This window comes from Microbispora catharanthi, from assembly GCF_006334915.2.
GTDB classification, from domain to species: domain Bacteria; phylum Actinomycetota; class Actinomycetes; order Streptosporangiales; family Streptosporangiaceae; genus Microbispora; species Microbispora catharanthi.
Genome location: NZ_VDMA02000033.1, coordinates 1 through 57,671, shown reverse-complemented (window position 1 = coordinate 57,671; position 57,671 = coordinate 1). Strand labels below are relative to the sequence as shown.

Here is a 57,671-nt window from a genome sequence, read left to right as displayed (position 1 = left end):
TTGCCCACGATCGCCACCCGAGGGCCGTCCGGCAGCGGCTGGAAGGCCAGCAGCCGGGCGGTGTCGAGCAGGTCCTGGACGCTGTCCTCCCTGATCACGCCGCACGCGCGTAACAGGGCGTCGACGGCGACATCGGGGGTCGCCGCGGCGGCGGTGCGCGAGCGGACGGCCCGGCTGCCCGAGGCGCTGCGTCCGCTCTTCACCACGATGATCGGTTTACGGGCGCTGATCCTGCGGGCTATCCGGGCGAATCTGCGCGGATTGCCGAACGATTCGAGATAGAGGGCGATGACGCCGGTGGCGGGATCGTCTTCCCAGTATTCGAGCAGGTCGTTGCCGCTGACATCCGCCTTGTTCCCGACGGAGGCGAAGGAGGAGACGCCGAGGCCCAGTTGCCCGGTCCGCTCGATGACGGCAGCGGCCACCGCGTCCGACTGCGACATCAGCCCCAGTGGTCCCGCGGGTGGACGTCCGGGCAGGAAGGCGGCGTGTAGACGGGCCGCCGTGTTCACGACGCCGAGGCAGTCGGGTCCGATCAACCGCATGCCCGCCTCACGGCAGACGCGCAGCAGTTCCTGTTCCGCCTCGCGGCCCCCGGCTCCGGTGAAGCCGCCGGTCAGGACGACCAGGGCGCGCACCTGGTGACGGGCACACTCACGAGCGACGCCGAGCACGGCGGAGGCCGGGACGGCGAGCACGGCCAGCTCAGCCTGCCCGGGCAGGGAGGCGAGGTCGGGATGGGCGGCCAGGCCGCACACCTCGGCGGCTCGGGGGTTGACGGGGTAGACCGGCCCGGGGAAGCCTCCGTCGACCAGGTTGCGCAGCACTCGATGCCCCACGCGGGCCGGATCGCGGCTGGCCCCGATCACGGCCACCGAGCGTGGGGTGAACACGTGTGCGAGGGAGCTGCGCTCCGCTTCGTGCGCCCGGGCCTCGATCTCGGCCACCAGGCTCTCGGTGGGTCGCGTGGCGATGCGGACCTCGACCTGCCCCTGCTCATACCGCTTGTCCACGGGTAGGCCGAGATCGTTCAGGACGCGCAGCATCGCCCGGTTCTCGGGCAGGACGGTGGCGACCAGGTGCTCGATACCCGCGTCCGCCGCGTCCAGCGCGATGTGCTCGAGCAGGAGCGTGCCGAGCCCGTGGCCGTGCACCACGTCATCCAGCAGGATTCCCACCTCGGCCGCCGGCCCGTCGGGGATGTATTCCGCCACCCCGACCATGAGGCCGCCGACCAGAGCGACCAGGGCGTGCCCGCCGTAGCCGGGGCCGGTGATCCGGTCCATGTACGCGTGGGCCGAGGCGGTGCCGCCGGTGAAGAACCGCAGGTACGCCGAGTGCGGTGAGGATCTGATGATCAGCGCGTGCAGGGCTTCGCGGTCGGATGACCGCAACGGGCGGATGTGCGCCACCCCGCCGTCACGCAGGAGGACGTCACATGCCTCGGCGACGGTTCGAACCATGCTCCCAGCGTCGACCGGCACCGGACCCACCCCCAGAGGCCTCCTCCCCTCTCGGCAGGGACCCTGGTCCCGAGGTTCTCGGACGGGTGCGATCCCCGGTGGCCGGCTGTGAGGCGGGCAGCCAGCGTGACGGCGTGGGTGCGTTGCGAGTCGAGCGTGTTCAGCGGGTCGCAGGCGTGATCGTCGATGGTCTTCTCGCCACGCCTCTCCGCCGGGCCGAAGGTCCCCTGGGCCGGTGGCTTTCGCCCGGAGCCGCCTGCGAGGTCCGGGTGATCTGCTGAGGGCATGGAACCCGCTGTGCGCACTCTGACCGGGCTGCCCGAGGAAGAGGCCGCATGGTCTTCGCCCGCCTGACCCTTGCAGAGCCGGACGGGAGCGGAGACGGGCAGCGCGAACCAGGTCGATTCCGAGGGTGGTCGCCGATGACGGAAACCGAAGGCCGGCCGTCGGATCCGCGGGAACCCGTCGTCCGGCTGTTCCGCGATCTGCGGACGCGCCCTACTGGGCTGTCCTCCAGGGAAGCTGCACGCCGCCTTGTCGTGTACGGGCCGAACCAGTTGGTCAGGAAGGCCCGGGGGAACCGGGCGAAAGAGCTCGGCCGCCAGTTCACCCATCCGCTGGCGTTGCTGTTGTGGGCGGCGGCAGGTCTGGCGACGGTGGCGCACACGGCTCCGCTCGCCATCGCGATCGTCGGTGTGATCGTCCTGAACGCGCTCCTGGCCTTCGCGCAGGAACAGCAGGCCGAGCACGCGGTCGAGACCTTGGCCCGCTACCTGCCGGCCAAGGCCAAGGTCGTCAGGGACGGCAGGCTCCAGGTCATCGACGCCGGCGGGCTCGTGCCGGGCGACGTGCTGGTCGTCGAGGAGGGCGACCGGGTGTCGGCCGACGCCCGGATGCTCGACGGCGCGGCGGAGATCGACCTGTCGACGTTGACCGGCGAGTCGCTGACCGCGTACCGATCCGCCGCCTTCGACGACCGCGCAGGTCCGCTGCTCCAGGCGCGAGACCTGCTGTTCAGCGGCACGACCTGTACGGGTGGGCAGGCCCGGGCGCTGGTGTTCGCCACCGGGATGCACACGGAGCTGGGCAGGATAGCCGCGCTTTCCCAGCGCGTCGGCAGAGCCGAGTCGCCGCTGGAACAGCAGGTCAAACGGGTGGCCTGGTTGATCGCGATCGTCGCGGTCGCGGCGGGCGCCGCCGTCCTGCCCGTCGCCGCCCTGGTGGCGCGTCTTCCGCTGGCCGACGCGTTCAAATTCGCCGTCGGCCTGCTGGTCGCGAACGTCCCCGAAGGACTGCTGCCCACCATCACCCTCGCGCTGGCCGTCGGGGTCCGGGCACTGGCCCGCGACGGCGCGGTCGTCAAGCGGCTGAGCGCCGTGGAGACTCTCGGCTCCACCACCGTGATCTGTACGGACAAGACCGGCACCCTCACGCTCAACCGGATGCGCGTGACCGACATCTGGACCAGCGCCGGCCCGATCCAGAACGCCGGCGGAAAGTGGGCCGGCCCTTCGTCGTCACCGCCGCTGAAGGCGGTGGCGGGGGCGGCTGCCCGTTGCAACAACGCCGCTCTCGGACCTGCGGAGACGGGGGACCCGACCGAGATCGCCCTGCTCCGGATGAGCGTCTCACTCGGGCAGAGCGGCCACGACGGCGAGCGGCGGCGGCAGTTCCACTTCGATCCCTCTCTGCGGATGATGTCCACGGTCGACGCCGTCGACGGAACGCTGTGGGTGCATGCCAAGGGAGCTCCTGAGGAGGTCCTCAGGCGCACCACGATGATGATGACCGCCGACGGCGCCTCGCGACCGATCGAGGAGCGGGACCGCGCGGAGATCACCAAGGTGGTCGACGGCTACGCGTCCCAAGGGCTGCGCCTGCTCGCGGTGGCCCGGCGCCCTCTCGACGCGGAGGTGCCGTTGCCTGCCCGGCGTGAGCATGCCGAGGCCGAGCTGACCTTCCTCGGCGTCGTGGCCATGCTCGACCCGCCCCGCCCCGAGGTGCCCGGCGCCGTCGCTCGCTGCCATACGGCGGGAATCCGGCTCATCGTGGTCACGGGCGACCATGGGCTCACGGCGGCGATGATCGCCAAACGGGTCGGCATCGCCCGCGACCGTACGCAGGTGGTGACGGGCTCCGAGCTGGACGCGATGACCGACGACGAGCTGGACGCTCTGCTCCGCAAGGGCAACGAACTGATCTTCTCGCGCAGTTCGCCCGAGGCCAAGCTGCGCATCGCCGACGCGCTGCGGGCCGAGGGCCATGTGGTGGCGATGACGGGTGATGGCGTCAACGACGCCCCCGCCTTGAGAAGTGCCGACATCGGCGTCGCGATGGGGGTCTCGGGGACCGACGTCGCCCGCGAAGCGGCCACCATGGTGCTGACCGACGACAACTTCGCCACGATCGTCGACGCCGTGCAGGCGGGCCGGCGCGTCTACGACAACGTACGCAAGTTCATCTGCTACATCTTCGCCCACGCCACACCCGAGGTGATCCCGTTCCTCGTGTTCGCGTTGTCCGGGGGCAGGGTCCCGCTCCCGCTCACGGTGCTCCAGCTCCTCGCGATCGATCTGGGCACCGAAACGCTGCCCGCGCTCGCTTTGGGCCGCGAGCCCGCGGAACCCGGCCTGATGAACCGCCCACCCCGTCGCCGATCGGAGGGGGTGATCCAGGGCGCCATGCTGGCCCGTGCCTGGGGGCTGCTCGGCGGAGTGTCGGCGGTTCTGGTGCTGGGAGCCTTCTTCGGCACGCTTCTGCTGGGAGGCTGGCATCCGGGCGCGGCCACGGGACCCGGCTCGGCGCTGCACCACACCTGGCAGCAGGCCACCACCATGACCTTCCTGGGCATCGTGGTCTGCCAGATCGGCACCGCCTTCGCCGCACGCACCCAGGCGGCGTCCCTGCGGGCCATCGGCGTGACCAGCAACCGGCTGCTGCTGTGGGGGATCGCGTTCGAGATCGCCTTCGCCGCCGTGGTCGTCCTCGTGCCACCGTTCCGCGCGGTTTTCGGCACGGCGCCGCCCGAGCCGGCTCAGTTCGTGCTCCTCCTTCCCTTCCCGTTTGTGGTGTGGGGCGCCGACGAGGTGTGGCGATGGACACGCCGCCGCTCAAGCACGCGGTCCTGCGGCTGATCGCCGTCGGCGGCCCTCGGTACGGAGGTCCCTCGGTTACAGGACCTCCTGCCCTAAGCAGCAGGAGCGACCCCAACCAGGCTGAATAGCGGCAATGGGCCTGGCACACCGCTGGGCGCCGATCACGACCGAGGTCGCGACCCCGGTCGGCAGCGGAATTAGGGAGAGATGGGGCAGCCATGAAAGCGGCAGTCGGCGACCGATTGATCATCGAGAGCCGCCACCTCGACGGGCCTCGCCGCACCGGCATCATCACGGGCCTTCATCACAGCGACGGGTCCCCGCCGTATGTGGTGAGGTGGTTGGACGAGAAGCATGAGACTCTCATCTTCCCGGGGCCGGGTGCCCACGTGGTGCACGGTCGCGAATACGGAGAGCGCGGTAGGTGACAACGCCTCCAGGTGTTTCACCGTGGAAACGCCGGATGCAGGGCCTGCCGCCCCCGCTGTGTGAGTGCCAGGGGGAGAGGCATGCCGACGCCGCCCTCGCGCGGCCTCTGTGGCCGGTGAGACGCGGCAGATCCGACTTTCCCGGGTTCGCGTCACGGGGAGGCAGGATGACAACCAAGCGCTGGAACATCGGCATCGACATCACCGAGCAGGACGATGAGACCTACGCCTGCGCCAGGCTGACCACGGCCGACGGAGTCGACGTCACGGGCGCCGGTCACGCTCACCGCAGCCCGGACGACCAGTCGATCCCCGAGATAGGCGACGAAATCGCCACAGCCAGAGCCCTGGCCAGGCTCAGCCACTGTCTCAACCAGATCGCGGTCAGGAAGATAGCCCCCCAGCAGCACGCGCTCCAGGAAGTGGTCGAGCCCAACCTGCCGTGGGAGCCGCCTGGATGAGACCTCTCGATCAGGATCGACCACCAACGCTCGCGACGGGAGAACACGCCATGGGCAAACTCATCGTGGTCGGCGTGGACGGATCGGCACAGGCCCTGTGCGCCGTGGACTGGGCCGCCGCTGAAGCCGGGCGCAGGCGTCTGCCGTTGCGCATCGTGCACATCGCGGTCCGCTGGGAGTACAACGTCGCGATCCGAGAACCCGGCCAGGAGGCGCCACGGCCGGAGGCCGCAGGACTGGAGGTCCTCAGGATCGCCGAGGACCGCGCCCGCACTTTCGCATCCGTCGACGTCGGCTGCAGGCTCGGGATCGGCCCCGTCTCCGCCACGCTACTTCAGGAGGCGGCCGACGCCGCCCTGCTGGTGCTGGGCTCGCACGGCACCGGGGGTTTCACGCGGTTGCTGCTCGGTTCGGCGAGCCGTCAGATGGCGGAACACGCCGCGTGCCCTGTCGTCATCGTGCCCGAGAAGCCGGACATCGGGCCCGGCCGATCCGGGATCGTCGTCGGTGTCGACGGCTCGGAAGCCTCCGTGGACGCCGTGGGATTCGCGTTCGAGGAGGCGTCTCTGCGCTCGGTCGGCCTGCGTGCCGTGCACGCCTGGGCCCACCCCGCGTACCCGAGGGAGGTGCGCCCGATCCGCTACGACATGACGGCGGTCGAACGAGAAGGCGCCAGGCTCCTGTCGGAGTCGCTGGCGGGGTGGAAGGCCAAGTTCCCGGACGTTCCAGTGGCCGAAGAGGTGATCGAAGGCGTCCCCGCGTCGGTTCTGGTCGAGGCGTCGAGCGACGCGGAGCTTCTCGTCGTCGGAGCCAGAGGACGCGGCGGCTTTGCCAAGCTCCGCCTCGGCTCGGTCAGCCATGCCGTCCTTCACCATGCGGAAGGACCTGTGGCCGTCGTGCGCAGCCTTCATCCCAAACGGGGGTAGACGGGCAAACCACACGTGTGGTGGTTCAGCCCGGTTCCATCCGGGGACGCCGAAACCGCCGTGGCACGCCGGCCCAGCGGGCGCGGATCGCCCTCATCGCCCGCTCCAGTGTCTGTTCCGGGGGCGTATCGGTGTCGATCTCGGTCGCGTCCGGCCAGGGCGCCATCGTCGCCGTCATCGCCGCGGCGATTGCCTGGTCCGCGTCCGATATCCCGCCGGTGCGGCGCGCGAGGCGTTCGGCGGTCACCCGCGGAGGGGCGGTGCAGCACAGCGCCAGGAGATCGGCGGAGGCACGCCGGGCCAGGTCCACCGCGGCGGTGCGGCACGCGGCGTCCGTCCAGGAGGCGTCGACGACGACCGGCTCGCCGAGGCCGAGTAGTCTCCCGGCCCTGGACAACAGCTCGGCATAGGTCCGTCGGGTGGACTCCGCGCAGTAGATGCCTTCGCCGAAGGGGGCGGCCGCGGGCTGGTGTGGCGATATGCCGGCGAGCTCCTTACGAAGGCGGTCGCTGGTCAGCAGCGTGCAGCCGAGCCGGTCGGCGACGGCGGCGGCCAGAGTCGATTTTCCGGTTCCCGGGAGCCCGCCGACGAGGACCAGGGTGACCGCGCCCGCCTGGAGATGGCCCAGCGTGAGCTCGGCGAGACGCCGGGCCTCCCACGCCGCTGTGGAGTCTCCCTGGCCATGGCGCAGGCAGGCGACCTTGGCGCGGACGAAGGCCCGGTAGGCGACGTAGTGATGCCACAGCGATGGCGGCGAGGGGTCTCCGGAGAACTCGGCGTACCAGCGCAGGAACAGCTCTGCGAGGCGAGGCGCGCCGAGCCGCTCCAGATCCATGGCCAGGAAGGCGGCGTCGTCCAGGCCGTCGACGAAGCGGAGCCGGTCGTCGAATTCCAGGCAGTCCAGGATCCGAGGCCCGTCGTCCAGGCAGAAGATGTCGTCGGCGAGCAGATCGCCGTGGCCGTCCACGATCCGGCCTGCCGCGACCCGGGCGGCGAAGAGCGGTTCCCGGCCGTCGAGGAAGCGCAGCGTGAGCCGTTCGATCTCGTCGAGGACCTCGGCGTCCAGGACCGCCTCGGGCAGCGCCCGCACCTCACGGAAGCTCGCGGTCCAGCGGAGTCGCAGTGCCCGCCCGCTCCCTTGCTCGTCGATGCGGGGACCGCGCGGGGACCGGGCGTGCATGCCCGCGATCATTCGCGCGACCTGGCACACGGCGTTCTCCACCGGTTCTCCCGCGCGGACGAGCGCCGAAAGGCGGCGCTCGTCCGGCATACGCCGCATCACCACGAGGTGCTCCCAGACCCGTCCGTCCGGGCCGGCCACGTCGGCCACTCCTTCGTAGACGTCCGGCGCCAGCCGGCGGTTGAGCTCGACCTCCTTGCGGCACATCGCCCGCCGGGCCTCCAGGGTGGTGAAGTCCAGGAAGCCCAGATTCACCGGTTTCTTCAGCTTGAAAGCATGATCTCCGAGGAGGATCACCACCCCGGCGTGCGTCTCCTTGACCTGCGCCCATGGCCTCATCGAGGTGCCCCCGTCCCCGGTCGTTGCCAGGCGGCGACCAGGAGCCGCCAGACAGCGTCTCCACATCTGCTTTCTGGAGACATTCCCCGCGCACCGGCTCCTCCCCTCGGCTGTGGCCTGCCGGTGCCCCGGCCGGTGGCGGGCCACGATCAGTCTGAACTCGTCCACCTGTCCCAGGGCGCGGAACGTCCCGGAGGAGAACCATGTGGAGCCGGGCGTCACAGGCGCCGCCCGCCCTGTCGACGGAGACCCGTCACCGGGAGCCTCGATCACCCCGGATCGCCGCCGTTCTCGCGTCTGTCTCGTGGCGGACGCGCTGGGAGAGCAGAGTGAGGCGTTCGCTGTGGCGGACCTGGGGCGCACGCGGGTCGCGCAACGCCCGCGCGGGCGCCGGAAGGCGCGCGAGTTCCGCGGCGCAGCGGTCGCGCGACGTCGCGATCGCCTCGCTCGGGGCGAGCCGCCGTCCCGCCTCCATCACGGGGGCGAGCAGGGGGCGGTGGCCGGGCGGTGCGGGCTCGTCGCGCAGGCCGACGATGTCGCCGGTCTCCCCGCGGAAGACCTGCTTGGCGCCGGGGAGGGTGACCTTCCCCGCGGAGAGCTTCATCACCGGACGCCCGCCGTAGTCGACCAGCTTGTACGCGCTGTTCAGCGAGGGCGCGTCGGCCGAGACGCCCATCTTCGTGCCGACCGCGTAGACGTCGATCGGTGCGCCCTGCCGCACCAGGTCGTCGATGGCGTACTCGTCCAGCCCGCCACTGGCGAGGATCTCCGCGTCGGGCAGCCCTGCTTCGTCGAGCATCCGGCGGGCCTGCCGCGACAGGTCCGCCAGGTCTCCGGAGTCGAGCCGTACGACCAGAGGCCCGGGCAGTCGCATCCGCCGGGACACGGCGATGGCCGCCCGGACGCCGGTCAGGGTGTCGTAGGTGTCGACGAGGAAGGTGTTCGCACCGGGCAGATCGGCGGCGAACGCCGCGAATGCGGCTTCGTCGTCGCCGAAGGCCTGGATGTACGAGTGCGCCATCGTGCCGGCGGCGCGCAGGCCGTACCGCCGGGCCGCCTCGACATTGCTGGTGGCGGAGAAGCCGGCGATCGCGGAGGCCCGTGCCACCGACATGGCGGCGCCGATTCCCTGGGTGCGCCGGAAGGCGAAGTCGATCAGCCGTGCCCGGCCGGCGGCGAGCACGCATCTGGCGGCCTTGGTCGCCGCGGTCGTCTGGAAGGTGATGTGGTTGAGCAGCACGGTCTCGGCCAGTTGGGCCTCGGCGATCGGACCGCTCACCTCGATGATCGGCTCGTCGGCGAACAGCGTGGATCCCTCCGGTGCGGCCCAGACGTCCCCGGTGAAGCGCATGCGTTCCAGGCCTCGCAGTACGTCGTGGCCGTACTGTCCGGTGCGTTCGAGGTAGTCGAGTTCGGCGGCGGTGAAGTGGAAGCCTTCGAGGAATTCCAGGCAGTCGTCCAGGCCGGCGGTGACGAGGAAGCCGCGGTTCGCGGGCAGCCTGCGGACGAACAGGCTGAAGGTGGCCCTGCCGGTCATGCCGCGGCGAAGGTAGCTCGCCGCCATGTTGATCTCGTACAGATCGGTGAGCAGTCCGCTGGCCATGGCCTCCTCCTCGATCTCGCTGTGCCGACCCTGCGCGGCTTGCGGCTCAGCCCCGGGCGGTGGACCAGGGTGATCTCCCCGCCCGGAGGCGCCGCGGCGTGACCCCCTCCCTCGGCCGCCTCGGCGGCAAGCGGTCAGTGGCGGACCACGATCACGGGCGCGCGAGCGTGATGAAGCACGGCGTGAGCAGTGGCGCCCAGGCCCAGCCAGGTGGCCATTCCCGTATGGGCCCCGATGACGACCAGGTCCGTCTCCGCGGAGGCCTCGATCAAGGCCTTGGCCGGATGCTCCCGCACGACGCGCTCGGTGAGCGTCACGTCGGGGAAGTTCTCCCGCCGACCGGCGATACTCTCCGCGAGCAGGCGCGCCTCCTCCGCCCCGACGCTGTCCACGTCGTAGACGAGCGGCTGAAGGTAGTCCAGTTCCGTCGCGGCCGGATGCGTCCACGCGTGCACGGCACGCAGGCCGGCATGCCGCAGCGCGGCTTCGCGGAACGCGAACTCCAGGACGGGTTCCTGATCGGGGTGCCCGGTGACGCCAACGGTGATCTCACCGCGGCCGTCTTCTTTCGTCTGCCGGACGACGGCGACGGGGCAGGGAGCCCTGGCCGTGACGTAGCGGCTCACCGACCCCAGCAGCAGCTCGGCGAACCCGCCGCGGCCGCGGTTTCCCACGACGATGAGCTGAGCGCCCTCCGCGGCTGCGACGAGCGCCTCCGGCGCTGCGCCGTCGACGATCTCCGCCGACACCGGCAGATGCGGCCTGCCCGCTCTGGCGTGGACCGTCGCCTGATCGAGCACGGTCCGCGCAGCCGCCTCGGCATCGGCTCCCCAGCTCGCCGGCTGCGGGACGAGCGGCACGTAGTACGGCCAGCGCAGCGTCACGTACACGATCCGCAACGGCGCACCGCGGAGCTCGGCTTCCCGACCGGCCCAGCCGGCGGCCTGAAGCGAGGGCGTCGATCCGTCGACGCCGACGACGATCGGCTCTGCCATGGCGCCACCCCTCACACGTTGCCGGCCGACGATCGGCAGGTAAGGCTCTTACAGCAGTTGTGCCCGCATCCGTGCCGTTCGTGCGGCGCCGGAGTTGCCCGCTACCCGAGATCGGGCTCCGATTCCGGTGCCCGGAGGTCGCCGATTCCGAACAGACCCACGAGCGTGCCGTCCGCCCGGGTCACGACGACATGCCGGACGTCGGCGCGATCCATGCGCTCGGTCAGCCTCGCGACCTCCGCGCTCGGACGGGTGGTCGTGACGCCGACGCACATGACACGCTCGGCCGTGGCCGTGGGATCCGCGCCGATCAGCTCACGCGCACCGATCACCCCGTGAACGACGCCATCCCTGCCGATCACCACAGCCAGCCCTGCCGGATCCGCGATGATCCTGTCCGCTACTTCCGCAAGCGGGTCCTCCAGGTAAGCGATCACCGGGTCACGACGCACCTGCTCTCTCACCAGGGCAGCGTTCCCCTCATAGGGAAGATCGGCGGAGATCCAGTCCATCTTGCCCGGCGAGTAGTCGTGGACGGTGTCAAAACCCAGCCTCTCCAGGCGGTGGGCCGCTCGGGGACTTAGATCGCAGAGCCAGTCGTGGCAGTAGACGATGATCGGTCGAGACCTGTCCAGCGCAGCGGCGGACAGGTCGTCGAGATCCCGCAACGGGTGGTTGACTGCGGACGGGAGGTGCGCCCAGTCAAACTGCTCCCTGGGGAGCACTTCGACCAGCTGAGCCCGCCCGGCTGAGAGAAGATCCTGCACGGCTTCTCGAGTGACGACCTGCACCATGTTGTGGGGCCGTACCCCGCGGACGGAGAGTATGCCGCGCCCGCCGGCCCGACATTCACTGTTCCCCTGCCGAACCGCTCCGTGCCGGACGACGGCGAGTGCCGGACGACGGCGAGTGCCGGTCGTCTACACGTCCAAGGTCACGGCGCAGACCCATCCGTGCGGTCCGTGATTGAAACGCAGGCCGTGGAGCGCGACGGCCTTGGGCACCGCGCCGATCTGGGGGACGGCCGCCACGTCGGTCATGCCCAGCGTCAGCCACAGGCCTGCCTCGTCCTCGTGCGCATCGATCTCGCAGGGGACGCGGGCCGCCGTGTCCATGAGGTAGATCACCTCGTCGAGCACCGTCAAGAGCTGCTCGTCGGGCGGGGCCGGGTCGACGTGGAGCGTACGCGTGCCGTGGCGCTCGGCTCGGCTGAGGTCGGCGAAGCCGTCGATCATGGCGCGGACGGCCTCGGCGACGCATTCGGCGGCGGTGGGGGCCCATGCCTCCAGGCGGACGTCGGCGGTGTGGGGGAGCGAGCGGTGGCCGCGCCCGCCGACCGGGCCTCTACCGCCGTGGGGCCGGGCCACCGGGTCAGCCCTTCACCACGCCGAGCGGGACGAGCCGCGCGACCATGCGGCAGAGCCCGGCTCCGACGCTCGCCGCGACCACGGCGTCCACGTCCTTGTAGGCGTCCGGCTTCTCTTCGGCGAGGCCACGCCAGGAGGATCCGCGTACGGCGATGCCCCGGCCCTCCAACCGCGCGCGCAGCTCCCGTCCGCTGGTGGAGCGCGCGGCCTGATGGCGGCTCTGGACGCGACCGGCGCCGTGGCAGGTGGAGTGGAAGGCGTGCCCGCCGGGCACGCCGGTGAGCACGTAGGAGGCGGTGCCCATGGTGCCGGGGATGAACACGGGCTGGCCGAACGGCGCCAGATCCGCCGGCAGATCGGGATGGTGGGGCGGGAGCGCGCGGGTCGCGCCCTTGCGGTGCACGCACAGCCGCCTCCCGTCGTGCTCTTCCACCTTGGCCAGGTTGTGCGACACGTCGTAGACCAGGGCCAGAGCGGCGCCGGCGACCTGACGGAACGCCCGCCGGGCCGCCTCGGCAAGCAGTTGCCGGTTGGCCCGGCCGTAGTTGGCCGCCGCGGCCATCGCGCCCAGGTAGCCGCGGCCTTCCGGCGAGTCCACCGGGACGCAGGCCAGCTGCCGGTCCGGCACACCGATGCCGTAGTCGATCATGGCTTTGTCCATCGCGCGTACGTGATCGGTGCAGATCTGATGTCCCAGGCCGCGTGATCCGCAGTGGATCATCACGCACACCTGGCCGAGCCGCAGACCGAACGCGGCCGCCACCGCCTCGTCGTAGATCTCCTCGACCGCCTGGACCTCCAGGAAATGGTTGCCGGAGCCGAGACTGCCGACCTGGAGCAGGCCTCGTTCCACCGCCCGGGTGCCGACCTGGCCGGGGTCGGCGCCGGCCACGGCTCCCTGATCCTCACAGCGGTCCAGATCGCGAGCCTCGCCGTGCCCCGCCCGTACGGCGAAGCACGCTCCTTCGCGCAGCACCCGGTCGAGCTGGGCGGGGCCCGGCAGACGCCACACTCCGCCTCCGCCGAGCCCACGGGGTGTGGCCGCGTCCAGGTCGTCCATCAGCCGGTCCATGACGGGCACGAGTCCTTCGCGGTGCAGGTCGGCGGCCAGCAGACGCACCCCGCAGGAGATGTCGAACCCCACACCCCCGGGGGAGACCACTCCGCCCGCCGACACGTCCGTGGCCGCCACGCCCCCGATCGGAAAGCCGTATCCCCAGTGCAGGTCGGGCATCCCGTAGGAGGCGCCGACGATGCCGGGCAGGGTGGCCACGTTGACGATCTGCTGAAGGGCCTGCTCCTCGGGCATCAGGTCCCGGGAGACGAACACGACTCCCGGCACCCGCATCGGCGCCTGCCGCTCGATCCGGAACCGAAAGGGTGTCTCCTGTACAAGCTTCATGACCTATCTCACCCGATTGCGACGTCCCGAGATCCGCGAACGAATCCGGCCGGGATTCGGGCTGGTGCGGACATGCGGCTACCGGCTACCGGCTACCACAGACTGTTCCGCTCCACGGGCGGGGCGACCTGGGCGATGTCCCTGGACGTGATGACAAGGAGCTTGTCCGCCAAGTCGGCAAGCGCGCGGGCCGTGGCGAGCTCGTCGCCGATTTCGGGGACCGAGGGGTCGACGGGGTTGCGGCGTGCGTGTCCCGCACCGGCCAGATGGCCGTCCCCGGTGGTCAGCACCGCTTTGGCGAAGGTGTCGTCGCCGTGCTCTGAGAGGTAGATCTGCACGGTCCACCGCTTAGTCTCCATGTCAGGAAACCTCCACTCCCCCTGGATCGATGCGGACGGTTGATCTCGTGGCGGGTCGAGCCATCGGCTCACGGTGCGGCCCGATGTCATGGCACGAGTGTCGGCTCTTCGACCTTGGCGCCCTCCGCGCCCACGAACTGCGACAACGCGCGCACCGTGCTGAGGAACTGGGCGGGGAACACGATGGTGGAGTTGTGCTCCACGGCGATCTCGCTCAGGACCTGGAGATTGCGCAGTTGCAACGCGATCGGATGGGCGGCGATGACATCGGCGGCCTCGGCCAGCTTGCCGGCGGACAGCGCCTCACCCTCCGCCGCGATGATCTTGGCGCGCTTCTCACGTTCGGCTTCGGCCTGGCGGGCCATCGCCCGCTGCATAGAGGGCGGCAGTTCGATGTCCTTGAGCTCCACCAGAAGGACGTAGACGCCCCACTGCTGCGTGATGCGATCGAGGATCTGTTTGATCGACTCGTTGAGCGTCTCGGTGTCGGTGAGCACCTGGTCGAGCAGGGAGCGCCCGACCACGTTGCGGACGGTTGTCTGAGCGATCTGACCGATGGCCGTCTCGACGTTCTCGATCTCCACGATCGACTTCACGGGGTCCACCCGGCGGAAGTACGCGACTGCGGCGACGCCGATGGAGACGTTGTCGCGGGTGATGATCTGCTGAGAGGGGATGGGCATGGTCACCGTGCGGAGGCTCACCTTCCGCATGCGGTCGACCAGGGGGATCATGAACCGCAGACCGGGATCGCGGACGTCGCGGACTTTGCCGAGCCGGAACACCACACCTCGCTCGTACTGCCGCACGATGGCAATGCCGAGATTTGGCATCGCTGGCCCCAATCCACACGTAGTCGCCACTGCTGACGACCCGGGCTTCGATCTGACCGATCCCTCCCGACCGGCGTGCAGGGAGGCGTCCTGTCACATGTCCCCGTGACGTCGGGCGGAGCCTCCTACTCGTGAGCCTCGCTTCGCGCAGTGCGGGAAGGTAGAGAATTTCGTCCGCTCACTTGTGGACGAACGTCCTGGCCGAAGCCGGTCTCCTACCGCGCGAGATCGGAGGCGTCGCGGGTATCGCCGGCCGGTACACCCATGGCGTCGGCTACTGCTCATGGCCAGGGTGGGTATAAGTGCTGGGACGCGAATCATTCACTGTGTCTCGGGGGCACCGATGAGCGTAACGGATATGGGCAAGAAGGCGCGGGACGTGATGCACGAAGGCGTTCAGTGCATCGGTGAACACGAAACGCTGCGCACGGCCACGCAGATGATGGCCGACCTGGGAGTCGGCGCGCTGCCCATCTGCGGGGACGACGACCGGCTCAAGGGGATCATCACCGACCGCGACATCGTGGTCATGTGCTGCGCGCACGGCATGGACATCGACCGGACGACCGCCGGGGAACTGGCCCGTGGCCTGGTATGGGTCGATGCCGACGCCAGCGTGGAGGAGGCGCTGTTCGCGATGGAGGAGCACCACATCAAGCGCCTGCCCGTGATCGCACGTCATCGTCTGGTCGGCATCATCAGCGAGGCGGATCTGGCCAAGGAGTTGCCGGACAGCAAGCTCGCGGAGTTCGTCCACCGCGTCTACGCGCTCGACTGACCGCCGGCGGCCGCACCTCCGCCGACCGGAGTTGAGCTCGATGACGCAGCGCGGGACGGGAACCAGGCCCGACGACCGCGGCCGATGGCGGAGGTGATCCGGTATGGAACGCCGTTCTCCCGTGAGTGCACTCGATCCCTCCGAGATACGGGTCGAGACCAGGGGACCGGTCCCGGCCGGTTCGGCCGACGAGGCTCGCGAGACGGTCGCGGCCCTGACCGCGCTCGCGCACGAACCGGTGCTCTACGCCCGGGTGAAGCTCGGTGTCTCGGCCGACCCGGCCGTCCCCCGTCCCTGCGTCGCCCAGGCCAACCTCGACGTGAACGGGCGGCTCGTCCGCGCCCAGGCGGTCGGCGAGCACATGCACCAGGCCATCCGCCTCCTGGAGGACAGGCTCCGGGTCCGGCTGCGCCGTAGGTCCCGGGACTGGGAGGACCTGCGCGGGCGATATCCCTTGGACGTCGACCAGGAGTGGCGGCGTTCGAGCCCGCCCCGCCACCCGCTGCCGTACTTCCCCCGGCCATCCGGCGAGCGGCAGGTCGTACGGCACAAGGCGTACGAACTCGCCTGGGCGACCCCTGACGAGGCCGCCTTCGACATGGAGCAGCTCGACTACGACTTCCACCTGTTCCGGGAGGTGGACACCGGTCAGGACAGCGTCATCTACCGCAGCGGAGAGGCCTACCGGCTGGCGCAGGTGTCGCCCCGCCCCGATGGTCTGGGCCCGGTGTCCGTGCCGCTCACCGTCAGCACCACGCCCGCACCGGTCCACACCCTGGAGGAGGCCACGGCCCGGCTGGAGACGAGCGGCCTGCCCTTCGTGTTCTTCGCCGACAGGCGGACGGGCCGGGGCAACGTCGTCTACCACCGCTACGACGGCCACTACGGGCTCATCACGCCCAGCGGCTGACCGGCGTCCCCGGGCGGTGTGGTTGGCTGGATGTGCTGGTGAGGAGGGGAGGCCGCATGCGTATCGCCAACGTTTACCGTCCCCTGGTGTTCGGCTGTCCGGTGAGTGCGAAGCTGCCCGAGGTGGCGCGCCGGATGACGGAGAAGAACATCGGCGCGCTCGCCGTGCTCGAAGGGGACCGGGTCACCGGAGTGATCACAGAACGGGACCTCGTGACGGCACTTGCCACATCCGACGATCCCGCCGGGCTGAGCGCGGGAATGTGCGCGTCGTCGGACATCAAGACCGCGACCTTGGACGAGGATACGCGCGAGGTGGCCCGCCGCATGCTCGATCACGGCATCCGCCACATCCCGGTGGACCAGGACGGGCGCCTGATCGGCATGGTGTCGATGCGCGACCTTCTCTCGGTGGAGACGCTCGCGCCGTAGCCGCCGCACGATCTTCAGGGATCAGGGGCGGGTCCGCGTTCCGGCGGGATAGGGGCGAGCTCCCAGTTCGATGCACGCCTCCAGTTCCTCGCCGGCAATCAGGCCGGCGGCCACGACCGCGCTCCGCGGACCGCTGAGGCAGGTTCCCGGCGCTCCTGTCCGCGTTCGGCCGCGGCGACGTTCTCTTTTACCGAGAAGAAGCTGTCGGGTGCGACGGAGATCGAGTCGATGCCCGCCTCGACCAGGAACCGGGCGAAGTCCGGGTCGTCGCTGGGACGTTGCCCGCAGAGCCCGACCTTGCGCCTCTTGGCGTGCGCGGCCGAGATGAGGTGCTCGATGCTGCGGGTGAGGGCGGGATTGCGTTCGTCGAACAGATGCGCCAGCTCGGCGGAGTCCCGGTCGACCCCCAGGGTGAGCTGGGTGAGGTCGTTGCTGCCGATGGAGAACCCGTCGAAGCGGTCGGCGAACTCCTCGGCCAGGATGATGTTGGCCGGGATCTCGGCCATGGCGTAGACCTCCAGGCCGCCTCGGCCCCGCCCCAGGTTCTCCTCGGCCATGACCCGCAGGACCCGGTCGGCCTCCTCGAGCGTACGGCAGAACGGGATCATCACGATGACGTTGGTGAGCCCGATGCGCTCCCGCACCCGGCGGATGGCACGGCATTCGAGGGCGAAGCCCTCCCGGTATCCCTCCGTGTAGTAGCGGCTCGCCCCGCGCCACCCGAGCATCGGATTCTCCTCGTGGGGCTCGAACCGCCGCCCGCCGACGAGCCGGGCGTATTCGTTGGTCTTGAAGTCGCTCATTCGTACGATCACGGGGTCGGGCCAGCGGGAGGCGGCGATGCGGGCGATGCCGTGGGCCAGTCGCTCGACGAAGTACTCGGTCAGGTCGTCGTAGCCCCGGGTGAGCTCGGTGATCCGGCGGCGGGCGTCCTCCTCGACACGGCCGGGGTGCACCAGGGCCATGGGGTGGATCTTGACGTGGTTGTTGACGATGAACTCCATCCGGGCCAGGCCGACGCCGTCGGCGGGCAGCCGCCACCAGCGGAAGGCCGCGGCCGGGTTGGCCAGGTTGAGCATGACCCTGGTCCTGGTGGCCGGGATGTCCTCCAGGCTGATCTCCTCGTCCTCGTAGTCGCGCAGGCCCTCGTAGACGAAGCCCTCGTCGCCCTCGGCGCAGGAGACGGTCACCGTCATGCCGTCACCGAGCAGGGTGGTCGCGTCGCCGGTGCCGATGATCGCGGGGACGCCGAGTTCGCGGCTGACGATGGCGGCGTGAGAGGTGCGGCCGCCGTGGTCGGTGACGATCGCCGCGGCCCTCTTCATGATCGGCTCCCAGTCGGGGTCGGTGATCCTCGTGACGAGCACCGATCCGGCCACGAAGCGGTCGATCTCCGCCGCGCTGGTCAGGTTGCACACCGGTCCTGCCGCTATCGCGTCTCCGATGGCCAGCCCCTTCACCAGCGGCTCGGCCATCGGTCCACCGGTGTCGCGGATGCGGTAGGTGCGCAGCAGCGACGCCTCCCGGCGCTGGTGGACGGTCTCCGGGCGGGCCTGGACGAGGAAGATCTCGCCGGTCCTGCCGTCCTTGGCCCATTCCATGTCCATCGGGGTGCCGTAATGGCCCTCCACCGCGATGGCCCACCGGGCCAGCAGCATGACCTCCTCGTCGTCCAGCGCGTACCGGACCGCCTCTTCCTCTGTGGTGTCGAGCTGGCGGGTTCCTCCCGCCGCGTCGTAGACCACCTTGCGTTCCTTGCGCCCCCGGGTCTTCGACACGATGGGGCACAGGTCCGGGTCGCCGAGGAGCGGCTTGAACACCACGTACTCGTCGGGATCCACCCTGCCGCCGACCACCGTCTCGCCCAGCCCCCAGGAGGCGTCGATCAGGACCGAGCGGGGGAAGCCGGTCTCGGTGTCGATCGAGAACATCACTCCGGCGGCGCCCAGGTCGGAGCGGACCATGCGCTGCACCCCGACCGACAACGCGACGTCCAGGTGACCGAATCCGCTGTCCTCCCGGTAACTGATGGCCCGGTCGGTGAACAGGGACGCGTAACAGCGAAGACAGGCGCCGAGCAACGCCGCCGCACCGCTGACGTTGAGGAAGCTCTCCAGCTGCCCGGCGAAGCTGGCCTCCGGCAGGTCTTCCGCGGTCGCGCTGCTGCGCACCGCGACATCCGGGTCGATGGTCCCCAGGCGATCGGCCAGCTCGCCGTATGCCTGCTCAACGGCTTCCGTGACCGCCGCCGGAAGCTCGGCCGCCAGGATGGCGTCCCGTATCGCGCGGCCGACGTCCGGCAGGTCGGCCCCTCGGCGCAGCCGGCCGATGTGCTCCGCGATCACTTCGTTCAGCCCGTTCACCTGGGTGAACCGGCGATAGGCGTCGGCGGTGAGGGCGAAGCCCTCCGGCACGCGAACCCCCGCCCGGGCCAGGTTGCGCGTCAGTTCCCCCAGGCCCGCGTTCTTGCCGCCCACCAGGCCGACGTCCGTACGGCCCAGCTCGGCGAACCACCTGACCAACCGCGACATGGCCCACCCCGCTACATGTCGACTACGGGAGTCCCTCTCACCCTTCGCCTCGCGCAGCCGGCGAGGTAGGGAACTTCGTCTCCTGCGCGCGGACGAACGTCCCGGCCCGTGCTCGCCACCGTCCTGCCGCAAGCTCACCCGGGTCGAAGTGGGATCACCTCGGTTCGTGGGTACGGAGCCAGGAATCGGGGGGTGGACACGCGAGATGCCCAGTCACGTTTTCCAGGACGAGATGCGGCAGGTGCTCGACGAGGTATACCGCGGACGTGAAACGGTCGCGGTCCGGGATGTCTACGCGAACGCGTCGGCGCGTCTGCATCTGACCGCCGACATGCTCGCGCACCTGAACGAGATCCCGGAGGGCGCCTACACCAGGCAGGAGATGACCGAGGCGATCAACAGAGTGATCCTGCACCGTAACGAGCAGGACATCCTCGGCTTGATCGAATAGCCTTCCGGGCCGAGGGAGCAGAGGACACGGCCGAGACGTAACGCGGCGCCGAATGCCGGACATCGCGTCAGAGTGCAGTTGCCGGGTTGGAACGCCGCTCGGGTTGAGCGGGCGGGCCCAGGAGGAGCTGCGTTGAATCCGTGGTCACTGGCGTACGAGGGGTTCGATCCCTGTCACGAAGGGCTGCGCGAGGCCCTGTGCACGCTGGGCAACGGCCGATTCGCCACGCGAGGCGCGGCACCCGAAGCCGAGGCCGATGCCGTCCACTACCCGGGGACGTACGTCGCCGGGTGCTACGACCGGCTCACCTCGAACGTCGCGGGCCACCGGCTGACCAACGAGGACATGGTCAACCTGCCGAACTGGCTGCCCCTGACCTTCGCGACACCCGGCTCCGAATGGTTCTCCCCGAGCACGGCGGACCTGCTCCGGTATCGGCAGGAGTTGGACATGCGCCACGCCGTCCTGCACCGGCTGATCCGCTTCCGGGACACCCAGGGCCGTATCACGTCGGTACGGCAGCGCCGTCTGGTCTCCATGGCCGACCCGTACCTGGCCGCTCTGGAGACGACCTTCACGGCCGAGAACTGGTCGGGGCCTCTTCGCGTACGCGCCGGGCTGGACGGCCGCGTGGCCAACACGGGAGTGGCCCGATACCGCGACCTGCGTGGCGACCATTTGACACAGCACGCGACGGGGGCCGAAGGACACCTGGCATGGCTTCGGGCACGGACCCGGTCCGCCGGTGTCGAGGTCGTCCTGGCCTCGCGAGTCGGCACCTCCTCCAACAGTGGAGGCGGGCCCGAGGTCGACCGACACGACGACCACGTCATGGAGACACGCGTGCTGCGCTTGGAACGGGGCCACCCTGTCACGGTCGTCAAGACGGTCGCGCTCACCACATCGCGCGATCTCGCCGTCGCCGATGCGACCTCCGCCGCGCTGCGGCGGGCCGAACTCGCGCCGGGGTTCGGCGAACTGCTGAAACAGCACGAGATCGCCTGGCGTGACCTGTGGGAACGGGCCCGGCTGGAGGTGACGGGCCCGCGCGTCCAGCGGGACATCCGCCTGAACACCTTCCACCTGCTGCAGACCCTGTCGCCGCACACCGCCGGCCTCGACGCGGGTGTGCCCGCACGTGGCCTGCACGGCGAGGCGTATCGGGGGCATGTGTTCTGGGACGAGCTGTTCGTGCTGCCCTGGCTGACCCTGCGGTTCCCGGATATCGCCCGCGGTGTGCTTCGCTATCGCCTGCGGCGGCTTCCGGAGGCCCGGGCCGCCGCTCGCGCCGCGGGCCTGCGCGGGGCGATGTTCCCCTGGCAGAGCGGCAGCGACGGCCGCGACGAGACCCCGCGGTTCCACCTCAACCCCCGCTCCGGCCGGTGGACACCTGACCACACCTACCTGCAGCGGCACGTCGGGCTGGCCATCGCCTACAACGCCTGGCAGCACTACGCGATCACCGGCGACATGGAGTTCCTCGCGGGGACGGGCGCCTGCCTTCTGGTCGAGATCGCCCGCTTCTTCGCCTCGCTGGCCCGGCTCAACCCCGTGTCGGGCCGCTACGAGATCCAGGGCGTGATGGGGCCGGACGAGTACCACGACGGCTATCCCGGCGCGGCGTCCCCGGGCCTGGACAACAACGCGTACACCAACATCATGACGGTGTGGCTGCTGCTGCGCGCTCGTCAGGCGCTCGACCTGATGCCGCAACGCGCGCGGGAGGATCTGCGCCGCCGTCTCGGCCTGACGGACGTGGAGACCGAGCGCTGGGAGGAGATCACCCGGCGGATGCGCGTGGACTTCCACGATGGCGTCATCAGCCAGTTCACGGGGTACGAGCGACTGGCGGAGCTGGACTGGGATCGTTATCGCGGCGTGCGGCGGCTGGACCGTGCGCTGGAGGCCGACAACGACAGTGCCAACCGCTATCGGGCGTCGAAGCAGGCCGACGTGCTCATGCTGTTCTACCTGCTCACGGCCCGGGAGGTGCGGCAGATCCTCGACCGGCTGGGCTATCCGGCGGCACCGGGCCTGACCCGGCGCACCATCCGCTACTACCTCTCCCGCACCTGCCACGGTTCGACCCTGAGTGCCGTGGTGCACGCCTGGGTGCTGGCGCGATCGGACCGCACCGGCTCATGGCGATTCTTCACCGAGACGCTGACCGGCGACATCACCGACGTACAGGGAGGAACCACCGCCGAGGGGGTCCACCTGGGCGCCATGGCCGGCACGCTGGACCTGGTCCAGCGCTGCTACCTGGACCTCGAGGCCAGGCCCGACGGCCTGCACCTGAATCCGGTGCTCCCCGAACAGCTCACCACGCTGTCGCTGTGCCTCCGCTACCGAGGTGCGGAACTCGCCATCGAGGCCGATCCCACCCGAGTGCGGATCACCCGGGCCGATGACGGCCCTACCGGCCTGGATTTCGTGGTGCACGGCCACCACGCCCGGCTTCGGCGCGGCGACAGCCGTACCTTCCCCCTCCCGGAACGCAAGCGCGACGAGTGACCGGCGGCACGGGCACGCGCCATCACACCCACGCCGATCAATCCGCGTGCCGACGGGTCGCACGGCTCAGTTCGGCGGTGAGTTCCGCCACGATCGCGGTTCCCGCGGCGGCATCGGGTGCGTCGAGGACGGCCTTGACCAGTACGGACGCGACGATCACGCCGTCGGCGAAGCGAGCCACCCGGGCAGCCTGCGCAGCGTCGGAAATCCCGATTCCGACGCAGACGGGGAGTTCGGTGGTCGCCCTGATGCGCCGCACCAGCGAGCCGGCGGCGGTGCTGACAGCGTCCCGGGCGCCGGTGACCCCCATCAGCGATGAGGCGTAGACGAACCCTGTTCCTGCCGCGGTGAGTTCCCGCAGGCGTTCGTCGGTGGTGCTCGGCGCGGCCACGAAGACGGTGGCGAGGCCGTGCCTGGCCGCGGTTTCGCGCCACAGCGCGGACTCCTGCACGGGCAGGTCGGGAAAGATGCATCCTGCGCCGCCTGCCTCGGCCAGCTCGCTGCCGAAGCGCTCGGCGCCGTACTTGTCGATCGGGTTCCAGTAGGACATGACCAGGACTGGCTTGCCGGTGGCCTGGTATGCCTCTCGCACGGTGCGGATGACGTCGGCGATCCGGACGCCGGCGCGCAGGGCGATGTCGTCGGCGGCCTGGATCACCGGGCCGTCGAGTACCGGGTCGCTGTGCGGCAGGCCGATCTCGACGATGTCGGCTCCGCTGTTCAGCATTGCCTTGGTCGCGGCGATGCCGTCGTCGACGGTCGGAAAGCCGGCTGTCATGTACGTGATGAGCGCGGCCCGGTTCTCTCGCCTCGCCCGGGCCAGCGTGTCGGCCAGAAGCCGCAGGTTTCCGCTCACTTCTGCGCCCCCTCTGCCCTGGCCGCGTCGGCGTCCCGCTCGAAGTACCGTGCGGCGGTCTCCATGTCCTTGTCGCCCCGGCCCGACAGGTTCACCAGGATCAGCCCGTCCGGTCCGAGTTCGGTGCCGACTTCGATGGCGCCGGCGAGTGCGTGGGCGCTCTCTATCGCCGGGATGATGCCCTCAGTCGACGCGAGCAGCCGGAAGGCCCGCATCGCGGCGGCGTCGGTGACCGGGAGGTATTCGCCGCGGCCGGTGTCGTGAAGGTATGCGTGCTCCGGTCCGACGCCCGGATAGTCGAGCCCGGCCGAGATCGACCAGGGCTCGGTGATCTGGCCTTCATCGTCCTGCAGCACGTAGGAGCGCGAGCCGTGCAGGATGCCGGGCTCACCCGCCGAGAGCGTGGCCGCGTGCTTCCCGGTCTCCACCCCGTGCCCGGCGGCCTCGCAGCCGATGAGACGTACATCCGTGTCCGGGAGGAAAGCGTGGAACAGGCCGATGGCGTTGGATCCGCCTCCGACGCACGCGATCGCGGCATCGGGCAGGCGGCCGGCTCGCTCGATGATCTGACGGCGGGCCTCGACGCCGATGACGCGCTGGAAATCGCGGATCATGGCGGGGAAGGGATGGGGTCCGGCGACGGTGCCGAAGATGTAGTGCGTGGTCTCGACGTTCGCGACCCAGTCCCGGAACGTCTCGTTGATGGCGTCCTTGAGGGTACGGGAGCCAGAGGTGACCGGTATCACCGTGGCGCCGAGCATTCTCATCCGTGCCACGTTGACCGCCTGCCGGCGGATGTCGGTTTCCCCCATGTAGATGGTGCATTCCAGGCCGAACAGCGCGGATGCCGTCGCGGTCGCCACTCCGTGCTGGCCGGCTCCCGTCTCGGCGATGACGCGCGGCTTGCCCATCCGCCTGGTCAGCAGGGCCTGCCCGAGCACGTTGTTGATCTTATGCGAGCCGGTGTGGTTGAGGTCTTCGCGTTTGAGGAACACGCGTGCGCCGCCGGCGTGCCTGGCGAATCCGGGGACTTCGGTGAGCGCGCTCGGACGCCCTGCGTAGTGGGCGAGCAGTTGCTCGAACTCCGCGGCGAACCCGGGATCCGTCTTGGCCCTCTCGTACTCGACGGCGACCTCGTCCACGGCGGCGACGAGCGCCTCCGGGATGAACTTGCCGCCGAACGCACCGAAATAGCCGTCCCCACTGGGGGATCCGCCCGGCAACGCCGGGAAGAAGAATTTGCTGTTCATCGCACAAACGCTCCTGGCACGGGCTACGCCCGGCTCTAGGTGGCTGGTAAGGAAGCTTGAGTAAGCCTCGTCGTCCCGGATTCTGGGCGGGAACGACGGAGCCGAGGAGAGCGATCTCGCTCAGATACCTCGCACGGCACGGGGGGTGCCGGACCACCGCGTCCCGTTCACCTGACCAGCCTCGGCGCCAAGCACATACCGCACCTTGCGGCCGAGCACACGCCGCGCCGGGGCCCGGCAACCGCGCGGCCGGCACCCAGGGGCGAGGCGGATGGCGATGGACACAGCAGGATGCTATCCCACGGCCCGGGGCCGGGCCACGGTGCGGCCACGGTGCGGCCCCGGTGCGGCCCCGGTGCGGCCCCGGTGCGGCCGCGGGCCCCGGCCATCCGGCCGCGGGCCCCGGCCATCCGGCCGCGGGACCGGGGCCGACCCGGCCGGCCTCCGCTGCGGCCCCTGAGCGCTTCGTCGAGTAGTGACAGTCCGTGGAGGCTGCGGGTCACAGGCTGCGGGCGGTGATGTCACCGTCGGAGGTGGTGGCGTGGATGTCGAGTTCGGCGGTGCCGTCGTTCTTGAGGGCGTTCGTGATGCGGCCGTGGGTGGTGCCGGCGTCCAGGGCCGCCGAGACTCCGCCGGCAGCGGCGATCGAGATGTCGCCGGACTGGGTGCGGAGCACGACCTTGCCGCCGGTGGCCTCGGCGATCCGGATGTCGCCCCGTGCGGTGCTGATCTCCGCGGGGCCGCCCAGCCGGCCGACCTCGACGTCGCCGTCGGTCGCGGTGAGGCGGAGGCTTGCGGTCTCGTCGAGCTTGATCTGGCGGTACGCGCCTTCGAAGGCGACGTCGCCGAGGCGGCCGACGGTCCGGAGTTCGGCGCTGGCCGTCTTCGCCTCGATCTGGGAACCGGCGGGCAGTTCGACCGTCACGTCGATGGATCCGGAGGGGCCGAGGTACTGGTTCTTCACCGAGGTCTCGATCCGCAGGACGCCGTCGGCGTATTCGACCGTGGTCTGCTCGCCCGCCTTCACGTCGCGGCTCTTCGAGGCGTTCGTGGGCCGGACCTCGACCGCGGTGTCGGCCCGGTCGGCGGCGATGAACTGGACGCGTCCCGCGGGGATGTCCAGGACGGCGGAGATCGGGGCGGGGGTGTCGAACTTCTGCATCGTGTGCTCCTTGTGTTGTGTTCTTTCGATATCCACCATCGCCGACCGCTCTGATACCGGGCTGTCGCCGTCCTGACACCGCCGCTGACATGCGGGGCTGGACACCCGGCCGGGCCCGGCAGCAGTAGCGGTGAGGCGGCGGTGGCCGTGGGGGTGAGCGTGGGGGGAGTGAGCGTGGTCAGCGGCGCGGCCGTGAGCGCCGACGTGGCGCCTCAGCGGCGCGCGGAGCCCGCGCCCATGGCGAGCGTGTTATACGGTCTCGTGAATGCCATGAGAACAACGGAGATCGACCCGCTGTTGCGGTTGAAGAAAGGTATTCAGGCTGGAATGTGCGAGAGATAAGGTGAGGGTCTGTGACGACGTTTCGGATCAGCGAGGCCGCCACGTTGCTCGGGGTCAGCTCCGACACCGTCCGCCGGTGGGTGGACGCGGGCCGGCTGGCCGCGGTACGGGACGAGCACGGCCACCGGCAGATCAGCGGGGCCGACCTGGCCGCCTTCGCCCGGTCGCAGGTCGAGACGACCGGCGACGGCAGGCGGTCCTCGGCGCGTAACCGCTTTCGCGGGATCGTCACCGAGGTCATCAGGGACGCGGTGATGGCCCAGGTGGAGATCGCCGCCGGGCCGTTTCGGGTGGTGTCGCTGATGAGCCGGCAGGCCGCCGACGAGCTGGGTCTGGAGGCAGGGGTGGTGGCGGTCGCCGTGATCAAGTCCACCAACGTCGTCGTCGAGATTCCCGGCCATGAGCGCGTGGCCACGACTCCATGAGGAGCTCCCTTGGTGTTCAGGCGCCTTTCGCGATGGGCGGTCGCCGTGCCCGTCGCGCTGGTGATCGCCGGGCTGTCCGGTTGCGGCTCAAGTGATACGGCCGGGTCCACGTCTTCCGCTCCCGCTTCGACCTCGGCCGCGGCAGGGGCGAAGGACGTGAACGTGTTCGCGGCCGCGTCGCTGACCGGGACGTTCACCGAGCTCGGCAAGGCCTTCGAGGCCGCCCACCCGGGTGCGACGGTGAAGTTCAACTTCGGTTCCAGCGCGACGCTGGCCCAGCAGATCGTCCAGGGAGCTCCGGCCGACGTGTTCGCCGCCGCCAGTCCGGCCACGATGAAGACCGTCACCGACGCGTCGCTGGCGAGCGGGCCGACCACCTTCGTGCGGAACAGGCTGGAGATCGCCGTCCCGAAGGACAACCCGGCCAAGGTGGACGAGCTGAAGGACCTGACCGATCCCAAGGTGAAGGTGGCGTTGTGCGCCGAGCAGGTGCCGTGCGGGGCGGCGGCGGTCAAGGCGCTGGACGCGGCCGGGCTGAAGGTCACGCCGGTCACCTTGGAGCAGGACGTCAAGGCCACGCTGACCAAGGTCGAGCTGGGCGAGGTGGACGCCGCCCTGGTCTACACGACCGACGTGATCGCCGCGGCGGGCAAGGTGCAGGGCATCGCCTTTCCCGAGGCGGACAAGGCGATCAACGACTATCCGATCGCGACCTTGTCGAAGGCTCCCGCCGGCGACCTGGCCGAGCAGTTCGTCGATCTCGTGCTGTCGCGGCAGGGCGCGGACGTGCTGACCAAGGCCGGCTTCGAGGCCCCCTGATCCGGATGAACTCCTCGCAGGCGCGGCGCCCCGGCCGCTCAGACACACCCGGCGGCGGTGCGGCCGGCCACTCGGCCGCCCGCCGTGCGGTCTCCGGCCGTCTGCCGTGGATGCTGGTGCTACCGGCTGTGGTGGGGCTGGCCTTCCTGGTGCTGCCGCTGGCCGGGCTGCTGATCCGGGCGCCCTGGTCCACGCTGCTCCAGCGGCTGGCCGAGCCGCAGGTGCTGGAGGCGCTGCGGCTGTCGCTGGTGTGCGCCACCGCCGCCACGGCCGTCTGCGTGCTGTTCGGGGTGCCGCTGGCCTGGCTGCTGGCCCGGCTCGAGTTCCCGGGCCGGCGGGTGGTGCGGGCTCTGGTGACCGTGCCGCTGGTCCTGCCGCCGGTGGTGGGCGGTGTGGCGCTGCTGCTGGTGCTGGGGCGGCGCGGGCTGATCGGGCAGTGGCTGGAGTCCGCGTTCGGGATCACGCTGCCCTTCACGACCATCGGCGTGATCGTCGCCGAGGCGTTCGTGGCCATGCCGTTCCTGGTGATCAGCGTCGAGGGGGCGCTGCGCGCCGCTGATCGGCGGTTCGAGGAGGCCGCCGCCACGCTGGGCGCCTCCCGCTGGACCGTCTTCCGGCGGGTCACCCTGCCGCTCATCATGCCCGGCGTCGTGGCCGGAGCGGTGCTGTGCTGGGCACGGGCGCTCGGTGAGTTCGGCGCCACCATCACCTTCGCCGGCAACTTCCCCGGCACCACCCGCACGATGCCGCTGGCGGTTTATCTGGCGCTGGAGACCGAGCCGGACGCGGCCATCGTGCTCAGCCTCGTCCTGCTGGCCGTCTCGGTGGTCATCCTGGCCAGTCTGCGCGATCGGTGGGTGAACAGCCCGTGAGCACCGACGGCCTGCGGGCGACCCTGGTCGTCCGCCGATCCGCCTTCACCCTGGACATCACGCTCGACGTCGCACCAGGAGAGGTCGTCGCGCTGCTCGGGCCGAACGGCGCGGGCAAGACCACCGCGCTGCGCGCCCTGGCCGGGCTGACCGCCATGTCCGGCGGGCACATCAGCCTGGACGGCCGGCCGCTGCACACCGCGCCCCCCGAGCAGCGCCCGGTCGGCGTGGTCTTCCAGGACTACCTGCTTTTCCCGCACCTGTCCGCGCTCGACAACGTCGCCTTCGGACCGCGCTGCCAGGGCGTCCCCAAGGCCGAGGCGCGCCGCGTCGCCGCGGCACTGCTGGAGCGCGTCGGCCTGGCCGACCGGGCGGCGGCCAAGCCCCGCCAGCTCTCCGGTGGGCAGGCACAGCGCGTCGCCCTCGCCCGGGCGCTGGCCGTACGGCCCCGGCTGATGCTGCTGGACGAGCCGCTGGCCGCGCTGGACGCGCACACCCGGCTGGAGATCCGCTCCCAGCTCCGCCGCCACCTGGCCGGCTTCGACGGCGCCACCGTGCTGGTCACCCACGACCCGCTCGATGCCATGGTGCTGGCCGACCGGCTGATCGTCATCGAGTCCGGCGGCATCGTCCAGCAGGGCACCCCCGCGGAGGTCGCCCGCCGCCCGCGCACCGACTACGTCGCCCGCCTCGTCGGGCTCAACCTCTACCGAGGGCTCGGCGACGGCGCCCGGGTCAAGGTCGGCCAACTGCTGCTGCACACCTCCGAACCGCTCGACGGCCCCGCGTTCGTGGCCTTCTCGCCCGCCGCCGTGGCCCTCTACCGCACCCGCCCCGACGGCAGCCCCCGCAACCTGTGGCAGGCCACGATCGGCGGCATCGAGCGGCACGGCGACAACGTCCGCGTCCACCTCGACGGCCCGATCACCGCCTTCGCCGACATCACCCCCGCCGCCCTGGCCGACCTCCAGCTGAGCCCGGGCCGGCGGATCTGGGCCTCGGTCAAGGCCACCGAGACCCACGCCTATCCGGCATGAGCAGGCCCCCGGCGGACGACCGCCATCGATCACCGTGATCGCCGTCCCTTGCCGGGTCAGTACACGTCGCGTACGTAGCGTTTGGCGGCGGCGAGTTGCTTGACGTAGGCGGCGGCGTCCTCCGCTGACAGGCCGCCGTGGTGGGCCGCGATGGCACGCAACGTCTGGTCGACGTCCTTGGCCATCCGGCTGGCGTCGCCGCACACGTACACGCGGGCGCCCTCCTGGAGCCAGGCCCACAGCCGGCCGCCGTGTTCACGCATGCGGTCCTGGACGTAGATCTTGGCGCGCTGGTCGCGGGAGAAGGCGAGGTCGAGGCGGGTGAGTAGCCCGTCGTCGCGGAGCGCGGTCAGCTCGTCGCGGTAGTAGAAGTCGGTGGCGCGGCGCTGTTCGCCGAAGAAGAGCCAGTTGCGGCCGCGGTGCCCCAGAGCGCGGCGTTCGTCGAGGAAACCGAGGAAGGGGGCGACGCCCGTGCCGGGACCGATCATGATCACGGGGGTGGCGGGGTCGGAGGGTGGCCGGAAGTGGGTGGTGGGCTGGACGTAGACGGGAACGGATGCGTCCTGTGCGCTGTCGGCCAGGTACGCCGAGCAGGCGCCGCTCCGTAGGACGCCGCGCGTGTTGGCGAAACGGACCACCGAGACGGTCAGGCGTATCTGCTCGGGGCTGGTCAGGGGGCTGGAGGAGATGGAGTACAGCCGCGGCTGCAGCCTCTTGAGGACGCCGGCCCATTCCTGCGCCGTGGCGCGGACCGGCAGGCCGGCGACGACGTCGATGGCCTGGCGGCCCCACACCCACTTGTCCAGCTCGCCCTTGTTGCCCGGGCGGAGGATGCGGGCCAGGTCACGGTCGCGGCTGCGTTCGGCGACGAACCTCAGCAGGCCGGAACTGATTCTCGTGATGTCGAGGTGGCGGTGCAGGGCCTGGCCGAACGGCAGGATGCCGAGGCCGGGGAGTTCGACGTCGTCGACGGGGCTCAGACCGGTCACGGCCAGCCATTCCATGACCAGGTCGGCTCCGTTGACCGGCATCACGCCGAGGGCGTCTCCGGCCTGGTAGGTCAGTTCGCCGCCGGTGTCGAAGGTGAATTGGCGCACCTCCTTGGCGGAGCCGGACAGGCTGAGCAGCCGGTTGCCGGAGAGCGTCGCGGTGAAAGGGGAGGCTTTGCCGTACCGGGCCGATGCGGGGGGAGCGGACGGCTCGGCGAGCACGGCCGCGGCGGCTCCGGGCTCGCGCGCCGCGGGGGTGGTCCCGCCGGTGCCGGACAGGGCGTCGAGGACCTGTTCGAGCCAGCCCAGGGCACGCTCGTGCTCGTCGGCTTCGCAGTCCACACGAGCGACCAGACGTACGGCCCCGAGCTCCGCCAGACGCCGGTCGAGCCGCCGCCCGTGCCCGCAGAAGTCGTCGTAGCTGGAGTCGCCGAAGGCGAGCACGGCATAGCGCACCCCGTCCAGCCGGGGCGCCCCGGCATCGGAGAGGGCCTCCCAGAAGGTCGTGCCGTTGTCCGGTGCATCCCCATCGCCGAACGTGCTGGAGATGACGAGCACGTCCGCCTCCGCCGGCAACGCGGCCGGTAAGCAGTCGGCCATGCTGACCAGCCGGGGGCTGCGGCCGGCCTCGGCGAGGCGGCGGGCGCCCGCCGAGGCGAACTCCTCGGCGTTGCCGGTCTGTGAGGCCCACAGGATGACGATCTCGCGCGCCGGGCTCTCGGGATCACGGTTCTCGGGCGGCGGTCCCGTCACCGGAGCGGGGGAGCGAGAGAAGGCGCCGGCGAGGGCTCCATTGATCCACAGCGCGTGGTCGGGGTCGATGGGTGCGTGGTCCGGCAGGACGGGGACGTCCGCGCCGGGAAGCGGTGAGAGCGTGAGGCCGGACAGGAACCCGGACAGGTAACGGCGCTCCCGCGTGCCGAGGTCCGGTGGAGCCTGGTCGGCCAGCCCGAACAGTGCGGACAGCGCCGCCACCGTCGCGGAACGGTCGTGATCGGCGAGGATCTGCGCGCCGGCAGAGACCTGACCGCCCTGCCCGGGCTTCGCCGGAGGGGGAGCAGCCTGCGACGAGCCGTGTGCGGCGAGGGCCGGAGCCGGTCTCGGGGCCGCCGCTCCGGCGGGAACCCTGGCGAGGGAGACGGCGCACACCTTCAACTCGGGCTGGAACGAGACCGGATCCACGGCGTCGCTGGTGACGGCGTTGACACTGAGGTACTCGCCGAACAGATCGTTCCAGTGGAACGGCGCGAAACAGTTGCCCGGCATGACCCGGTCCGTGACGACGGCGGGCAGGACGGCCCGGCCACGCCGGGAGGAGATCGCCACCAGGTCGCCTTCACCGATCCCGTGCTCGGCGGCGTCCAGTGGGTTGATCTCGACGAACGGCCCGGGACTGAGCTTGTTGAGCTTGGCGACCTTGCCGGTCTTGGTCAGCGTGTGCCACTGGTGCTGCAGCCGCCCGGTGTTGAGCACGAACGGGAAGTCGTCGTCGGGCAGCTCGGCGGCGGGCAGGTGGGGGCGCGGGAAGAAGACGGCCCGGCCGTCCGATGTCGCGAAGGCCAGCCGAGGACCGCCGCCGTCGTCCCCGGTGAGCAGCGTACGGCTGCGGCCGTCGTTGAGGTAGCGGACCGGATTGCGCTCGCCGGAGTCCGGAGCGGCGGGCCACTGCACGGGTGTGCGGCGCAGCCGGTCGTAGGTGACGCCGCGCAGGTCGTAACCGGTGGCCGGGTTCCAGGCCCGCTTGATCTCCTCGAAGATCTCCTCGGCGCTGTCGTACGAGAACGCCTCCTCGAATCCCATCTCGCACGCGACCCTGGCGATGATCCGCCAGTCGGGCAGCGCCTCACCGACCGGGTCGACGGCCTGCCGGAGCAAGGTGAGGTTCCGCTCGGAATTGATCATCACGCCTTCGGCCTCGGCCCACAGGGCGGCGGGCAGGACCACGTCGGCGTAGGAGTTGGTCTCGGTGGCGGCGAAGACGTCCTGGGTGACGACGAACTCGGCGGCCTCCAGCCCGGCGATGACGGTCTTGCGGTTGGCGACGCTGGCCACGGGGTTGGTGCAGATGATCCAGCACGCCTTGATCTCGCCCGCGGCCATCCGGGAGAACATCTCGATCGTGCCCTGGCCGACGTCGGTACGCAGCGTGCCGGGCGCGATGCCCCACAGGTCCTCGACGAACCGGCGGTCCTCCTCGACCAGGACCGAGCGCTGGCCGGGCAGGCCGGGCCCCATGTAGCCCATCTCCCGGCCGCCCATCGCGTTCGGCTGGCCGGTGAGCGAGAACGGGCCGCTGCCGGGACGGCAGATCGCGCCCGTGGCCAGGTGCAGGTTGCACAGCGCGTTGGTGTTCCAGGTGCCGTGGGTGCTCTGGTTGAGTCCCATCGTCCAGCAGCTCATCCACTCGCCCGCCTCCCCGATCCACTGGGCGGCCCGGCGCAGATCGGCCTCAGGGAGGCCGGTGAGCTCGGCGACCACAGCCGGCGGATAGTCGCGCAGGAAGTCCGGCATGGCCTCCCAGCCCCGGGTGTGATCGGCGATGAACTCCTCGTCGACGTGCCCGTTCTCGACCAGCAGATGTAACAGGCCGTTCAGCAGGGCCAGGTCCGTGCCCGGCCGGATCTGCAGGAACAGGTCGGCCTTGTCGGCCGTGGGGGTGCGGCGCGGATCCACCACGATCAGCTTGGCCCCGGCCTTGACCCGGTCCATCAGGCGCAGGAACAGGATGGGATGGCAGTCGGCCATGTTCGCGCCGATGACGAAGAACACCTCGGCGCGGTCGAAGTCCTCGTACGAGCCGGGTGGGCCGTCCGAGCCCAGCGACAGTTTGTAGCCGCTGCCCGCGCTCGCCATGCACAGCCGCGAGTTCGACTCGATCTGGTTGGTGCCGACGAAGCCCTTGGCCAGCTTGTTCGCCAGATACTGCGCCTCGAGCGTCATCTGTCCGGACACGTAGAACGCCAGGGCGTCGGGCCCGTGCTCGTCCAGGATCGCGCGCAGCCTCCCGGCGGTCGCCGTGATCGCCTGGTCGATGCCCGTCTCCTCCGGCTCCGCGCCCCGGCCGGGTCTGATGAGCGCCCGCTCCAGGCGGCCGGGGGCCGCGAGCATGTCGGCGCTGGTGGCTCCCTTGGTGCACAGACGACCGGCGTTGGCCGGATGGCTCTTGTCTCCGCTGACCTTGACGACCCGGCGTCGCCCGTCCGCGCCCTGCGCCACATCAAGGACGATCCCGCAGCCGACTCCACAGTAGGAGCAGACGGTCTTCACCTGAGCGTTGGCGTTGTCCGAGCCTGTCGCCGTCATCGGCCCTTCTCCTCTACGGGGCCTGAACGCTGTCCCCGAGCAGTGGGCGCGCCGTAGCCGCAGCGGGCAGATCCAACGACGACAACGTAAGAATGAGCCGTTACGCAGATGTCACGAGCGCCGACGGCTACGGGTTACATACGGATCACCGCCGATGCCCGTTCGCCACAGCGAGAACCCGTACCGCTCGGAATCAGGCCCGGACCGGTTCGGATCCCGCGGCCGGCCTGCTGCTGGTCGAGTACGCCCACTGGCTCGAGTTCGGACTCCATGCCCGCTGGGTGAAAGCGACGATCAAGAGTGAATCGGCGCGGCTGCCCAGGATGCGGGCTCGCGTCCGGAACGCAACCTGGAGACCGTGCTCATGACTTGTGGGGACCCGCCGGAGAAGGGCATTCGGATGGGTCCGCACGCGCTCGGCTGGACGCGGGTGCCCGGCGGTCACCCGTGTCGTGATGCCGAGGCGAACTCCTCGCCCGGACAGCGGGATGATCTGGGCTGTCCGCATGACTGTGGCGGGCTCGGCCTTGCGCCGAGCCCGCCGGTCCAGGTCCACCTGGTCCTGATCGTGTGCCGTGATGGCGCTCACCCGATTCGGCATGCGCCTCTGGGGCGAGCCTCAGGAACATCCCGAGGTGGACCGGTGTGATGCCGTCAGTGCTGCAGGGTCAGCAGGCCCGGCCGGTAGGGCAGGAGACCGTAGTCGACGCCGTCGGAGCTGGGGCTGCGGCCCTGGTAGAGCAGCTGCAGGTTGCAGGGGTCGACGGTCTTGGTCTGGTCGGGGTTGTTGCGGACCAGGTCGCCGTGGCTGATGTCGTTGGTCCAGGTGGCGCCGCTGTTGGCCTTGCCGGCGAAGGGATTGCTCTCGGTCGCGGCGTTCGGCGTCCACGACCCGCTCAGGCTGTCGGCCGTGAACGAGCGGAAGTAGCGGCCCCGCGAGCCGATCGCCTCGACGAGCATGAGGTACTTGTTCTGGCCCTGGAGCTTGTAGACCTCGACCGCCTCGAACAGGTTGTTGGTCGAGTCGCTCATGACCGTCGTGTAGTTGGAGCCGAAGCTGCCCGGGAAGTTGCCGATGGGCATGCTCTGCCGGTAGATCTTGCCGTTGTCACCGGCGAAGAACAGGTACATGTTCTGGCCGTCACCGATCAGCGTCTGGTCGATCGGCCCGGTGCCCGAGCCGGAGATGCTCGCGGTGGACAGGGTCTGCTGCGCCCCCCAGCCGTTGGGGTTGGTGGGGTCGCTGGAGGTGCGGTAGGAGAAGGCGGTCCCGCCCCACTGGTAGGCCAGCACCCAGATGTTCTTGGGCGCGAAGTAGAACAGGGTGGGCGCCACGGTGCCCGAGTTCATCTTGGTCTGGGTGGCCGAGGCCATGTCGGACCAGTTGGTGAACGTGCTGAAGCCCATCGAACCCCAGCCCGACCCGGTGTCGTGCGTCGTCGCGTAGACGAGGTGCTTGCCGTTGTAGACGACGTTGGTGAAGTCCTTGAGCGAGACCCACCCCGACTTCGGGGTCGCCAGCGCGCCCGTCGAGGTCCAGCGGTACGTCGACGGAAGAGCGCACGTGCCGGTCGGCGTCACCGACGGAGACGGAGACGGGGACGGGGACGGGGACGGAGACGCGGACGGGGAACGCGTCGGCGACGCGCTGGGCGACTGCGTGGGGGAGGGGCTGGGCGAGCCCGGGCTGCCGGTGCAGGCCACACCGTTCAGGGAGAACGAGGTGGGCACCTGGGCGGAGCCGCTCGAGGAGCCGTTGAATCCGAAGTTCGTGCTGCCGCCGCTGGGAATGCTGCCGTTGTAGGAGACGTTGGTGGCGGTCACCGACGAGCCGGACTGGGTCTGGGTGGCGTTCCAGATCTGGGTGATCTGCTCGCCGGCGCCGAAGGACCAGGTGAGCCGCCAGCCGTCGACCGCGTCACCGAGGTTGTTGATGGTGACGCTGGCGTTGAAGCCGCCCGGCCAGCTCGAACTGATGGTGTAGTCGACCCGGCAGGCGACGGCGGCCTGGGCGGGCTGTGTGATCAACAGGCCGCCGGCTCCGGCCAGCAGGATCGGGATGGAGCCGATCACGAGGCCGCGGCGCGAGGCCCGCCGGGGCGGCGCCGCGGTCGTGACGGTGGAAGGACGCGGTGACCGCGCTCTCCAGGGCAGACGCATCTGTGTTCTCCTCATCATCTTTTCCGACCGCCGTCAGGGGCTGGTGCGGGTGGCGATCGGGGTGGGCACGGTGCCGTTCGCGGTGAACCCGAAGGTCGTGGAGCCGCCGACGGCGATGGAGCCGTTACAGGAAAGCGGGCACGCGAGAGTCACCCCGCGCGATCGACGCCGCGTCCCGTGATCAGGGAACGCACACCACCAGGGCGTCGCGAACGGCGGTCCTCACCGCACACCACCACATGGCAGGAGGAAGCCGCCTCGGGGACACAGCTTGGAAACCACACCGAAATGTGTCAAGTCCCCTGTGAAAGTTTCAAAGTAACGCTCCCGTCGTCACGGGCGGTGACCCCTGATAACGCCTGATGAGCCGCACGCCCGGGCTGCCGCCCCTCCCTGGGGGCGAGGTGCCGTCCTTGACGTCGCCTTTCGTCTCGTATTGGCTCCGATCGACCTGCCACCACAGCCGTCCGACAGTGAAGGAACGCGACAGGGAAGATTTGTTAGCGCTAACAACCCGCCTGGGTCATCGCCCGGCGGGCATGGCGCGGGGCGATCCGGCGGACAGACACCACGTCCCTGGAGCCGCTCTCTCGGAGAGTCACCGACAAGGAGGTTCACGACGGCACAGACGAACGCCCCGGGCGGTCGCCTTCGTCGCGTCATCACCGGCACGGTCGCGGGCCGGCCGGTGCTCGGGAGGGATACGTCGCGTGGCTGATACCCCGGACCCGCGCCGATGGATCAGCTCTGTCCGGTGCAGCCCGGTGTGCTAGGCCTCGGACGTCACCCGGGCCGCGACGATGGGCCTGGTGGCGACGGAATGGAAGGTGCTTTCGTCCGTTCCCCAGCGATACCCGTAGAAGTCACCGGTCGCGTCGGCGTACAGGACCATGAACCCGTATCCCACACCGCTGTATTCGGTGGAACCACTACTCCGCGAGTCGTCGTGACCGTCCGCGACAGGGGCGGTCCCGTGCGGGTTGCTCGTCGAGTCCACGACCTCGACCACGTATTCGGTCGTGTTCGGATCACTGTCCGTGACCACCGTGCCCGCCAGCGATCGGACCACCGGCGTGTGCCCGCTCCCCCCGCTGGCACCCGCCTCGTACTTGATCGCGATGATGTCTCCGGGCGCGAGGGAGGCCACCTTGGTGATCTTGTCCATATGGTCGACGGTGTCGGCATTGATGCGATCGTAGTATCGCGCGCTGTTGGGACTGGTACTCGCGAATTCAGTGCTGAAATATGTGCTGGTGGCCCATGAGTAAGTGTGCGCCAGAAGCTTGGTGACGAAAGGGGCACACTGACTCTCACTGGAATAGCTCGTCGGAGTTCCGGGCGTGCCCCAGGTCACGACGGAGCCGGTGCATCCGGAACCGCAATACTTGTTGTACGAAGACTCCGACGGCCAGCCGATCGAATTCAGCTCGTCCACCAGCTCTTCCGCCTCGGTGAGGTGATCCGTCACCGGTCCGGCCATCGCCACCTGGGGGGTCGACGCGAGGACGGCGAGAATGCCCGCGCCGATCGAAGTGGCCACGTTGCGAAGTCTCATGGCATCCCCACCTTTTTTCGGGTCACCTGAAAGAAAAGCAATCTCGCCCTTCATCATCAGTGTCCATGTGGGGGGGCGCAATACTTTCGCGAGACTTTCATAATCGGATCGGGTAAACCCTTGTATTGTCTCGCCTGAAAATCGGCACCGAAGGACTTTCCGCACCGGGACCATGTCGTGAACGTCCGGCTCGCCTTCCGGGCGGCGTGTGTCGAGAGGAGCCGCTGCCCGGACCGGGTGGTCCGGGCAGCGGCCCGTGCGGCTCAGCCGGGATAGGGGCGGTTGAACCGAGGTGGGGTGAAGGGGACATATCGAGGGGCGGGGTCGGCCGCCAGCGCCGCCGCACGGGCATTCATCGCCGGGGCGGACGTCGCGGGCCAGTGACCGCTCCGCAGCCGGTCGAGCATCGTCATCAGCGCCGCCTCCTGCTCCGCTGGTGAGAAGTCGCAGTGGCCGACGGTTTCGGTGTAGGTCTGGCGCAGCAGGGAGTTCGCGCCCGCCCGGCGCACATTCTCCCCGTACGACTGCTGCTGGGCGACGGTGGAGATCTGGTCACCGGTGCCGGACACGGTCAGCACGGGGATCCGCAGGTCACCGTCCAGGACGATGCCGCGCGAGAAGCGCTTGACGGCGTCCGGGTCCGCCGCGATGCGGGGCGCGGCGGCCAGGTTCTTCAAGTCGGCCGCGAGGTCCAGACCTGCCGCCTTGTACAGGTCGCGGACGGCACGCCGGAGGGCGGGATCGGCGAGGCGCAGCTGCTTCTCGTAGTCCACGCCGGTGTTCCAGGACGGGTTCCCGCCGACCACCCCCATGATCTGGCGCCGGCTGCTCATGGCCTGCCCGATGTAGGGCAGGGGCCCACCGGCGAGCGCGAGGTAGGCGCCCTGCTGCAGCGCGGCGGCGTCCCCGCTGTCCGGAGGCGGCGGCACGGACCCGTCGGGGTTCCGTCCCCAAGCCGGCAGCTGGCCGATCGCGGCGGCCAGTGCGATCCGGGCCCGCCCCTCGGGAGTCTGCTGCGCCGCGGCCAGGGCGTCGATCCACGCCTTCCGGGCCGATTCGACGTCCTGCGGGATGTCGACGACCGGCAGCCCCGGTGCGACCAGGCGCTCGAGCACGAAGACCGTATCGAGCTTCTGATTCCACTGGCCCACGGAACCGCCGAGGCCGCCGCACATCGGGACGGCGGCGTCGAAGGTGCCGGGGTGGACCTGGGCGACGCCGGCGGCGACGAAACCGCCCATCGAGGTGCCGGAGTCGATCGCGTACCGTGCCCGGCCGTAGGCGTCCTCGAAGCGGGCCAGCGCCTCGGCCTGGTTGTCGATGGCAGACCGGATGTTCCAGCCGGTGACCGCCCGGCTCGTGCCGCCGCGGGCCACGCCGTCGGCCAGCAATCGCGCGGTCAGGGGCTCGTTCCGGCCCGAGCCGGCGAAGTCGAGCGCGACCACCACGGTGCCGTTCCAGTGGGCCGGGACGACGAACTCGTAGGGCGTTCCGTCGTCGAGGGTGCCGCTGACGCAGGTGGGGTGGGCGGGGGAGTCCGGCAGGCACGGTGTGCCGCCGGCAGGCTTGGCGGAGGCCGCGGCGGCGGTTCCGCTTCCGACGGCGGTCGCCAACGCGATGGCCAGGCACGCGGTCGCTTTGCGGCGGATCACAGCGACAGCCCCTTCGACTCGACCTTCCACCCGTCCTCGGTGCACAGTCCGCAGTCGGGGCCGACGAAGCGTGCCCCGGCGGCCCGGTCCCCGCGCAGGACGTAGTCGAACCAGTCCGCGGCCACCTGCCAGCCCTTGGTGGCCTCGAGACCCGCGATCAAGCCGGTGTGGCCGGCCGCCGTGTCACTGACCAGGGCGGCGGGGACGTCGAGCAGGGCGTAGTTGTCGATGCTGTTCTGGTAGGCGACGTCGTCCGGACCGCCGTTGACCAGCAGCGTCGGCGTGTGCAGATCGGCGAGACGGTCACGCCCGTAGCCGCCGAAGGCCGGCTCCGCGAAGTACCCGGTGTTGAACCCGGCGACCGCGTCGATCATGGGGTCGGTCCCGGCGGCGAGGGCCTCGACGCCGCCGCAGCTGTGGCCGAGCACGCCGACCCGCGTCGTGTCCGCCCGCCCGTCGAACTGCTTGCGGGCCTGCTTCGACTCGGTGGCCCAGTGGGCGGCCGCGAGGAGCGCCTCGGGGTGCGCGATCGTTTTATCGGGGGTGTTGGGGACGGGGAACTCGTCCACCCCGCCGTTCGCCACGACGATGTATCCCTGGGAGGCCAGGCCGGTGAGGAACGTGATCCCCTCCAGGTTGCTCGTCGCGCAGGCGCCGTTGCCGTAGACGATCACGGGCAGGCTGCCCTTGCGCAGTGCCTTGAGATCGGCGGGGCGGTAAACGGTGTGCCCGGGCAACCCCTCGGCGGCCTCACGGACCGTGGGCAGCACGGCCGGCGTCGAGGCGCCGGCCGAGGGGGTCTTCGGTGGCGGCGGAGTCTGGGCGGACGACGCCGTGGCGGCGCCGGAGCCGGCGAGGACGACCGCCCCCACGGTCGCCGCCAGCAGGGTCCGCGCGGTCATGGAGCGGGCAGGCATGTGCGTTTCCTCCACGTTTTGATGGACGGGCAGGGGGTGTTGGCTCGGGTCCGACGAGGTCCGCGAGTGGCCGGCGGGGCGCCTGGCAGCTGTTGTGAGGCCCATGGCCGTCGTCAACGGAGACGATCGTTCAGCTTTCTGTCATCAATGTCAATCCCCCGATTGCCGCCTCGGTGACGCGCCGGAGCGACCGAAACGCACGCCGGGCAGGGCGCCGGGATGTTGGCGCCCGGTGACCGGCAGACCATGTCCGCCAAGGTAGGACCCCCGGTCGGCGGCCGTGGTCGGACAATCGGCGACGTCCGAGCCGCCTGCCGTGGTGCGGTTGACGCGACCGGTCCACGATCTGAAGAGCGACATTCACGCGGCGCCGGTTTCGGCAAACGTCATAGAGAACCGATGCGCGCCCCTTCATGCGCGCAGCCAAGGGCCGACAGCTGAAGGCAGTGGTCGTGCTGACGCGGACGCCGATGGCCGGTACTCACGTCTGACGGCTCCGGAGGCGGAGTCAGCTGCGGGGGAGGAGGCGCAGCGGTGCCGACCTGGGCCCGAACTCCAGCCAGTTGAACATCTCCACCTCGCCGTCCGGTTCGACGCGGGTGGTGCAGGCGAGCAGTTCGCCCAGTGCGGCCGTCATCTCCAGCCGGGCCATCGCCGCGCCGGGGCAGCGGTGCGCACCTCGGCCGAACGCGAGGTGCCGGTTGGGCCGCCGTTCCAGGTCGAGCCGGTCGGCGTCGTCGAACACCGCCTCGTCCCGGTTCGCCGAGGGGAAGATCATCGCGATCGCCTCACCGGCCCGCACCGTGCGGCCGCCGAGCTCGACGTCCCGGGTGGCGGTCCGGGCGAACACCCGATAGGGGGCGTACAGCCGCAGCAGCTCTTCGACCGTCGCCGGCAGCAGGCCGGGGTCGGCGCGCAGCCGGTCCTGGAGGTCGGGGTCGCGGGACAGATGTACGGCGGCGCTGCCCAGCACGGCGTGCGGCGCACCGATGCCGGCCACGATGGTCTGCCGGACGGTGGCCACGACCAGGTCGTACGGGATCGGCCGCTCCGGGTCGCCGGACGCCCGCAGCAGGCTGGTCACCAGGTCCTCGTCCGGGTCGCGGGGGTCGGCCCGGCGGTCCTCGACGATGGCGCGGGCGATCGCGTAGAGCTCGTCGCTGGCCGCCATGACCCGGGCCCGGTCCATCTCCTGGATGGCGAAGCTGTACGCGACGCCGATCCGGCGGATCTCCAGCACCTGGTCGACCGGCAGGCCGAGGAAGAGCGCGAAGCACTGCGCCGCGTACGGCAGCGCGAACTCCTGGGAGTAGTCGCCGCCGCCGCGGGCGAGGAGCGGTCCCAGCAGCTCGCGCGCCGCCTCCGCGAAGGCCGGTTCGAGACGCCGAACCACGCTGCGGCGCAGCACCCGGTCCATCGGAGCGCGGTAGATTCCGTGCTCGGGCGGATCGAAGTGCAGCGGCGGCCGGCGCTGGGCGCGCGGCACGTGCGGGACGACGTTCTGCACCGCGGTGCTGAACGTCTCGCTGTCCCGGGCCACCCGCACCACCTCCGAGTAGCGGGTGGCGGCCCAGAAGCCGCCGAAGGCGTCGCTCCACGGCACCGGGCAGCGTCGCCGCAGCTCGGCGTAGACCTCGTGCGAGCTGTCGAAGGTCTCCGGCGCGGTGGGGTCCCAGTCGGAGGCGCGCCCGAGGCCGCCGGCGGTGGTGGTCATGGTGAAATCCCTTCCCTTCCGGTCATGAGCCCGCCGCTCACAGCAGGTGCCTGCGTGCGACCCGGGCGAGCGTCTCGATGGCGTACACGACGACGGCGATCGCGATGACGATCGCGGCGGTGGTGTCGTAACGCAGCGTGGCGATCGACTCCTGCATCAGGTAGCCGACGCCGCCCGCGCCGGCGATGCCGAGCACGACCGACTCGCGCAGCGCCAGGTCGGCCACGAACAGGCCGTTGCCGGTGAACGACGGCACGAACTGCGGCCAGATCCCGGCGGCGAACGCCTGCCATCGGCGGGCGCCGACCGAGGTCAGCGCCTCGTGCGGCAGCGGGTCGAGCTGCTCCAGGGAGTCGGCGAAGAACTTGGCCGCAAGCGCGGTGGAGGAGATCCACAGCGCCAGGAAACCGGCGAACGGACCGAGCCCCAGCGCGGCCACGAACAGCAGCGCGTACACCAGGTCGGGGATGCCCCGGACCACGACGAGCAGCACCCGGACCACCGCGGACAGCGGCCGCCAGGGGGTGGTGTTGACGGCGGTGAGCAGGGCCAGCACCAGCCCGCAGGCGGCGCCCGCCGCGGCGGCGCCCAGCGCCATGAGCAGGCTCTCCAGCACCGCCATGAGCAGGTCGCCGGAGAACGCGGGCGGCCACATGCCGGTGAGTACGGCGCGCAGGTTCGGCCAGGCGCCCGAAAGCCGGCCCGGGTCGGGGTTCAGGGACCACAGCGACACCAGGAAGACCACTCCGGTCGCGACCGCGCCGGCCACCCGCAGCACCCGGCCGCGGTCCCAGCCGACGTCGTGCGGCGCGCGCCCGGCGGGCAGCGCGGGCGTGCCCGTCGTGTCCCCGGCGGACCGGCCGGCCCTCGAGTGGCGGACCCTGCGGTGGCGGACCGTGCGGTGGCGGACCGCCACCGACAGCAGCTCCAGCAGCAGCACCAGGACGACGATCACGCAGATGATTCCCGCCGCCCGGTGGTAGTTGAGGCTGCCCAGCGCGGTCTGCAGCGCCACGCCGATGCCGCCGGCCCCGACGACGCCGAGCACGGCCGACGCCCGGATGTTGATGTCGAGGCGGTAGAGCACGATGCCGGTCAGCGCCGGGAACACGCGGGGCAGCACGGTGGAGACGGCCACCTGCACCTCGCCGGCCCCGCACGCGCGGGCCGCCTCGGCGGGGACGGGGTCGGCCTCCTCGACGGCGTCGGTCAGCAGCTTGGCGATCATGCCCACCGAGTGCACGGCGACGGCGAGCGCGCCGGCCAGCGGGCCCAGGCCGAAGATCCGCACGAACAGGATCGCGAAGGCCAGGGTCGGCACGGCCCGGGTCAGCACGACGACCACCCGGGCGGCCGGCCGCAGCCAGCGGGGGCCGCGGTGGTCGCGCGCGGCCGTGAAGGCCAGCGGCACCGAGACCAGCGCCGCCAGGCCGGTGCCCGCCACCGCGATGAGCAGCGTCTCGGCGATCATCCAGGCGACGTCGCCGGCGCCGGGCAGGTCCGGCGGCCACATCCGGCGCAGCAGTCGCGCGGTGTCGTCCAACCCGGCGGCCAGCGAGGCGGGGGACAGGCCGATCCACCAGAACGTCAGCCAGGTGACGGCCACGGCCGCGACGAGCAGCCCCGCCGCGATGAGGGCGCGGGCGCTCCACGGCGGCCGCAGCGGGCCCGGGTCCGCCGCGGCCGGGGCGTGCGTGGCGGGGGTGGTGCTAACCATCGCGGGCCCCCGCCGTGTCGTAGATCTCCCGCAGTCGCTCGGCGGTGAGGCCGGCGGCCGGCTCGTCCAGCACCAGCCGGCCGCCGCGCAGCGCCACGACCCGGTCGGCGGTGGCGAGCGCGAGCTCGATCTGATGCAGGCTGCACACCACGGAGATGCCGTCCTCGGCGCTGATCCGTTTGAGGGTCTCAAGCACCAGCACGCTCGCCGCCGGGTCCAGCGAGGCGACCGGTTCGTCGGCGAGGATCAGCTCGGGGCTCTGCAGCAGGGTCCGGGCCACCGCGACCCGCTGCTGCTGCCCGCCGGAGAGCGTGTCGCAGCGCTGGAACCGCCGGTCCGCCAGCCCGACCCGATCCAGGTGCTCCACGGCGCGGATCCGCAGCGCCCGTGGGTAGCTCATCACCCCATACCTCGGCAGCCGCAGGGTGGCCAGCGACCCCATCAGCACGTTCTCCAGCGCGGACAGCCGCCCGACGAGACCGAACTGCTGGAAGACGAACCCGACCCTGGCGCGCAGGGCGCGCAGCCGGCTCCGCGAACAGGAGGCCGGGTTCTCGCCCAGGGTGCGTACGGTGCCGCTGTCCGGCAGGTGCATGCCGTTGACCAGCCGCAGCAGCGTGGACTTGCCGGCCCCTGAGGGGCCGACCAAGGCGACGAACTGCCCCTGCGGGACGTCCAGTGAGACACCGTCGAGCACGGTGGTGCCGTGGAAGCCCTTGCCGACCTCCGACAGCCGCAGCACGGGGTCGCCGATCACGGCGGGTTCCTCAGCCACCGGACGTGCAGACCTCGGCCTTGGTGATCTCGCAGATGCGCGCGATCGGCTGGTAGGTGGCGTCGGTGGCCTTGACGAACGTCCAGGCGGTGGAGGCGCCGAGGGTGCAGGCCTCGGCGTCGGCGTATTGGCCCCAATTCTTCGGGCCCTTGATCTCGCTGCCCTTGCACAGCCCGGCGGAGGCGGCGCCGGTGGCGGTCAGGCCGGTCACCGTCTTGGCGATCTTGTCGCGCATGTCCTGCGGAAGCCACTTGCCGACCACGATCGGCGGCCCGGGGATGAGCGGCGAGGTCCACACCTTGGTGACCTGTCCCGGCTTGAGCTGACCGCGGGCGGGCAGCAGCTGGTCGATGAACACGTCGCCGACGAAGGCGATGTCGCAGTCACCGGCCAGCAGCGAGGCGACCGCCGTGTCGTGCCCGTGGGTGAACACCGTCTTGACGTCCTTGTCCACATCGACGCCGGCTTCCCGCAGCGAGGCGAGGGGCTGCAGGTAGCCGGTGGTGGAGCCGGGGTCGGTGAAGCAGACGTCCTTGCCGGCGACATCCTTGAGCGAGGCGATCGACTTGTCGTCGCCGCGGGTCACCCCGTAGGCGTAGGCGCCGGGGTCGCCGCCAGGGGCGGCCAGCGGGACGGCGACGGGCTCGACGTCGGCGCGGCTACGGGCCAGGTAGTAGCTGAAGGCCCCGTAGACGGCGACGTCCACCCGCTTGGCGACCTGCGCCTCCACGACGGCGGCGTTGCTGGTGACGGCCTGGAACCGCACCGGGACGCCGAGGTCCTTCTGCAGCGCGGAGACGATCGGGGCGAACGACGCCTCGAGGTTGTCGCTCTGCTCCGACGGGATGGCGGCGAAGACCAGCTCGTCGGGCCGGCCACCGTCGGCGGATGCGCTGCGGGTACTACCGGGGCCGGCACCACAGGCGGACAGGAGCGCGATCGCGGCACCCGCCGCGACGACGCCCAGAGCTGACTTTCGGAACATCGAGGCTCCTCACATGCAGGTGGTCGGGCCAAAGTAAGCAGGCCCAAGACCATTGTCAACAGTTCTGTGACGACCGTAAGATTTCTGCCGAACATGATTAGCGGCGGAATTAGGACGACCGTTCAACGAACTGTTGCGCATATCGCATCGCAGCAGCTTCCCACTCATGGAGGCGGACATCAATCCCCGTTCAGTGATCAATCGGGCGACCCGTACCGTGACGGCGCTCACGGCCACGGCTCTCGCACTCGCCATCCCGCCGGCCGCCGGACTGCCGCACGCCTCGGCGGCGTCCGGCCAGGCCGGTCCCGTCAGCGTCACCGGCGTCCACCCGAGCGGCGCCACCTACGCGATCGAGGTGCCGCGGAACTGGAACGGCACCGTGCTGACGTTCAGCCCGGGCTACGGCCAGGGCGCAGGCCCGCAGCACCTGCCGGCCGACCTCGGCGGCAACACCGCCGCGCAGAGCTGGCTGCTGGCCCACGGGTACGCGCTGGCCGGCACGCGGCCCTATGGGAGCGGCTGGGCCGTCGAGGAGACGCTGCGGGCCTCCGCCGACACGCTCGCCCAGTTCGCCGCGGTCGCGGGGAAGCCTACGACCACCCTGGCCTGGGGCGGTTCGATGGGCGGCGCCATCGCGGCCGGTCTGGCCGAACGCCGGCCGGACCTGATCGACGGCGCGCTGCCGTACTGCGCCTCGGTGGCCGGGCCGGTGGCGATGCTCAACCAGTCGCTCGACGCGGCCTTCGCGTTCAAGACGCTGCTCGCCCCCGGCGACGACGCGGTGAAGCTCGTCCGGCTGGCCTCGGCCGACGAGGAAACGCGAAGCGCCGCGGCCGCCCGCGCCGTCCTGGAGGCCGCCCAGCAGACTCCGGACGGCCGGGCCCGCATCGCCCTGGCCGCGTCCTTCGCCCAGGTCTCCACCTGGTCGGTGACCGGCACCCCCGAACCCGCGGCGCGCGACTGGGCGGCGCAGGAGGCCCAGGAGTACGCGGCGTTCATGGCGACCGTCTTCTCTCCCCGCTATCCGCTGGAACAGCGGGCAGGTGGGAACTTCTCCTGGAACACGAGCGTGGACTACCGCCGGGAACTGCAGGAGTCCGGGCGTATGAAGCAGGTGCGCGCCCTCTACGACAGCGCGGGACTGGACCTCGACGCCGACCTCGCGGCCCTGGCGGCGGCGCCGCGCGTCTCCGCCGACCCCGGCGCCGTCACCTATATGGAGAACTACTTCACCCCGCGCGGCGCGCTCGGCGTCCCCGTCCTGACGATGCATGAGCGCGGCGACAACTATCCCACCGTCACTCAGGCCCGCGCCTACTCCGATGTGGTGCGGCGCGCCGGGAACCAGGCGATGCTGCGCCAGGCGTTCGTCGATCGGCCCGGCCACTGCCGCTACACCGGAGCCGAGTTCGTCGCCGCGGTGCAGACCTTGAGGAACCGGGTCACCACCGGCCGCTGGACGGACGTCGACGCCCACCAGCTCGACAAGCTGGCCGCACGCCTGGCCGCCGAGGACCCGGACCTGGGCACCGCGGAGTTCGTTCACTACACCCCCGGCCGTTTCCTGCGCCCCCATGTCCCCGGCGGTGAAGAGTGAGGAGACATCCCGCGCGATCGTCGTCCCGGCACCGCCGGACCGCGGCCGGGATCGCCGGGAAGGGCCCGGACGCGGAGCCCGGTGACGTAAAATTCACGCAGGTCGAGCCCGGTAAGCGCGCCCGTATTCGGGAGGTGGCCGGCTGGGGCACCTACACCGGCTGAGGAGTCTGACGATGGAGGGACGCCGGGTGACCGCGTCGCCGGAACCCGGCTCCCTGCCCAGGGCTCGGCAAGGGGCCGAACCGCAGCGGCTGCTGACCACGCTGCTCGGCGATTACTGGTTCTGGCGGCAGGAGCACATCCCGTCGGCGGCGCTGGTCCGGCTGCTTGAGGAGTTCGGCATCACCGAGACCAGCGCCCGCGCCGCCCTGCGGCGGGTCGCCTCACGAGGGCTGCTGTCCAGCTCCCGCAACGGCCGCACCACCGCGTACGGGCTGCCGCCCCGGGCGTCCGACGTGATCGTGGCGCACATGCGCCGGCTGCTGACGTTCGGCGCCACCACACCGTGCTGGGACGGGCAGTGGACGGTTGTCACGTTCTCGGTGCCCGAAGACCAGCGGGACACCCGGCGCGCGCTGCGCGACGGGCTGCGCCTGCTGCACTTCGGCATGATCTTCGACGCGGTGTGGGTGTCCCCGCACGACAAGACGGACGACGTCGTCGAACTCGTGCGAAGGCTGGGCGTGCGCGGGGCGGTCGTGTTCCGGGCCCGCAAGGTCGCCGACGACGACCTGGACCCGGTGCTGGACCGCGCCTTCGACGTCGCCGCGCTGCGCGAGCGCTACCTGCGGTTCATCGATGCCCACCGGCCGGTGGCCGAGCGGCTGGCGATGTCCAGCCCGTGCCCCAGCGAGGCGCTGCGACTGCGAACCGCGATCATGACCGACTGGCGGGTGTTCCCCACGCTCGACCCCGACCTCCCCGCCGAGCTGTTACCGGCAGGCTGGCCGCGTGAGGAGGCTCGGCGGCTGTGCGTGCGGATCTACGACTCGCTCGGGGAGCCGGCGGAGCGGCGGTTCCGCGAGATCCTCGCCGAGTTCGACCCGGAGCTGGCTGCGCTGGCCGCGCACCACACCTTCGCGCAGGCGTCCGCCCTGGAGTCGCCGGCGACTCGCCGTCACACGAGCTTCGACGAGACGACCGACCGCGACCGCCTGGACCTCCTCGCCGGCGGCGACCGCGCGGGCTGATTCGGCGGCCGCGGCACGTCGGGTAGATTCCGGCCCCTGCGGAGGTCGCCCAAGAAGCATGACATTCTGATAACGAGCGCACGCTCAAGCGTTGTCAATATACTCCTGCTGTGAATGATGGTGAAAGGTCCGAGGCAGCGGACCTCGATTTCCCGCGCTTCCAGGTGGGCGCACCCCCGCAGCACCTGATCACGACGCTTCTCGGGGACTACTGGATCAGCCGGCCCGAGCAACTGCCGTCCGCGGCCCTGGTGCGGTTGACCGAGGAGTTCGGCGTCTCCGCCGTGGCGGCCCGGGCCGCGCTCAGCCGCCTGACCAAGCGGGATCTGCTGGAGTCGTCCAAGATCGGGCGGCGCACCTACTATCGCCTGACGGATCGGGCCGCCGCGGTGATGCTGGAGGGGCGGCAGCGGATCATGTCCTTCGGCCTGGAACAGGGTGCGTGGGACGGGAGATGGGTGATGGCGGCGTTCTCCATCTCCGAGGAACAGCGCGACCTGCGCCACGCGCTGCGCGCGAGGCTGCGCTGGCTCGGCTTCGCCCCGCTCTACGACGGGCTGTGGGTCTCGCCGACGGCGAACGCCGACAGCGCGGCGGCGGTGCTCACCGAGCTGGAGATCCCCATGTCGACGATCTTCCGTGCAGAGGCGCTGGATCTCCCGGGCATGCGCGCCCCACAGGAGGCGTGGGACTTCGACCAGCTCCGGCGCACCTATGAGGGGTTCGTGGCCCAGTACTCGCCTCTTCTGGAGCGCGTCCGCAAGGGCGTGGTCGGCGCGTCGGAGGCGCTGGTGGCGCGTACGGGGATCATGGACACCTGGCGGACGTTCCCCAACCACGACCCCGACCTGCCGGCGGAGCTGTTGCCCGCCGATTGGCCGCGTGCCGCGGCCAGAGACCTCTTCGTGGAGATCTACGACACCCTCGGGCCGCTCGCCGAGTTCCGCGTCAAGCAGATCGTCGCGGAGTTCGAGCCCGAACTGGCCGAGCTGGTCGCCCACCACCGGACCAGTTCCATCCTCGCGCTCACCTGATCGCCGCCGGTGACGGGGCGGCGTTCCTGCTCGCCCCGCACGTCTCCGCTGCACAGCCGCCTCTTGACAGGTGTGCACCCCTAGGTGTGACACTTATCCCAACGACCGCCAAATTAACTGCATCATTAGCTGGTCGTGGAAGGACCACCATGAGATTGCCCAGGACCATCCTCGCGGGTGCGGCGGCTTTGGCCCTCGCCAGTGCCGCAGCCTGCGGTGGAGACGGCGGTGAGGCGCAGCGGCCGGCCGGTGCGACGGCTTTGTACGACGCCCTGCCCGATGGCATCAAGGAAGCGGGCGTCATCCGATTTGCCGGGGATTCCCACCCGCCCTATCGGATCGTCGCCAACGACGGCAAGACCGTCACGGGCATCGACAAGGAGTTGCAGGACGCCCTCGGCAAGGTGCTGGGGGTCCGCACCGAGATCTCGATCGTCAGTGGCCTGCCCGCCGCGCTGTCCGGCATGCTCGCCTCCAGATACGACGCCTTCAACGGCCCGGTCAAGGACAGCGCCGAGCGGGAGAAGCAGTTCGACGCGCTCGTGTGGATGGTCACCCGGACCTCCTACCTGATCCCCAAGGCCGGCTCCTCGGCCGTCAAGAGCTCGGGTGACCTGTGCGGCAAGCGCGTCGCCGGCACCGCCGGCAGCATCGTGGAGGACCAGGCCAAGCGCCTGACCGAATGGTGCGCCAAGCAGGGCAAGCCGGGGCTCGAGTTCATCGGCTTCGCCGACACGAACGGCACCATCCTCGCCGCCAAGTCCGGCCGCGCCGACGCGGCCGGCATGACCGAGAGCGCCGCGCTCGACGTGCTCTCCAAGGAGAAGGACGCCTTCACGTACGTCACGCAGACCGAGGAGCAGGGCGCCGGCGTCGACCAGCTGGCGATGCTCGTGCCCAAGTCCAGCGGTCTCGGCCCGGTCATGCTCGACGCGTTCAAGGAGATCTTCAAGAATGGCGAGTACACGAAGATCATGGACAAGTACGGGCTCCAGAAGGTGGCGGTGCCGGAGCCCAAGATGAACACCGCGGCGACGGGATGAGCGTGGCACCACAGGCCGGGGTGCCACAGGCCGGGGCGCCACAGGCCGTGGACGTCGCCACCGCCCGGCCGCGCATCCGCCCCCTGCGGTGGGTGGCCGGGGCCGTGCTGCTCGTGCTCGTGGCGCAGTTCGCCCGGTTCCTCGTCACCAACCCGGGGTTCGAGTGGCCGGTGGTCGGCAAATACCTGTTCGACCCGAACGTCCTGCGCGGTCTGGGCATGACGCTGCTGCTCACCGTCATCGTGATGCTGCTGGGCAGCGTGCTCGGGCTGCTTCTCGCGGCGGGCAGGCTGAGCGGCTTCCGGCCGGTGGCCTGGGCCTGCGGCGTCTACGTCACGGTCTTCCGCAGCATCCCGCCCCTGGTCCAGCTGATCTTCTGGTTCAACCTCGGTTATCTGCTGCCGCGGATCCCGCTGGGCATCCCGTTCGGCCCGACGTTCGTCTCGTGGCCGACCAACTCGGTGATCAGCTCGCTGACCGCGGCCGTCATCGGGCTCACCCTGCACGAGGCCGCGTACATGGCCGAGATCGTGAGGGCCGGCATCCTGGCCGTGGACGGCGGCCAGCGCGACGCGGCCCGCGCGATGGGGTTCACGGCGCGGCAGAGCTTCGTCAAGGTCGTGCTCCCGCAGGCGATGCGGGTGATCGTCCCGCCCGCCGGCAGCGAGTTCATCAGCCTGCTCAAGGGCACCTCCCTGGTCAGCGTGATCGCGATGGCCGACCTGCTGTACTCGGTGCAGGTGATCTACAACAGGACCTACGAGATCGTGCCGCTGCTGATCGTGGCCTGCGCCTGGTACCTGGTGGTGGTCATCAGCCTGTCCTTCGGCCAGCGGCGCCTGGAGCGGCACTTCGGAAAGGGGCAGCGGTGAGCGACACGCCGGTCCTGCGCGTCCGCGACGTGCGCAAGCGGTTCGGCGACCACGTGGCGCTCGACGGGGTGAGCCTGGACGTGCACGAGGGCGAGGTCGTCACCGTGATCGGCCCGTCCGGGTCGGGCAAGTCCACCCTGGTCCGCTGCGTCCACCAGTTGGAGAGCATCGACGGCGGGGCCATGCACCTCGACGGGGAGCTGCTCGGCTACGAGTTCCACCGGGGCCACCTGCGCCCCCTGCCGGACCGGCGGGTGGCCGCCCAGCGCGGCCGCATGGGCATGGTCTTCCAGCAGTTCAACCTGTTCCCGCACTGGAGCGTGCTGCGCAACGTCATCGAGGCGCAGGTGCTGGTCCACGGACGGAGGCCGGAGGAGGCCCGCGAGGCGGCGCTGCGGCTGCTGGAGCGGGTGGGGCTCGCCGACAAGGCGGACGCTCATCCCCGGATGCTGTCGGGGGGCCAGCAGCAGCGCGTCGCCATCGCGAGGGCCCTGGCCACCAACCCGCGGATCATGCTGTTCGACGAGCCCACCAGCGCCCTGGACCCCGAGCTGGTGGACGAGGTGCTGAGCGTCGTGCTCGACCTGGCCCGCGGCGGCATGACCATGATCATCGTGACGCACGAGATGAGCTTCGCCCGCGAGGTGGCCGATCGGTGCGTCTTCATGGAGAACGGCCGGGTGGTCGAGACCGGCGCTCCCGAGGAGATCTTCGACAACCCCGCCTCGCCCCGTCTGCGTGCCTTCCTGTCGCGCTACTCCGGGCGCGCGGCGCAGATTCCCGACGAACGCCTCCTGGAGGAGGAGACCACCTCTTGAGCTTCACGGTAATGGCCGTCGGCGACCTCGTCGTCGACGAGCCCGACCCCGCGTTCTTCTTCGCCCCGGCCCGGGAGACGCTGGGCCGGGGCGATGTGGTCATCGGCCACATCGAGGTTCCCCACAGCACGTCCACCGCTCAGGTCAGCACCGACGTACCCGCGCCGCCCGCCGATCCCGCCGCGCTGTCCGCGGTCGCCGAGGCCGGCTTCCACGTGGTGACGCTCGCGGGCAACCACGTCTACGACGTCGGCGACCAGGGGGTGGCCGACACGATCGAATACGCGACCGAGGCGGGGCTGACCACGACGGGCGCCGGTCTGACCCTCGACGAGGCCCGCCGCCCCGCCGTCGTGGAGCGCGACGGGCTGCGGATCGGCGTGCTCAGCTACAACTGCGTCGGCCCCCGCGAGTCCTGGGCGACCAGCCGCAAGCCCGGCTGCGCGTACATCAAGGTGCTGACCCACTACGAACTCGACCACGCCAGCCCCGGCGGGCCGCCCGCCGTCTACACCTTCGCCGACCCCGCCTCTCTCGAGCGGATGGCCGAGGACGTGGCGGCCCTGGCCGCCGAGGTCGACGTCGTGCTGGTGTCGCTGCACAAGGGCGTCGGGCACACACCCGCCGCACTGGCGATGTACGAGCGGCCCGTGGCCCATGCCGTCATCGACGCCGGCGCGCACGCCGTGTTCGCCCACCACGCCCACATCATGCGAGGCGTCGAGATGTACCGCGGCAGGCCGATCTACCACGGGTTGGGCAACTTCGTGACCGTCACCCGGGCGTTGACGCCCACCACGGGCGACGAAGGCGAACGGGCCGCATGGGCGCGCCGCAGAGTCGAGCTGTACGGCTTCGCGCCCGACCCGGACATGCCGTACTACCCCTTCCATCCCGAGAGCCGGAACACCGCGATCGCGGTCTGCCGGTTCGACCGGGACGGCCGGGGCTCGGCGGGTCTGGTCTCGGCGGGCATCGTGCCCTGCTGGATCGACGGCGCGGGCCGGCCGGTGCCGCTCGGCGACGACGAGGAGGGGCGGCGGGTCGTGTCGTACATCGAGCACATCACGCGACAGGCGGGCCTGAAGACGGAGTTCCACTGGGAGGGAGACGAGGTGGTGCTGCGTGGCTGACCGTCCGCTCGCCGGCCGCACGGTGATCGATCTGACCACCGCACTGTCCGGACCGTACGCGACCCTGCTGCTGGCCGGGCTCGGCGCCCGTGTGATCAAGGTGGAGAATCCGCTGACCGGCGGCGACTCCTCCCGCAACAACGCCCCCTACGCCGGTGCGGACGGGCTGACGCTGGCCCGCCACGGGGACGACGACATGTCCGTGTCGATGCTCCTGCGCGGCCGCAACAAGCAGAGCGTCACGCTCAACCTCAAGCACCCCAAGGCCCGCGACGTCCTGGCCGGTCTGGTCAGGGAAGCGGACATCATGATCGACAACTACAGCGCCGGCGTCATGACGCGGCTCGGCATCGGCCACGACTGGGCGAGCGCGATCAACCCGCGCATCGTGTGCACGTCGATCAGCGGCTTCGGCGCGCAGGGCGGTCCCGGCTCGGGAAAGGCGATGGACACCATCATCCAGGCGCTCAGCGGCGTGATGATGACCGCGGGCGCGCCCGGCGAGCCGCCTGTCCGCTTCGGGCTGCCGGTGGGCGACCTGGTCGCGCCGCTGTACGCGGTGATCGGCACCCTCGCCGCGGTCCTGCGGGCCGACGCGACCGGCCAGGGCCAGCACGTGGACGTGTCCATGCTGGGGGCACTGACCTCGCTGGTCGCGTGCGAGCCGTTCGACGCCTACGAGAAGCTGGGCCTGCCCATGCGCACGGGGACGACCGTGCCCAGGCTGGCGCCGTTCGGCACGTTCCCCGCCGCGGACGGCTGGTTCGCGCTGTGCGGCCCTACCGACGCGTTCGCCCGCGGCCTGTTCGCGGCGATGGGACGCGACGATCTGGCCGGAGACCCGCGGTTCGCCTCCAGGGACGCGCGTGTGGCCAACGCCGGCGAGCTGCACGAACTGGTGGCCTCGTGGGCGGGGGACCGCCCGCTCGCCGTGATCCTCGATCTGCTCACCCGGCACGGCGTCCCCGCCGCCGAGGTGCGTGAGCCCGGCGTCGCCGTGCGCGACCCGCTCGTGCTGGAGCGCGAGGAGGTCGTGCCGCTGGAGCATCCGCGCCACGGTCGCCGCGGGGACCTGTACGGGACCGGCGTGCCGATCCGCTTCTCCGCCTCCGAGGCGGGGCTCGACCGGCCGGCGCCCGCCCTCGGCGAGCACAACGCCGAAATCTACGGCGGCCTGCTCGGCTACTCCGACGACGCACTCAAGGCCCTGGCCGAGGAGGGGGTGATCTGACATGTCCACGGCGCTGGCCGCGCTGGAGGAGGCGTACGCCCGGCGCGGCGCACCTCCGGCCTCCTCGAAGGGCCCGACCGTCAACCGGACGCCGGTCGTCGGCTACGTCGGGGCGGACATGCCGGTCGAACTGCTGACCGCCGCGGGGATCCGCGCGCTCCGCCTCACGGGCGACCCGGACTCCGGCTCCCAGCTGGGAGACCGATACCTGGGCCGGGGGGTGGACCCGATGGCCCGCTCTGTGCTCACCCGGCTGCTCGCCGGGTCCTTCGGCGACCTGGATCGCATCGTGGTCTCGCATGACTGCGAGGCGTCCCTGCGGCTGTTCTACGCGCTGCGCGAGCTGCGCCGGGTGGAGCCGGGCACGGGACTGCCCGAGGTGTACCTCGTGGACATCCTGCACCTGCCGCACCGCACGACCGCCCGCTACAACCGTCGCAGGATCGGCGAGTTCGCGGCCAGGCTGGAGGCCTGGACCGGCCGTCCTCTCGACCTTGCCGGGGCGGTGGCGGCGCACAACGAGCGGCGCCGTCTGCTGGCCGCCGCCGCCGAGCTGCGCAGGGCCGTGCCCGCCCGCCTGACGGGGCGGCAGTTCCTCGCGGTGGCCAACGCGGCCCTGTCCGTGGACGAGCACATCGCGCTGCTGGAACGGCTGCTGGCCGAGGCGGGACGGCTCGAGGAACACGCCGGGCGGCGGGTCTTCCTGAGCGGCAGCGACCACGACACGGCGCACGTGTACGAGGCCGTCGAGTCCGAGGGCTACGTGATCGTCGGCGAGGACCACTCCTTCGGCGGCCCGTCCCCGGAGGGGCCGGTCGGCGCGGGCGGGCTGGACGCGCTGGCCGAGCACTACCACTACAGCGGTCCGACCGCCCACCGGGCCACCGTCAGCGAGCGTGCCGCGCACGCGGCGAGGGCCGTACGGCACTGCCGGGCCGAGCTCTTCTTCGCCTATTCCAGGACCGGCGACGAGGCCCCGGCCTGGGACTTCCCCGCGCAGCGCGCGGCGCTCGACATCCCCGCCCTTCTGCTGGAGCGCCAGGACTACGGGCGTGCCGACCTGACCGCCCTGCGGAAGGAACATCCATGCGCAGTGTGAAATCCCTCGCCACAGCGGCCGAGGCGGGCAGACACCAGCGCGAGTGGTTCGCCGACCTGCGCCGGCGGGTCGCCGCCGGCGAGCCGTTCGCCCTGCTGAACGCGGACGTCCCACACGAGATCTTCCGCACGATGGACATCCCGTACGCGGTCAGCCAATGGTGGGCGTCCCTGGTGGCCGCCAAGCAGCGCTCGGGACACTACCTGGAGCTGGTGCGGCAGCGCGGGTACCCCGACTACTCCGAGCAGTACAACTCGGTCACCCTCGGCTCCGCCTTCGATCCGGAACCGGAGGCCGGGCCGTGGGGCGGCCTGCCCAGACCGGACATCGTCGTCGGCGACGCCTCCGGCGACGTCACCCGCAAGGTCTTCGACATCTGGGGTCACGAGCCCGGGGTCACCTTCTACCCATTGGAAAGCGCCGCTGAGAACGAGGTCCCCGCCAATTGGTGGGAGCTCATGCCGCACCGCTGGGAGCAGGCCGTCGGCCCGGCCAGACTTGACCTGCTGACCGCGGAGCTGGAGAACCTCGTCAGATTCCTGGAGACCACCACCGGCAGGCGATTCAGCGAGTCCCGCTTCCGCGAGGTGATGGCCCTGGTCAACGAGCAGGAGGAGTGGAACAGGAAGACACGCGCTCTCATCGCCCGCACCCGGCCGGCCCCGCTCAGCGTCGTCGACAGCATCCCCAGCGTCATGCTTCCCCAATGGCACCGTGGCACCGAGTGGGCCAGGGACATCGCCAAGCGTTTCTATGAGGAGGTGCGCGACCGGGTCGACGCGGGTCAAGCCGCGTGCCCGGGCGAGCGGGCCCGGCTGATGTGGATCGGCCGCGGCCTCTGGTACGACATGGGCTTCTACCAGCGCTTCCAGGACGAGTATGGTGCGGTGTTCGTCTGGTCGATGTACCTGGCCATCGCCGCTGACGGTTACGTCCGCTACGGCGACGACCCCATGAGGGCGCTGGCGGCGCGCTTCGCCGCCTTCACCGACCAGCTCTACACCCCGCCGTGGTCGAGCGAGTGGTACGTGAAGGAGGCCCGCTTGCACGGCATCGACGGGGTGGTCCACCTGGTCTCCGACGACCCTCGCGGCAGCTACTTCACCGCCAGGGCACTGGAGGCGGCCGGGTTCCCGGTGATCGAGATTCACGCCGACAACGTCGACGCCCGCACCTTCGACGACGAGGTGGTCAAGCGCGTCGGTCAGTGGCTGGAGAACGTCGTCCTGGCCTGACCTCTGTGCCCGGCGACCCGCGGCGACGCCCGTCCTGAAGCACCCGCGTCGCCTGTTCGGCGAGCCCGAAGTACGTCCTACGCCCACGGCGGTGCCGGGCCGGCAGGCTCCGCTTCACCATTCGGGCCGGCGTCGACCGGACCGCCTCTTCACAACATCACGGATTGCGGCCGCGTGCCCGGTCCCGCCCGCCCACAGAAGACGTTGGGCATATCTTTGACGATCGTCACATCGCTGTCATATATTTCGCTGCAATCGCGCATAACTCAGGGGGAATCCCATGGATCTTTCCGGCAAGGTCGCCGTTGTCACAGGTGCGGGCCGCGGGCTCGGCCGCGCGTACGCCGAAGCGCTTGCCGCGGCCGGGGCGGCGGTGATCGTCAACGATGTGGACGCCGACGCGGCCGCGCAGGTCGTCGAGGCCATCACCGGTAACGGCGGCGAGGCGCGGAGCGTCGTCGCCCCGGTCGGATCCGCCGAAGTGGCCGACCGGCTGGTGGCCACCGCGGTCAAGGAGTTCGGCCGGCTGGATGTGATGGTCACGAACGCGGGCATCCTGCGCGACCGGGTGCTGTGGAAGATGTCGGACGACGACTTCGACGCGGTGATCGATGTGCACCTGCGCGGCACGTTCACCTGTGCGCGGGCCGCGGCGATCCGGATGCGTGAGCAGGGGACCGGTGGCCGGCTGATTCTGATCTCCTCGCCGGCGGGCCAGCGCGGGAACTTCGGGCAGACCAACTACGCGGCGGCCAAGGCCGGCATCGTGGCGATGGCCAGGACCTGGGCGATGGAGCTGGCCAGGGCGAACATCACGGTGAACGCGGTCGTCCCGGTGGCGGCCACCGAGATGACCAAGACCATTCCCGTGTTCGCACCGATCATCGAGGAGTCCGAGCGGACCGGCCGGCCGTTCCCGGGCTGGTTGCGCAGGGACGAGGGGCTGGGCACGGTCGAGGACGTGGCGGGGCTCGTGGTGTTCCTCGCCTCGGACGCCTCCGCGGGTGTGACCGGCCAGGCGATCGGGATCGGCGGCGACCGCCTCGCGCTGTGGTCGCACCCCGGGGAAAAGGCTGTCGCGTTCGCCGACGGCGGGTGGACGGCCGGGACCATCGCCGCCTCCTGGCAGTCGGGAGTCGGCGCCGAGCCGGAGACGTACGGCATCCCCGCGCCCAAGGTCCCCGCGTCGGACGCTCAGGAGGTCTGAGATGGCGGTCATGAACGTGGCCGATCTGGTCGCGATCGACGTGCACACGCACGCGGAGATCTCCAAGGACGGGCACGGCTCGCTGAGCCCGGAGCTGTTCGGCGCCTCGGAGGACTACTTCAAGGCCCACGGGCACCGGCAGCCGACCATCGCGGAGATGGCCGCGTACTACCGCGAGCGGAGGATGGCCGCGGTGGTGTTCACCGTGGACGCCGAGCACGCCACCGGGCACCCGCGCATCTCGAACGAAGAGGTCGCGGAGAGCTGCGCGGAGCACCCGGATGTGCTGATTCCGTTCGCCAGTGTCGATCCCTGGAAGGGCCGGGCGGGCGTGCGTGAGGCGCGGCGGCTGGTGCAGGAGTACGGGGTGCGCGGGTTCAAGTTCCACCCGAGCATCCAGGGCATCGCCCCCAACGACCCCGTGGCGTACCCGCTGTACGAGGCGATCGAGGAGCTGGGCGTTCCGGCGTTGTTCCACACCGGGCAGACGGGCATCGGCGCGGGCGTCCCCGGCGGGGGCGGGATCCGGCTCAAGTACGGCAATCCCATGCTGGTGGACGACGTGGCCGTGGACTTCCCCGAGCTGCGGATCATCCTGGCCCATCCGTCGT

Annotated in this window: 48 protein-coding genes (1 of these 48 running past the window's edge); 25 read left to right on the top strand and 23 right to left on the bottom strand. The window is 70.7% G+C overall.

Annotated elements, in window-relative coordinates:
• Positions 1 to 1,463: the 5' portion of a bifunctional acetate--CoA ligase family protein/GNAT family N-acetyltransferase gene (locus FH610_RS38965; RefSeq protein WP_139580256.1), read on the bottom strand. The gene continues 1,027 nt to the left of window position 1, outside the view; 1,463 of the gene's 2,490 nt are visible here — the first part of the coding sequence; its start codon is at positions 1,461 to 1,463; its stop codon lies beyond the left edge, outside the window.
• A 422-nt stretch (positions 1,464 to 1,885) separates the two neighbouring features.
• On the opposite strand from FH610_RS38965, the gene FH610_RS38960 reads away from it, so the two are divergent.
• From FH610_RS38960 to FH610_RS38945, 4 genes are all read left to right on the top strand, one after another.
• Positions 1,886 to 4,597, top strand: a complete 2,712-nt coding sequence (locus FH610_RS38960) for a cation-translocating P-type ATPase (protein ID WP_139580255.1) — start codon at positions 1,886 to 1,888, stop codon at positions 4,595 to 4,597.
• Positions 4,598 to 4,776: 179 nt separating this feature from the next.
• A complete protein-coding gene (locus tag FH610_RS38955; protein ID WP_139580254.1) occupies positions 4,777 to 4,986 on the top strand; it encodes a DUF1918 domain-containing protein in 210 nt (69 codons plus the stop codon).
• Positions 4,987 to 5,153: 167 nt separating this feature from the next.
• A complete protein-coding gene (locus tag FH610_RS38950) occupies positions 5,154 to 5,447 on the top strand; it encodes a DUF1876 domain-containing protein (protein WP_139580253.1) in 294 nt (97 codons plus the stop codon).
• Positions 5,448 to 5,497: 50 nt separating this feature from the next.
• A complete protein-coding gene (locus FH610_RS38945; protein WP_139580252.1) occupies positions 5,498 to 6,373 on the top strand; it encodes a universal stress protein in 876 nt (291 codons plus the stop codon).
• A gap of 25 nt (positions 6,374 to 6,398) precedes the next feature.
• Here the strand turns inward: FH610_RS38945 and FH610_RS38940 are convergent, their stop codons facing one another.
• From FH610_RS38940 to FH610_RS38905, 8 genes are all read right to left on the bottom strand, one after another.
• Positions 6,399 to 7,892 (bottom strand): bifunctional aminoglycoside phosphotransferase/ATP-binding protein, encoded by a 1,494-nt coding sequence (locus FH610_RS38940; protein ID WP_167538824.1) that lies wholly within the window; start codon positions 7,890 to 7,892, stop codon positions 6,399 to 6,401.
• Positions 7,893 to 8,145: 253 nt separating this feature from the next.
• Positions 8,146 to 9,495, bottom strand: coding sequence for a nicotinate phosphoribosyltransferase (locus tag FH610_RS38935; protein WP_139580251.1), 1,350 nt, complete (start codon positions 9,493 to 9,495; stop codon positions 8,146 to 8,148).
• 134 nt (positions 9,496 to 9,629) lie between these two features.
• On the bottom strand, positions 9,630 to 10,490 hold the full coding sequence (locus FH610_RS38930; RefSeq protein ID WP_139580250.1) for a universal stress protein: 861 nt from the start codon (positions 10,488 to 10,490) through the stop codon (positions 9,630 to 9,632).
• A 101-nt stretch (positions 10,491 to 10,591) separates the two neighbouring features.
• Positions 10,592 to 11,284, bottom strand: a complete 693-nt coding sequence (locus FH610_RS38925) for a rhodanese-like domain-containing protein (RefSeq protein WP_139580249.1) — start codon at positions 11,282 to 11,284, stop codon at positions 10,592 to 10,594.
• A gap of 126 nt (positions 11,285 to 11,410) precedes the next feature.
• A complete protein-coding gene (locus tag FH610_RS38920; RefSeq protein WP_139580248.1) occupies positions 11,411 to 11,857 on the bottom strand; it encodes an archease in 447 nt (148 codons plus the stop codon).
• A 4-nt stretch (positions 11,858 to 11,861) separates the two neighbouring features.
• On the bottom strand, positions 11,862 to 13,259 hold the full coding sequence (locus tag FH610_RS38915; protein WP_139580247.1) for an RtcB family protein: 1,398 nt from the start codon (positions 13,257 to 13,259) through the stop codon (positions 11,862 to 11,864).
• A 92-nt stretch (positions 13,260 to 13,351) separates the two neighbouring features.
• Complete coding sequence (locus tag FH610_RS38910) at positions 13,352 to 13,618, bottom strand: DUF1876 domain-containing protein (protein WP_139580246.1); 267 nt, start codon at positions 13,616 to 13,618, stop codon at positions 13,352 to 13,354.
• Positions 13,619 to 13,704: 86 nt separating this feature from the next.
• Positions 13,705 to 14,427, bottom strand: coding sequence for a slipin family protein (locus tag FH610_RS38905; protein WP_205826372.1), 723 nt, complete (start codon positions 14,425 to 14,427; stop codon positions 13,705 to 13,707).
• Between the two features lie 382 nt (positions 14,428 to 14,809).
• Between FH610_RS38905 and FH610_RS38900 the strand changes: the two genes are divergently transcribed.
• The 3 genes from FH610_RS38900 (at position 14,810) to FH610_RS38890 (ending at position 16,570) form a co-directional block, all read left to right on the top strand.
• The gene (locus FH610_RS38900) at positions 14,810 to 15,229 is read left to right on the top strand and encodes a CBS domain-containing protein (RefSeq protein ID WP_139580244.1); all 420 of its coding nucleotides are present in this window, start codon (positions 14,810 to 14,812) and stop codon (positions 15,227 to 15,229) included.
• A 121-nt stretch (positions 15,230 to 15,350) separates the two neighbouring features.
• On the top strand, positions 15,351 to 16,139 hold the full coding sequence (locus tag FH610_RS38895; RefSeq protein WP_240809452.1) for a sigma 54 modulation/S30EA ribosomal C-terminal domain-containing protein: 789 nt from the start codon (positions 15,351 to 15,353) through the stop codon (positions 16,137 to 16,139).
• Positions 16,140 to 16,195: 56 nt separating this feature from the next.
• Positions 16,196 to 16,570: a CBS domain-containing protein gene (locus FH610_RS38890; protein WP_139580242.1), complete on the top strand. Its 375-nt coding sequence runs from the start codon at positions 16,196 to 16,198 to the stop codon at positions 16,568 to 16,570.
• A 98-nt stretch (positions 16,571 to 16,668) separates the two neighbouring features.
• On the opposite strand, the gene ppsA is transcribed toward FH610_RS38890, so the two are convergent.
• Complete coding sequence (gene ppsA, locus FH610_RS38885; protein ID WP_139580241.1) at positions 16,669 to 19,101, bottom strand: phosphoenolpyruvate synthase; 2,433 nt, start codon at positions 19,099 to 19,101, stop codon at positions 16,669 to 16,671.
• 232 nt (positions 19,102 to 19,333) lie between these two features.
• Here ppsA and FH610_RS38880 point away from each other — a divergent pair, with 232 nt between their 5' ends.
• Complete coding sequence (locus tag FH610_RS38880) at positions 19,334 to 19,552, top strand: hypothetical protein (RefSeq protein WP_139580240.1); 219 nt, start codon at positions 19,334 to 19,336, stop codon at positions 19,550 to 19,552.
• A gap of 132 nt (positions 19,553 to 19,684) precedes the next feature.
• Complete coding sequence (locus tag FH610_RS38875) at positions 19,685 to 22,066, top strand: glycoside hydrolase family 65 protein (protein ID WP_139580239.1); 2,382 nt, start codon at positions 19,685 to 19,687, stop codon at positions 22,064 to 22,066.
• Positions 22,067 to 22,103: 37 nt separating this feature from the next.
• On the opposite strand, the gene trpA is transcribed toward FH610_RS38875, so the two are convergent.
• The 4 genes from trpA to FH610_RS38860 all read right to left on the bottom strand — a co-directional run bounded on the left by trpA (position 22,104) and on the right by FH610_RS38860 (position 25,334).
• A complete protein-coding gene (gene trpA / locus FH610_RS38870) occupies positions 22,104 to 22,922 on the bottom strand; it encodes a tryptophan synthase subunit alpha (protein WP_139580238.1) in 819 nt (272 codons plus the stop codon).
• On the bottom strand, positions 22,919 to 24,172 hold the full coding sequence (trpB, locus tag FH610_RS38865) for a tryptophan synthase subunit beta (protein ID WP_139580237.1): 1,254 nt from the start codon (positions 24,170 to 24,172) through the stop codon (positions 22,919 to 22,921). The genes trpA and trpB overlap by 4 nt, the downstream gene beginning before the upstream one ends.
• 120 nt (positions 24,173 to 24,292) lie before the next feature.
• Positions 24,293 to 24,457: a tryptophan biosynthesis modulator TrpM gene (gene trpM, locus FH610_RS45780; protein ID WP_396781818.1), complete on the bottom strand. Its 165-nt coding sequence runs from the start codon at positions 24,455 to 24,457 to the stop codon at positions 24,293 to 24,295.
• Between the two features lie 214 nt (positions 24,458 to 24,671).
• Positions 24,672 to 25,334, bottom strand: a complete 663-nt coding sequence (locus FH610_RS38860) for a DUF4097 family beta strand repeat-containing protein (RefSeq protein WP_139580236.1) — start codon at positions 25,332 to 25,334, stop codon at positions 24,672 to 24,674.
• A gap of 353 nt (positions 25,335 to 25,687) precedes the next feature.
• Between FH610_RS38860 and FH610_RS38855 the strand changes: the two genes are divergently transcribed.
• From FH610_RS38855 to FH610_RS38840, 4 genes are all read left to right on the top strand, one after another.
• The gene (locus FH610_RS38855; RefSeq protein ID WP_139580235.1) at positions 25,688 to 26,101 is read left to right on the top strand and encodes a TOBE domain-containing protein; all 414 of its coding nucleotides are present in this window, start codon (positions 25,688 to 25,690) and stop codon (positions 26,099 to 26,101) included.
• Positions 26,102 to 26,110: 9 nt separating this feature from the next.
• Positions 26,111 to 26,920, top strand: a complete 810-nt coding sequence (modA, locus tag FH610_RS38850) for a molybdate ABC transporter substrate-binding protein (protein ID WP_139580234.1) — start codon at positions 26,111 to 26,113, stop codon at positions 26,918 to 26,920.
• 110 nt (positions 26,921 to 27,030) lie between these two features.
• A complete protein-coding gene (locus tag FH610_RS38845) occupies positions 27,031 to 27,792 on the top strand; it encodes an ABC transporter permease (protein WP_139580273.1) in 762 nt (253 codons plus the stop codon).
• Positions 27,789 to 28,829: an ABC transporter ATP-binding protein gene (locus tag FH610_RS38840; RefSeq protein WP_240809451.1), complete on the top strand. Its 1,041-nt coding sequence runs from the start codon at positions 27,789 to 27,791 to the stop codon at positions 28,827 to 28,829. Before FH610_RS38845 ends, FH610_RS38840 begins: the two co-directional genes overlap by 4 nt.
• Before the next feature lie 56 nt (positions 28,830 to 28,885).
• Here FH610_RS38840 and FH610_RS38835 read toward each other — a convergent pair whose 3' ends face one another.
• The 9 genes from FH610_RS38835 to FH610_RS38795 form a co-directional block, all read right to left on the bottom strand.
• Positions 28,886 to 33,121, bottom strand: coding sequence for a bifunctional nitrate reductase/sulfite reductase flavoprotein subunit alpha (locus tag FH610_RS38835; RefSeq protein WP_139580232.1), 4,236 nt, complete (start codon positions 33,119 to 33,121; stop codon positions 28,886 to 28,888).
• Between the two features lie 654 nt (positions 33,122 to 33,775).
• On the bottom strand, positions 33,776 to 35,281 hold the full coding sequence (locus FH610_RS38830; RefSeq protein ID WP_139580231.1) for a non-reducing end alpha-L-arabinofuranosidase family hydrolase: 1,506 nt from the start codon (positions 35,279 to 35,281) through the stop codon (positions 33,776 to 33,778).
• Positions 35,282 to 36,050: 769 nt separating this feature from the next.
• Positions 36,051 to 36,893, bottom strand: coding sequence for a hypothetical protein (locus FH610_RS38825; protein WP_139580230.1), 843 nt, complete (start codon positions 36,891 to 36,893; stop codon positions 36,051 to 36,053).
• A gap of 206 nt (positions 36,894 to 37,099) precedes the next feature.
• On the bottom strand, positions 37,100 to 38,488 hold the full coding sequence (locus FH610_RS38820; protein WP_139580229.1) for an alpha/beta hydrolase: 1,389 nt from the start codon (positions 38,486 to 38,488) through the stop codon (positions 37,100 to 37,102).
• A complete protein-coding gene (locus tag FH610_RS38815) occupies positions 38,485 to 39,405 on the bottom strand; it encodes an alpha/beta hydrolase family protein (protein WP_139580228.1) in 921 nt (306 codons plus the stop codon). The genes FH610_RS38820 and FH610_RS38815 overlap by 4 nt, the downstream gene beginning before the upstream one ends.
• Before the next feature lie 508 nt (positions 39,406 to 39,913).
• Positions 39,914 to 41,119, bottom strand: a complete 1,206-nt coding sequence (locus FH610_RS38810) for a cytochrome P450 (RefSeq protein WP_139580227.1) — start codon at positions 41,117 to 41,119, stop codon at positions 39,914 to 39,916.
• Positions 41,120 to 41,156: 37 nt separating this feature from the next.
• The gene (phnE, locus tag FH610_RS38805; RefSeq protein WP_139580226.1) at positions 41,157 to 42,836 is read right to left on the bottom strand and encodes a phosphonate ABC transporter, permease protein PhnE; all 1,680 of its coding nucleotides are present in this window, start codon (positions 42,834 to 42,836) and stop codon (positions 41,157 to 41,159) included.
• Positions 42,829 to 43,611 carry a phosphonate ABC transporter ATP-binding protein gene (locus FH610_RS38800; protein ID WP_139580225.1) on the bottom strand — a complete coding sequence of 261 codons (783 nt, stop codon included), beginning with the start codon at positions 43,609 to 43,611 and terminating at the stop codon, positions 42,829 to 42,831. Before FH610_RS38800 ends, phnE begins: the two co-directional genes overlap by 8 nt.
• Positions 43,604 to 44,596, bottom strand: coding sequence for a phosphate/phosphite/phosphonate ABC transporter substrate-binding protein (locus tag FH610_RS38795; protein WP_139580224.1), 993 nt, complete (start codon positions 44,594 to 44,596; stop codon positions 43,604 to 43,606). Before FH610_RS38795 ends, FH610_RS38800 begins: the two co-directional genes overlap by 8 nt.
• Before the next feature lie 166 nt (positions 44,597 to 44,762).
• Here FH610_RS38795 and FH610_RS38790 point away from each other — a divergent pair, with 166 nt between their 5' ends.
• From FH610_RS38790 to FH610_RS38730, 12 genes are all read left to right on the top strand, one after another.
• Complete coding sequence (locus tag FH610_RS38790) at positions 44,763 to 46,196, top strand: alpha/beta fold hydrolase (protein ID WP_139580223.1); 1,434 nt, start codon at positions 44,763 to 44,765, stop codon at positions 46,194 to 46,196.
• 175 nt (positions 46,197 to 46,371) lie between these two features.
• Entirely contained in the window at positions 46,372 to 47,388 is a 1,017-nt protein-coding gene (locus FH610_RS38785; RefSeq protein ID WP_139580222.1) for a PaaX family transcriptional regulator, read from the top strand.
• Between the two features lie 110 nt (positions 47,389 to 47,498).
• Positions 47,499 to 48,422: a PaaX family transcriptional regulator gene (locus tag FH610_RS38780; protein ID WP_240809450.1), complete on the top strand. Its 924-nt coding sequence runs from the start codon at positions 47,499 to 47,501 to the stop codon at positions 48,420 to 48,422.
• Positions 48,423 to 48,571: 149 nt separating this feature from the next.
• Entirely contained in the window at positions 48,572 to 49,465 is an 894-nt protein-coding gene (locus FH610_RS38775; RefSeq protein ID WP_240809449.1) for a transporter substrate-binding domain-containing protein, read from the top strand.
• Positions 49,462 to 50,337 carry an amino acid ABC transporter permease gene (locus FH610_RS38770; protein WP_139580221.1) on the top strand — a complete coding sequence of 292 codons (876 nt, stop codon included), beginning with the start codon at positions 49,462 to 49,464 and terminating at the stop codon, positions 50,335 to 50,337. Before FH610_RS38775 ends, FH610_RS38770 begins: the two co-directional genes overlap by 4 nt.
• Positions 50,334 to 51,155, top strand: coding sequence for an amino acid ABC transporter ATP-binding protein (locus FH610_RS38765; protein WP_139580220.1), 822 nt, complete (start codon positions 50,334 to 50,336; stop codon positions 51,153 to 51,155). Before FH610_RS38770 ends, FH610_RS38765 begins: the two co-directional genes overlap by 4 nt.
• The gene (locus FH610_RS38760) at positions 51,152 to 52,288 is read left to right on the top strand and encodes a CapA family protein (RefSeq protein WP_240809448.1); all 1,137 of its coding nucleotides are present in this window, start codon (positions 51,152 to 51,154) and stop codon (positions 52,286 to 52,288) included. The genes FH610_RS38765 and FH610_RS38760 overlap by 4 nt, the downstream gene beginning before the upstream one ends.
• Complete coding sequence (locus FH610_RS38755) at positions 52,281 to 53,519, top strand: CaiB/BaiF CoA transferase family protein (protein WP_139580219.1); 1,239 nt, start codon at positions 52,281 to 52,283, stop codon at positions 53,517 to 53,519. The genes FH610_RS38760 and FH610_RS38755 overlap by 8 nt, the downstream gene beginning before the upstream one ends.
• A gap of 1 nt (position 53,520) precedes the next feature.
• On the top strand, positions 53,521 to 54,618 hold the full coding sequence (locus FH610_RS38750; RefSeq protein ID WP_139580218.1) for a 2-hydroxyacyl-CoA dehydratase family protein: 1,098 nt from the start codon (positions 53,521 to 53,523) through the stop codon (positions 54,616 to 54,618).
• Positions 54,606 to 55,853: a 2-hydroxyacyl-CoA dehydratase family protein gene (locus FH610_RS38745; protein ID WP_167538823.1), complete on the top strand. Its 1,248-nt coding sequence runs from the start codon at positions 54,606 to 54,608 to the stop codon at positions 55,851 to 55,853. Before FH610_RS38750 ends, FH610_RS38745 begins: the two co-directional genes overlap by 13 nt.
• A gap of 280 nt (positions 55,854 to 56,133) precedes the next feature.
• A complete protein-coding gene (locus tag FH610_RS38735) occupies positions 56,134 to 57,060 on the top strand; it encodes an SDR family oxidoreductase (RefSeq protein ID WP_139580217.1) in 927 nt (308 codons plus the stop codon).
• 1 nt (position 57,061) lies between these two features.
• The coding region (locus tag FH610_RS38730; RefSeq protein ID WP_139580216.1) for an amidohydrolase family protein at positions 57,062 to 57,671 on the top strand (610 nt) is incomplete at its 3' end.

Bases quoted from the DNA above. Each gene is read 5' to 3' on its own strand.
- FH610_RS38770 (WP_139580221.1), top strand. From the start codon at position 49,462: ATGAGCGTGGCACCACAGGCCGGGGTGCCACAGGCCGGGGCGCCACAG.
- FH610_RS38735 (WP_139580217.1), top strand. From the start codon at position 56,134: ATGGATCTTTCCGGCAAGGTCGCCGTTGTCACAGGTGCGGGCCGCGGG.
- FH610_RS38860 (WP_139580236.1), bottom strand. From the start codon at position 25,334: ATGCAGAAGTTCGACACCCCCGCCCCGATCTCCGCCGTCCTGGACATC.
- FH610_RS38890 (WP_139580242.1), top strand. From the start codon at position 16,196: ATGCGTATCGCCAACGTTTACCGTCCCCTGGTGTTCGGCTGTCCGGTG.
- FH610_RS38810 (WP_139580227.1), bottom strand. From the start codon at position 41,119: ATGACCACCACCGCCGGCGGCCTCGGGCGCGCCTCCGACTGGGACCCC.
- FH610_RS38745 (WP_167538823.1), top strand. From the start codon at position 54,606: ATGCGCAGTGTGAAATCCCTCGCCACAGCGGCCGAGGCGGGCAGACAC.
- FH610_RS38960 (WP_139580255.1), top strand. From the start codon at position 1,886: ATGACGGAAACCGAAGGCCGGCCGTCGGATCCGCGGGAACCCGTCGTC.
- FH610_RS38815 (WP_139580228.1), bottom strand. From the start codon at position 39,405: ATGCCTGCCCGCTCCATGACCGCGCGGACCCTGCTGGCGGCGACCGTG.
- FH610_RS38775 (WP_240809449.1), top strand. From the start codon at position 48,572: ATGAGATTGCCCAGGACCATCCTCGCGGGTGCGGCGGCTTTGGCCCTC.
- FH610_RS38900 (WP_139580244.1), top strand. From the start codon at position 14,810: ATGGGCAAGAAGGCGCGGGACGTGATGCACGAAGGCGTTCAGTGCATC.
- trpB (WP_139580237.1), bottom strand. From the start codon at position 24,172: ATGAACAGCAAATTCTTCTTCCCGGCGTTGCCGGGCGGATCCCCCAGT.
- FH610_RS38940 (WP_167538824.1), bottom strand. From the start codon at position 7,892: ATGAGGCCATGGGCGCAGGTCAAGGAGACGCACGCCGGGGTGGTGATC.
- FH610_RS38845 (WP_139580273.1), top strand. From the start codon at position 27,031: ATGCTGGTGCTACCGGCTGTGGTGGGGCTGGCCTTCCTGGTGCTGCCG.
- FH610_RS38785 (WP_139580222.1), top strand. From the start codon at position 46,372: ATGGAGGGACGCCGGGTGACCGCGTCGCCGGAACCCGGCTCCCTGCCC.
- FH610_RS38915 (WP_139580247.1), bottom strand. From the start codon at position 13,259: ATGAAGCTTGTACAGGAGACACCCTTTCGGTTCCGGATCGAGCGGCAG.
- phnE (WP_139580226.1), bottom strand. From the start codon at position 42,836: ATGGTTAGCACCACCCCCGCCACGCACGCCCCGGCCGCGGCGGACCCG.
- FH610_RS38795 (WP_139580224.1), bottom strand. From the start codon at position 44,596: ATGTTCCGAAAGTCAGCTCTGGGCGTCGTCGCGGCGGGTGCCGCGATC.
- FH610_RS38830 (WP_139580231.1), bottom strand. From the start codon at position 35,281: ATGCGTCTGCCCTGGAGAGCGCGGTCACCGCGTCCTTCCACCGTCACG.
- FH610_RS38925 (WP_139580249.1), bottom strand. From the start codon at position 11,284: ATGGTGCAGGTCGTCACTCGAGAAGCCGTGCAGGATCTTCTCTCAGCC.
- FH610_RS38790 (WP_139580223.1), top strand. From the start codon at position 44,763: ATGGAGGCGGACATCAATCCCCGTTCAGTGATCAATCGGGCGACCCGT.
- FH610_RS38935 (WP_139580251.1), bottom strand. From the start codon at position 9,495: ATGGCCAGCGGACTGCTCACCGATCTGTACGAGATCAACATGGCGGCG.
- FH610_RS38930 (WP_139580250.1), bottom strand. From the start codon at position 10,490: ATGGCAGAGCCGATCGTCGTCGGCGTCGACGGATCGACGCCCTCGCTT.
- ppsA (WP_139580241.1), bottom strand. From the start codon at position 19,101: ATGTCGCGGTTGGTCAGGTGGTTCGCCGAGCTGGGCCGTACGGACGTC.
- FH610_RS38945 (WP_139580252.1), top strand. From the start codon at position 5,498: ATGGGCAAACTCATCGTGGTCGGCGTGGACGGATCGGCACAGGCCCTG.
- FH610_RS38950 (WP_139580253.1), top strand. From the start codon at position 5,154: ATGACAACCAAGCGCTGGAACATCGGCATCGACATCACCGAGCAGGAC.
- FH610_RS38955 (WP_139580254.1), top strand. From the start codon at position 4,777: ATGAAAGCGGCAGTCGGCGACCGATTGATCATCGAGAGCCGCCACCTC.
- FH610_RS38910 (WP_139580246.1), bottom strand. From the start codon at position 13,618: ATGGAGACTAAGCGGTGGACCGTGCAGATCTACCTCTCAGAGCACGGC.
- FH610_RS38880 (WP_139580240.1), top strand. From the start codon at position 19,334: ATGCGGCAGGTGCTCGACGAGGTATACCGCGGACGTGAAACGGTCGCG.
- FH610_RS38750 (WP_139580218.1), top strand. From the start codon at position 53,521: ATGTCCACGGCGCTGGCCGCGCTGGAGGAGGCGTACGCCCGGCGCGGC.
- FH610_RS38835 (WP_139580232.1), bottom strand. From the start codon at position 33,121: ATGACGGCGACAGGCTCGGACAACGCCAACGCTCAGGTGAAGACCGTC.
- FH610_RS38825 (WP_139580230.1), bottom strand. From the start codon at position 36,893: ATGATGAAGGGCGAGATTGCTTTTCTTTCAGGTGACCCGAAAAAAGGT.